Source organism: Streptomyces sp. NPDC057950, from assembly GCF_042887295.1.
Classification (GTDB): domain Bacteria; phylum Actinomycetota; class Actinomycetes; order Streptomycetales; family Streptomycetaceae; genus Streptomyces; species Streptomyces kaempferi.
This window is the reverse complement of record NZ_JBHVPP010000006.1, coordinates 1-55,817: the sequence shown is the minus strand read 5'-3', so window position 1 is coordinate 55,817 and position 55,817 is coordinate 1. Positions and strand designations below refer to the sequence as shown.

53 protein-coding genes and 7 tRNA genes (1 of these 60 running past the window's edge) are annotated in these 55,817 nt (G+C 71.6%); 39 read left to right on the top strand and 21 right to left on the bottom strand.

Annotation, left to right across the window (positions count from 1 at the left end):
• The 5 genes from ACFVTC_RS12595 to ACFVTC_RS12575 form a co-directional block, all read right to left on the bottom strand.
• Positions 1 to 393: the 5' portion of an FAD:protein FMN transferase gene (locus tag ACFVTC_RS12595; protein WP_390126785.1), read on the bottom strand. It extends 345 nt beyond the left edge of the window; only the first 393 of its 738 coding nucleotides appear in the window; the start codon lies at positions 391 to 393; the stop codon falls past the left edge of the window.
• A gap of 43 nt (positions 394 to 436) precedes the next feature.
• A complete protein-coding gene (locus ACFVTC_RS12590; RefSeq protein ID WP_390126563.1) occupies positions 437 to 1,273 on the bottom strand; it encodes an FMN-binding protein in 837 nt (278 codons plus the stop codon).
• A 19-nt stretch (positions 1,274 to 1,292) separates the two neighbouring features.
• Positions 1,293 to 2,672 carry a ferric reductase-like transmembrane domain-containing protein gene (locus tag ACFVTC_RS12585; RefSeq protein WP_390126562.1) on the bottom strand — a complete coding sequence of 460 codons (1,380 nt, stop codon included), beginning with the start codon at positions 2,670 to 2,672 and terminating at the stop codon, positions 1,293 to 1,295.
• A gap of 782 nt (positions 2,673 to 3,454) precedes the next feature.
• Entirely contained in the window at positions 3,455 to 4,144 is a 690-nt protein-coding gene (locus tag ACFVTC_RS12580) for a L,D-transpeptidase (RefSeq protein ID WP_390126561.1), read from the bottom strand.
• A gap of 3 nt (positions 4,145 to 4,147) precedes the next feature.
• The gene (locus tag ACFVTC_RS12575) at positions 4,148 to 4,735 is read right to left on the bottom strand and encodes a pyridoxamine 5'-phosphate oxidase family protein (RefSeq protein WP_390126560.1); all 588 of its coding nucleotides are present in this window, start codon (positions 4,733 to 4,735) and stop codon (positions 4,148 to 4,150) included.
• Positions 4,736 to 4,898: 163 nt separating this feature from the next.
• Here ACFVTC_RS12575 and ACFVTC_RS12570 point away from each other — a divergent pair, with 163 nt between their 5' ends.
• From ACFVTC_RS12570 to ACFVTC_RS12550, 5 genes are all read left to right on the top strand, one after another.
• Positions 4,899 to 6,092 (top strand): argininosuccinate synthase, encoded by a 1,194-nt coding sequence (locus ACFVTC_RS12570; RefSeq protein WP_390126559.1) that lies wholly within the window; start codon positions 4,899 to 4,901, stop codon positions 6,090 to 6,092.
• Between the two features lie 98 nt (positions 6,093 to 6,190).
• Complete coding sequence (gene argH, locus ACFVTC_RS12565) at positions 6,191 to 7,624, top strand: argininosuccinate lyase (RefSeq protein WP_390126558.1); 1,434 nt, start codon at positions 6,191 to 6,193, stop codon at positions 7,622 to 7,624.
• A gap of 235 nt (positions 7,625 to 7,859) precedes the next feature.
• A complete protein-coding gene (locus ACFVTC_RS12560) occupies positions 7,860 to 8,831 on the top strand; it encodes an aldo/keto reductase (protein WP_390126557.1) in 972 nt (323 codons plus the stop codon).
• A gap of 81 nt (positions 8,832 to 8,912) precedes the next feature.
• A complete protein-coding gene (locus tag ACFVTC_RS12555) occupies positions 8,913 to 9,458 on the top strand; it encodes a TetR/AcrR family transcriptional regulator (protein WP_390126556.1) in 546 nt (181 codons plus the stop codon).
• Between the two features lie 2 nt (positions 9,459 to 9,460).
• A complete protein-coding gene (locus tag ACFVTC_RS12550; protein WP_390126555.1) occupies positions 9,461 to 11,023 on the top strand; it encodes an MFS transporter in 1,563 nt (520 codons plus the stop codon).
• 249 nt (positions 11,024 to 11,272) lie between these two features.
• Here ACFVTC_RS12550 and ACFVTC_RS12545 read toward each other — a convergent pair whose 3' ends face one another.
• On the bottom strand, positions 11,273 to 11,962 hold the full coding sequence (locus ACFVTC_RS12545) for a lysophospholipid acyltransferase family protein (RefSeq protein WP_385089186.1): 690 nt from the start codon (positions 11,960 to 11,962) through the stop codon (positions 11,273 to 11,275).
• Positions 11,963 to 12,307: 345 nt separating this feature from the next.
• Here ACFVTC_RS12545 and ACFVTC_RS12540 point away from each other — a divergent pair, with 345 nt between their 5' ends.
• The 3 genes from ACFVTC_RS12540 (at position 12,308) to ACFVTC_RS12530 (ending at position 14,625) form a co-directional block, all read left to right on the top strand.
• Positions 12,308 to 13,501, top strand: coding sequence for a glycerophosphodiester phosphodiesterase (locus tag ACFVTC_RS12540; RefSeq protein ID WP_390126554.1), 1,194 nt, complete (start codon positions 12,308 to 12,310; stop codon positions 13,499 to 13,501).
• 74 nt (positions 13,502 to 13,575) lie between these two features.
• A complete protein-coding gene (locus tag ACFVTC_RS12535) occupies positions 13,576 to 14,082 on the top strand; it encodes a sigma-70 family RNA polymerase sigma factor (protein ID WP_390126553.1) in 507 nt (168 codons plus the stop codon).
• A gap of 45 nt (positions 14,083 to 14,127) precedes the next feature.
• Positions 14,128 to 14,625, top strand: coding sequence for a GNAT family N-acetyltransferase (locus ACFVTC_RS12530; protein WP_390126552.1), 498 nt, complete (start codon positions 14,128 to 14,130; stop codon positions 14,623 to 14,625).
• 77 nt (positions 14,626 to 14,702) lie between these two features.
• Here the strand turns inward: ACFVTC_RS12530 and ACFVTC_RS12525 are convergent, their stop codons facing one another.
• Both ACFVTC_RS12525 and ACFVTC_RS12520 read right to left on the bottom strand, forming a co-directional pair.
• Complete coding sequence (locus tag ACFVTC_RS12525; protein ID WP_266705783.1) at positions 14,703 to 15,071, bottom strand: hypothetical protein; 369 nt, start codon at positions 15,069 to 15,071, stop codon at positions 14,703 to 14,705.
• Positions 15,072 to 15,150: 79 nt separating this feature from the next.
• On the bottom strand, positions 15,151 to 15,510 hold the full coding sequence (locus tag ACFVTC_RS12520; protein WP_168527222.1) for a hypothetical protein: 360 nt from the start codon (positions 15,508 to 15,510) through the stop codon (positions 15,151 to 15,153).
• A 68-nt stretch (positions 15,511 to 15,578) separates the two neighbouring features.
• Between ACFVTC_RS12520 and ACFVTC_RS12515 the strand changes: the two genes are divergently transcribed.
• The 9 genes from ACFVTC_RS12515 (at position 15,579) to ACFVTC_RS12475 (ending at position 28,164) form a co-directional block, all read left to right on the top strand.
• On the top strand, positions 15,579 to 16,226 hold the full coding sequence (locus ACFVTC_RS12515) for an HAD family hydrolase (RefSeq protein ID WP_390126551.1): 648 nt from the start codon (positions 15,579 to 15,581) through the stop codon (positions 16,224 to 16,226).
• 377 nt (positions 16,227 to 16,603) lie between these two features.
• Positions 16,604 to 17,638, top strand: a complete 1,035-nt coding sequence (locus ACFVTC_RS12510; RefSeq protein WP_390126550.1) for a methionine ABC transporter ATP-binding protein — start codon at positions 16,604 to 16,606, stop codon at positions 17,636 to 17,638.
• Positions 17,635 to 18,405, top strand: coding sequence for a methionine ABC transporter permease (locus ACFVTC_RS12505; RefSeq protein ID WP_390126549.1), 771 nt, complete (start codon positions 17,635 to 17,637; stop codon positions 18,403 to 18,405). The genes ACFVTC_RS12510 and ACFVTC_RS12505 overlap by 4 nt, the downstream gene beginning before the upstream one ends.
• 112 nt (positions 18,406 to 18,517) lie before the next feature.
• A complete protein-coding gene (locus ACFVTC_RS12500; RefSeq protein ID WP_390126548.1) occupies positions 18,518 to 19,345 on the top strand; it encodes a MetQ/NlpA family ABC transporter substrate-binding protein in 828 nt (275 codons plus the stop codon).
• A gap of 187 nt (positions 19,346 to 19,532) precedes the next feature.
• Entirely contained in the window at positions 19,533 to 20,171 is a 639-nt protein-coding gene (locus tag ACFVTC_RS12495; RefSeq protein WP_390126547.1) for a GNAT family N-acetyltransferase, read from the top strand.
• A 292-nt stretch (positions 20,172 to 20,463) separates the two neighbouring features.
• The gene (cbiE, locus tag ACFVTC_RS12490; protein WP_390126546.1) at positions 20,464 to 21,675 is read left to right on the top strand and encodes a precorrin-6y C5,15-methyltransferase (decarboxylating) subunit CbiE; all 1,212 of its coding nucleotides are present in this window, start codon (positions 20,464 to 20,466) and stop codon (positions 21,673 to 21,675) included.
• Between the two features lie 345 nt (positions 21,676 to 22,020).
• Positions 22,021 to 25,794, top strand: coding sequence for a nicotinate-nucleotide--dimethylbenzimidazole phosphoribosyltransferase (gene cobT, locus ACFVTC_RS12485; RefSeq protein ID WP_390126545.1), 3,774 nt, complete (start codon positions 22,021 to 22,023; stop codon positions 25,792 to 25,794).
• Between the two features lie 230 nt (positions 25,795 to 26,024).
• Positions 26,025 to 27,281 (top strand): uroporphyrinogen-III C-methyltransferase, encoded by a 1,257-nt coding sequence (gene cobA / locus ACFVTC_RS12480; protein ID WP_390126544.1) that lies wholly within the window; start codon positions 26,025 to 26,027, stop codon positions 27,279 to 27,281.
• 64 nt (positions 27,282 to 27,345) lie between these two features.
• Positions 27,346 to 28,164, top strand: a complete 819-nt coding sequence (locus ACFVTC_RS12475) for a TrmH family RNA methyltransferase (RefSeq protein ID WP_390126543.1) — start codon at positions 27,346 to 27,348, stop codon at positions 28,162 to 28,164.
• A gap of 105 nt (positions 28,165 to 28,269) precedes the next feature.
• Here ACFVTC_RS12475 and ACFVTC_RS12470 read toward each other — a convergent pair whose 3' ends face one another.
• A complete protein-coding gene (locus tag ACFVTC_RS12470; RefSeq protein WP_390126542.1) occupies positions 28,270 to 29,607 on the bottom strand; it encodes a serine/threonine-protein kinase in 1,338 nt (445 codons plus the stop codon).
• 196 nt (positions 29,608 to 29,803) lie between these two features.
• Here ACFVTC_RS12470 and ACFVTC_RS12465 point away from each other — a divergent pair, with 196 nt between their 5' ends.
• The 4 genes from ACFVTC_RS12465 to ACFVTC_RS12450 all read left to right on the top strand — a co-directional run bounded on the left by ACFVTC_RS12465 (position 29,804) and on the right by ACFVTC_RS12450 (position 32,364).
• Positions 29,804 to 30,037, top strand: coding sequence for a hypothetical protein (locus ACFVTC_RS12465; RefSeq protein ID WP_081223398.1), 234 nt, complete (start codon positions 29,804 to 29,806; stop codon positions 30,035 to 30,037).
• A gap of 240 nt (positions 30,038 to 30,277) precedes the next feature.
• Positions 30,278 to 30,487: a hypothetical protein gene (locus tag ACFVTC_RS12460; RefSeq protein WP_148007775.1), complete on the top strand. Its 210-nt coding sequence runs from the start codon at positions 30,278 to 30,280 to the stop codon at positions 30,485 to 30,487.
• 561 nt (positions 30,488 to 31,048) lie between these two features.
• Positions 31,049 to 31,987: a phosphotransferase family protein gene (locus ACFVTC_RS12455; protein WP_390126541.1), complete on the top strand. Its 939-nt coding sequence runs from the start codon at positions 31,049 to 31,051 to the stop codon at positions 31,985 to 31,987.
• A gap of 74 nt (positions 31,988 to 32,061) precedes the next feature.
• The gene (locus tag ACFVTC_RS12450; RefSeq protein ID WP_390126540.1) at positions 32,062 to 32,364 is read left to right on the top strand and encodes a zf-TFIIB domain-containing protein; all 303 of its coding nucleotides are present in this window, start codon (positions 32,062 to 32,064) and stop codon (positions 32,362 to 32,364) included.
• An 83-nt stretch (positions 32,365 to 32,447) separates the two neighbouring features.
• Here ACFVTC_RS12450 and ACFVTC_RS12445 read toward each other — a convergent pair.
• The 5 genes from ACFVTC_RS12445 to ACFVTC_RS12425 form a co-directional block, all read right to left on the bottom strand.
• Positions 32,448 to 32,522, bottom strand: a tRNA-Val gene (locus ACFVTC_RS12445).
• A 39-nt stretch (positions 32,523 to 32,561) separates the two neighbouring features.
• Positions 32,562 to 32,633, bottom strand: a tRNA-Val gene (locus ACFVTC_RS12440).
• 37 nt (positions 32,634 to 32,670) lie between these two features.
• A tRNA-Val gene (locus ACFVTC_RS12435) sits at positions 32,671 to 32,742 on the bottom strand.
• Position 32,743: 1 nt separating this feature from the next.
• Positions 32,744 to 32,817 (bottom strand) — tRNA-Cys (locus tag ACFVTC_RS12430).
• Positions 32,818 to 32,857: 40 nt separating this feature from the next.
• A tRNA-Gly gene (locus ACFVTC_RS12425) sits at positions 32,858 to 32,930 on the bottom strand.
• A gap of 156 nt (positions 32,931 to 33,086) precedes the next feature.
• Between ACFVTC_RS12425 and ACFVTC_RS12420 the strand changes: the two genes are divergently transcribed.
• From ACFVTC_RS12420 to ACFVTC_RS12410, 3 genes are all read left to right on the top strand, one after another.
• Positions 33,087 to 34,130: a chorismate-binding protein gene (locus tag ACFVTC_RS12420; protein WP_390126539.1), complete on the top strand. Its 1,044-nt coding sequence runs from the start codon at positions 33,087 to 33,089 to the stop codon at positions 34,128 to 34,130.
• Positions 34,127 to 34,948: an aminotransferase class IV gene (locus tag ACFVTC_RS12415; RefSeq protein WP_390126538.1), complete on the top strand. Its 822-nt coding sequence runs from the start codon at positions 34,127 to 34,129 to the stop codon at positions 34,946 to 34,948. The genes ACFVTC_RS12420 and ACFVTC_RS12415 overlap by 4 nt, the downstream gene beginning before the upstream one ends.
• A 129-nt stretch (positions 34,949 to 35,077) precedes the next feature.
• A complete protein-coding gene (locus ACFVTC_RS12410; protein WP_390126537.1) occupies positions 35,078 to 35,902 on the top strand; it encodes a GNAT family N-acetyltransferase in 825 nt (274 codons plus the stop codon).
• Between the two features lie 81 nt (positions 35,903 to 35,983).
• Here the strand turns inward: ACFVTC_RS12410 and ACFVTC_RS12405 are convergent, their stop codons facing one another.
• Positions 35,984 to 36,499 (bottom strand): DsbA family protein, encoded by a 516-nt coding sequence (locus ACFVTC_RS12405; protein WP_390126536.1) that lies wholly within the window; start codon positions 36,497 to 36,499, stop codon positions 35,984 to 35,986.
• A gap of 221 nt (positions 36,500 to 36,720) precedes the next feature.
• On the opposite strand from ACFVTC_RS12405, the gene ACFVTC_RS12400 reads away from it, so the two are divergent.
• Positions 36,721 to 37,167: a hypothetical protein gene (locus tag ACFVTC_RS12400; protein ID WP_390126535.1), complete on the top strand. Its 447-nt coding sequence runs from the start codon at positions 36,721 to 36,723 to the stop codon at positions 37,165 to 37,167.
• Between the two features lie 161 nt (positions 37,168 to 37,328).
• Positions 37,329 to 37,481, top strand: coding sequence for a hypothetical protein (locus ACFVTC_RS12395; RefSeq protein WP_390126534.1), 153 nt, complete (start codon positions 37,329 to 37,331; stop codon positions 37,479 to 37,481).
• Between the two features lie 278 nt (positions 37,482 to 37,759).
• Here ACFVTC_RS12395 and ACFVTC_RS12390 read toward each other — a convergent pair whose 3' ends face one another.
• On the bottom strand, positions 37,760 to 38,317 hold the full coding sequence (locus ACFVTC_RS12390; RefSeq protein ID WP_390126533.1) for a CGNR zinc finger domain-containing protein: 558 nt from the start codon (positions 38,315 to 38,317) through the stop codon (positions 37,760 to 37,762).
• A gap of 322 nt (positions 38,318 to 38,639) precedes the next feature.
• Entirely contained in the window at positions 38,640 to 39,053 is a 414-nt protein-coding gene (locus ACFVTC_RS12385) for an SsgA family sporulation/cell division regulator (RefSeq protein WP_003959770.1), read from the bottom strand.
• A 191-nt stretch (positions 39,054 to 39,244) separates the two neighbouring features.
• On the opposite strand from ACFVTC_RS12385, the gene ACFVTC_RS12380 reads away from it, so the two are divergent.
• The 5 genes from ACFVTC_RS12380 (at position 39,245) to ACFVTC_RS12360 (ending at position 41,327) form a co-directional block, all read left to right on the top strand.
• Complete coding sequence (locus tag ACFVTC_RS12380; protein ID WP_390126532.1) at positions 39,245 to 39,679, top strand: TIGR02611 family protein; 435 nt, start codon at positions 39,245 to 39,247, stop codon at positions 39,677 to 39,679.
• A gap of 106 nt (positions 39,680 to 39,785) precedes the next feature.
• Positions 39,786 to 39,857, top strand: a tRNA-Val gene (locus ACFVTC_RS12375).
• A 426-nt stretch (positions 39,858 to 40,283) separates the two neighbouring features.
• Positions 40,284 to 40,544: a hypothetical protein gene (locus ACFVTC_RS12370; RefSeq protein ID WP_390126531.1), complete on the top strand. Its 261-nt coding sequence runs from the start codon at positions 40,284 to 40,286 to the stop codon at positions 40,542 to 40,544.
• A 225-nt stretch (positions 40,545 to 40,769) separates the two neighbouring features.
• The gene (locus tag ACFVTC_RS12365; protein WP_390126530.1) at positions 40,770 to 41,216 is read left to right on the top strand and encodes an SRPBCC family protein; all 447 of its coding nucleotides are present in this window, start codon (positions 40,770 to 40,772) and stop codon (positions 41,214 to 41,216) included.
• A 39-nt stretch (positions 41,217 to 41,255) separates the two neighbouring features.
• Positions 41,256 to 41,327 (top strand) — tRNA-Val (locus tag ACFVTC_RS12360).
• 114 nt (positions 41,328 to 41,441) lie between these two features.
• On the opposite strand, the gene ACFVTC_RS12355 is transcribed toward ACFVTC_RS12360, so the two are convergent.
• A complete protein-coding gene (locus ACFVTC_RS12355) occupies positions 41,442 to 42,167 on the bottom strand; it encodes a 3'-5' exonuclease (RefSeq protein ID WP_390126529.1) in 726 nt (241 codons plus the stop codon).
• 170 nt (positions 42,168 to 42,337) lie between these two features.
• On the opposite strand from ACFVTC_RS12355, the gene ACFVTC_RS12350 reads away from it, so the two are divergent.
• From ACFVTC_RS12350 to thrS, 3 genes are all read left to right on the top strand, one after another.
• A complete protein-coding gene (locus ACFVTC_RS12350; protein ID WP_390126528.1) occupies positions 42,338 to 42,904 on the top strand; it encodes a DUF4365 domain-containing protein in 567 nt (188 codons plus the stop codon).
• Positions 42,901 to 44,118 carry a hypothetical protein gene (locus tag ACFVTC_RS12345; RefSeq protein ID WP_390126527.1) on the top strand — a complete coding sequence of 406 codons (1,218 nt, stop codon included), beginning with the start codon at positions 42,901 to 42,903 and terminating at the stop codon, positions 44,116 to 44,118. The genes ACFVTC_RS12350 and ACFVTC_RS12345 overlap by 4 nt, the downstream gene beginning before the upstream one ends.
• Before the next feature lie 105 nt (positions 44,119 to 44,223).
• Entirely contained in the window at positions 44,224 to 46,209 is a 1,986-nt protein-coding gene (gene thrS / locus ACFVTC_RS12340; RefSeq protein ID WP_390126526.1) for a threonine--tRNA ligase, read from the top strand.
• 93 nt (positions 46,210 to 46,302) lie between these two features.
• Here the strand turns inward: thrS and ACFVTC_RS12335 are convergent, their stop codons facing one another.
• Entirely contained in the window at positions 46,303 to 46,959 is a 657-nt protein-coding gene (locus ACFVTC_RS12335; RefSeq protein ID WP_390126525.1) for a potassium channel family protein, read from the bottom strand.
• 67 nt (positions 46,960 to 47,026) lie between these two features.
• Here ACFVTC_RS12335 and ACFVTC_RS12330 point away from each other — a divergent pair, with 67 nt between their 5' ends.
• Entirely contained in the window at positions 47,027 to 47,587 is a 561-nt protein-coding gene (locus tag ACFVTC_RS12330) for an HIT domain-containing protein (RefSeq protein ID WP_356282912.1), read from the top strand.
• 255 nt (positions 47,588 to 47,842) lie between these two features.
• On the opposite strand, the gene ACFVTC_RS12325 is transcribed toward ACFVTC_RS12330, so the two are convergent.
• The gene (locus ACFVTC_RS12325; protein ID WP_390126524.1) at positions 47,843 to 49,552 is read right to left on the bottom strand and encodes a hypothetical protein; all 1,710 of its coding nucleotides are present in this window, start codon (positions 49,550 to 49,552) and stop codon (positions 47,843 to 47,845) included.
• Between the two features lie 211 nt (positions 49,553 to 49,763).
• Positions 49,764 to 51,962, bottom strand: coding sequence for an elongation factor G-like protein EF-G2 (locus ACFVTC_RS12320; RefSeq protein ID WP_390126784.1), 2,199 nt, complete (start codon positions 51,960 to 51,962; stop codon positions 49,764 to 49,766).
• 243 nt (positions 51,963 to 52,205) lie between these two features.
• Between ACFVTC_RS12320 and pgsA the strand changes: the two genes are divergently transcribed.
• The 4 genes from pgsA (at position 52,206) to ACFVTC_RS12300 (ending at position 55,653) form a co-directional block, all read left to right on the top strand.
• On the top strand, positions 52,206 to 52,925 hold the full coding sequence (pgsA, locus tag ACFVTC_RS12315) for a phosphatidylinositol phosphate synthase (protein ID WP_390126783.1): 720 nt from the start codon (positions 52,206 to 52,208) through the stop codon (positions 52,923 to 52,925).
• Complete coding sequence (locus ACFVTC_RS12310) at positions 52,922 to 53,848, top strand: phosphatidylinositol mannoside acyltransferase (protein ID WP_390126523.1); 927 nt, start codon at positions 52,922 to 52,924, stop codon at positions 53,846 to 53,848. Before pgsA ends, ACFVTC_RS12310 begins: the two co-directional genes overlap by 4 nt.
• Complete coding sequence (locus ACFVTC_RS12305; protein WP_390126522.1) at positions 53,845 to 55,032, top strand: glycosyltransferase family 4 protein; 1,188 nt, start codon at positions 53,845 to 53,847, stop codon at positions 55,030 to 55,032. Before ACFVTC_RS12310 ends, ACFVTC_RS12305 begins: the two co-directional genes overlap by 4 nt.
• A gap of 75 nt (positions 55,033 to 55,107) precedes the next feature.
• Positions 55,108 to 55,653, top strand: coding sequence for a hypothetical protein (locus tag ACFVTC_RS12300; RefSeq protein WP_390126521.1), 546 nt, complete (start codon positions 55,108 to 55,110; stop codon positions 55,651 to 55,653).
• The last annotated feature ends 164 nt before the right edge of the window (positions 55,654 to 55,817 follow it).

The window sequence follows — 55,817 nt, the reverse complement described above, 5'->3', positions numbered from 1 at the left end:
ACGGTGGGTACCGGGAACGCCGAACAACTGGACGTCACCGCCCCCGTTCACACTCACCCCGCTCGCGCCGGCCGCCGCCATGCGCCGGGCCGCACGCTCGGTCGCCCAGCCCTTCACCAGGCCGGTCGGGTCGAGCTGTCCCCCGTACCTCGTGCTGAACCAGCCCGCGCTCAGCCGCTCCGCCTCGGCGCACAGGTCCAGCACCTCGCCGACCTCCGGATGGCACTCCTCGACACTCAGCTCACCACGTGCCAGACGGGAGAGCTGACTGTCCTCGCGGTAGGTGCTGAACACCTCGTCCACCTTGTGGAGTTCGGCCACCGCCTCATCCAACGCGGCCCGGACGCGATCGGGTTCTCCGCCGCGCACGTCGAACGAGAAGACGGTACCCATGACTTCTTCCGCGTGCCGCAGCGCGTGCGGCTCCTGGGAGGGGTCAGCCACCGGCCTTGTCCAGGGCCGACTGCAGGGACTGCTTGTATCCCGTGCTGGTGTAGGTCGCACCGGACACGGCGTCGATGTCGGCACTTCCGGCCGCGACGGCCTCCTGGTTGAGCTTGGGAACGGCCATCGCGGTCTTCTGGTCGCTCAGACCGCCCTTGGGCGCCTGGACGGCCTCGGCCTTGGTGATCTTGCCGCCGCTGACAGTGACACGGACCTGGACGGCGCCGTACTGGGTCTGCGCCACGCTTCCGGTGACGGTGCGGGCCTGCGCCGCGGGAGCCTGGGGCGCCGCGGAGGAACCGGATGAGCCCGCCGATCCCGCGGCACCGGTGGAGCCCGCCGACCCCGACGCCCCGCCGCCCTGGGCCTTCGCCTTGTCGAGCGCCGACTGCAGCGACTTCTTGTACCCGGCGCTCGTGTACGTGGCACCGGACACGGCGTCGATGTCGGCGCTGCCCGCGGCGACGGCCTCCTGGTTGAGCCTGGGCACCGAGCTGTTGCTCACCTCGGTACTGCGGCCACCGCTCGGGATCTGGACGACCTCGGACTTGGTGATCTTGCCGCCGCTGACGGTGACACGGACCTGGACAGGGCCGTACTGGGTCTGCGCGACGTCGCCGGTGACGGTCCGGGCACCCGAGGACGACTGCTGCGCGCTGCCGCCCTGGGGCGACTCCTGCGCCGCGGCCGACTGCTGCGGTGCCGCCGCGCCCTGCGCCGACGCGGACGCCGGATCGGAGGCGGGCTTCAGCGACAGCAGCAGGACGATCCCGGACACGGTGGCGGCGCCGGCCAGCACGGCACGTCGAATGGGGTGGCTCTTCTTCATCGCTCCTGACTCCCGTCGCTCACATCTCGAACGACTCGTGATGGATGCGGCGGGCGGGAACCCCCGCGCCGCGCAGTGCCTCGTAGACCTGCTGCGCGAAGCCGGGCGGCCCGCACATGAAGACGTCGTGGCGGTCGATGTCGGGAAGCTTCCGGCTCAGGGTCTCCGCCGAGATGTCCGGGCGCTCCCCCTCGGGACTGTTCACCGCGTACATCAGCCGGGCCCCGCGCTCCTCGGCGATCGAGGCCAGCTCGTCCCACAGGGCCAGGTCCTGCGTGGTGTTGGCCCGGTAGAGCAGGGTCAGATCGCCGGCCGAGCCGGGCAGTGTCTCGAACAGCGCCCGCATCGGCGTGATGCCGACACCGCCGGCCACCAGCAGGACCTTGCCGCGGCTGCGCTTCGCCGCCGTCAGCGCCCCGTAGGGGCCCTCGGCCCAGACCCGGGTGCCGGGCCGCAGGTCGCGCAGCGCGGAGCTGTGGTCGCCGATCGCCTTCACCGTGATGCGCAGCATGGTGGGGCGCGGCGCCGCCGACAGCGAGTACGGGTGCGAGCTGAGCCGCATGCCCGGTGCCAGGAAGCGCCAGCGGAAGAACTGCCCGGCCTCGGCACCCATGCGGTGCAGTTTCCGGCCGCTGATCAGTACCGAGACGATGCCGGGGGTCTCCTCGACGACCGCCTCGACCCGCATCCGGTGCTTCAGGTTCAGCCGGATCGGGGCGAGGATCCGGTACCACAGCACCAGCGCCGTCACCGACCCGTACAGCCCGTACCAGACGGTCTTCGCGGTCGGCTCGACGGCGAACTCGTTGCCCGTGGACAACTGGTGCCAGAACGTCAGGAAGACGGCGGCGTAGGTGAGCAGGTGGATGTGGTACCAGGTGTCGTATCCCATCCTGCGGCGCACCGGGCCGATGGACAGCAGACCGATGAGGAACAGCAGACCGGTGCCGATCGCCGCCTTGCCCATGTCGGGCAGCTGGTCGATCGAGTCGATGGTCTGCTGGACGATGTCGCCGAAGCTCTTGCCCGCCTGCAGCGCGTAGCCCCACATGATCAGGACGAGGTGGGCGAGGACCAGACAGATCGTGTACCGGCCGCTCATCGCGTGCCAGCGCGCTACGCGGTCCGAGCCCACCCGGCGCTCCAGGGCGGGCACCCGGGCCATCTGCAGTACCACCAGGGCCATCAAGTACCCGGCGAGCAGCCCCGTGATGCGGCCCGCGTTGAGGATCTTGCTGTTGTCGTCCGCGATGGACGGGGTGTTGCTCCACCACAGCCAGATGACCCCGGCCGCGCCCGCCCAGACGGCGAGCAGCAGGGGGACGGCGGGGGAGCGTCGTGGGCGGATTCGGCGCAGCGTCTGGCGCCGCGCGGCGCGGCCACCGGCGATCGTGGACAACGGTTCCTCCGTGGGCGTCCGTTGGGGACGGGGTGAGGGGAGGGGTCCCCTGGCCCAGAGATACGGCCGCCGAGCGCTGTGCGTTCAGTGGCTGCGGAGTCCGGTTCCGATTCCGTGGGTGCCGGTGGCAGGCGGCCGGGCAGGTGCCCGCGCGGGCGGGGCCGATCCGGGTGTTCGACGCGCAGCGAATCGGCGAACGCGTGTTGGCCCATGACTGTGGGCCCACGGGTGTTGGCCTACGACTGTGGGCCCACGGGTGTTGGCCTACGACTGGACCCACGGGTGTTGGCCCACGAGTGTTGGTCAACGCGGGTCGGCCCACGACTGTTGGTCAACGCGGGTTGGCCCACGAGTGTTGGCTGGCGCGGGTTGGCCCACGAGTGTTGGTCAACGCGGGTTGGCCCACGAGTGTTGGCTGGCGCGGGTCGGCCCGCGAGTGTTGGTCAACGCGGGTCGGCCCACGACTGTTGGTCAACGCGGGTTGGCCCACGACTGTTGGCTGGCGCGGGTCGGCCCGCGAGTGTTGGTAAACGCGGGTCGGCCCACGAGTGTTGGCTGGCCAGCGCGTGTGGGCCAACGTGGGTGGGCACGCGCGTGTGGGCCAACGCTTGTGGGCGCCGAACGCCGAACGCCGAACGCCGAACGCCGAACGCCGAACGCCGAACGCCGAACGCCGAACGCGAACGCGAACGCCGAACGGCGGGCGCCGAACGCCGGACGCCGGACGCCGAACGCCAGGCGCCGGACATCGAGCCGCACATCCGCTTCGGCGCCCCGGCGACTCAGTACCGGGTCAGGGCGGTGCCGCCTCCCGTCGTTCCGATCGCGATGTGCGGCGCTCGCGCGGGATCGACCCAGGCGAGGATCCGGCGCATGGCCTCCGCCGGCACGGACACACAGCCGGCGGTCGCCCCGCGCCCGTCGACGTGCAGGAAGATGCCGGCGCCGCGACCCCGTACCGGCTTGTCGTAGTTGAAGCCGACGACGAGGGCGTACGCGTACTGAGGGTCGTACGTGATCAGGTGCTCGGACTCGGTGGCGCGGCAGTCGGCGGGGCGGGGCTCGGTCCAGCGGTTGTAGGAGCGGGAGTCGTTGTCCTCGCACCACCAGGACTCCTGGCGCACCCGGCGGTAAGGGGCTCGGGTGCCGTCCGGCGCCTGGCGGATGCCGAACGCGTACGGGAGGCCGTACAGCCCCGTGGGTGTCGTGTTCGTGCTCTGTCTGCGTGAGCCGCCCTCGACCAGCCCCTTGGCCCCGAAGCGCGCCACCGCCGACCCGGTCCTCACCCAGTGCCCGTCGCGCCGGTCCCACCAGGTGAGCGTGCCCGACGTCGCGTCGGCGCGCGGCGCCTGTGCCGTGATCAGCTGGCTGCCGCCGCCGGTGTCAGCGAGTTGCTCGGGCAGGGGCGGCGGCCCGCCCGGGGCGAGGGCGAGCAGGGACGCGGACGCGAGGGCGACGGCTCCGAGGCGCATGGCTCAGACGGTAGTGGGCGGCAGCGGGAGCGGCAGCCCGGGTAGGCCGTCCAGGCTCGACGCGATGTGCTCCTTCTTGGCGAAGTAGGTGTTCAGGGAGGTGTCGTCCTCGCGGGCGAAGCGCTTGGCGTGCAGGTCGCGGTCCTCGTCGTACGACATGAAGGGCACCGCGTAACCGCAGGTGTCGCGGACGAGCTCCGCCGTCACGACGATGACCGCGCGCAGGCCGTGCGGGGCGGGGTCGACGCCGGGGAAGTGCGCGAGCAGTTCCTCGAAGCGGGGGTCGTCACGGAAGACGGGTTCGCCGCGGCCGTGCACCCGGACGATGTTGGGCGGCCCCTGGAAGGCGCACCACATGAGGGTGATCCGGCCGTTCTCCCGCAGGTGGGCGATGGTCTCCGCGTTACTGCCGGCGAAGTCGAGGTAGGCCACGGTTCGTTCGTCGAGCACGGCGAACGAACCGGTGATGCCCTTGGGGGAGAGGTTGATCGTGCCGTCCGGGGACAGCGGCGCGGTCGCGGTGAAGAAGAGGGGCTGGGCCTCGATGAACGTGCGCAGCCGACCGTCGATGCGGTCATAGGTCTTTCCCATGTCTAACGATTATCGAGCAAAGTCCTTTGATTGTCTAAGGATTTCCACCGGCGTGTTCGCTCCGGGTCGACCCGGAGCTCCGGAGGGTGAGTCCCAATTGACGAATCATGCAGAGTTCTGCATACTCATGCATACCAGCGGATGCACTGCGAAGGAGAATCCCGTGCCCGAGCGCGTCGTACTCGCCTACTCCGGCGGTCTGGACACCTCCGTCGCCATCGGCTGGATCGCCGAGGAGACGGGCGCCGAGGTCATCGCCGTCGCCGTGGACGTCGGCCAGGGCGGCGAGGATCTGGACGTCATCCGCAAGCGCGCCCTCGCGTGCGGCGCGGTCGAGGCCGAGGTCGCGGACGCGAAGGACGAGTTCGCCGACGAGTACTGCCTCCCGGCGATCAAGGCCAACGCCCTCTACATGGACCGCTATCCGCTGGTCTCCGCGCTCTCCCGGCCGACGATCGTCAAACACCTCGCCGCCGCCGCGCGCAAGCACGGTGCCACCACGGTCGCCCACGGCTGCACCGGCAAGGGCAACGACCAGGTGCGGTTCGAGGCCGGCATCGCCGCCCTGGCCCCCGACCTCAAGTGCATCGCCCCGGTCCGCGACTACGCGATGACCCGCGACAAGGCGATCGCCTTCTGCGAGGCGAAGCGGCTCCCGATCGCCACCACCAAGAAGTCCCCGTACTCCATCGACCAGAACGTGTTCGGCCGGGCCGTCGAGACGGGCTTCCTGGAGGACATCTGGAACGCGCCGATCGAGGACATCTACGAGTACACCGCGAACCCAGCCGAGCCCCGCGAGGCCGACGAGGTCGTCATCTCCTTCAAGGCGGGTGCACCGGTCGCCCTCGACGGCAGGCCCGTCAGCGTCCTGCAGGCCGTCCAGCAGCTCAACGAGCGGGCCGGGGCCCAGGGCGTCGGCCGGATCGACATGGTCGAGGACCGGCTCGTGGGCATCAAGTCCCGCGAGGTGTACGAGGCTCCGGGCGCGATCGCGCTGATCACCGCGCACCAGGAGCTGGAGAACGTCACCGTCGAACGCGAACTGGCCCGCTACAAGCGGCAGGTCGAGCAGCGCTGGGGCGAACTCGTCTACGACGGCCAGTGGTTCTCCCCGCTCAAGCGCGCTCTGGACGGCTTCATCGACGAGGCCAACCGGCAGGTCGACGGGGACGTCCGGATGACCCTGCACGGCGGCCGCGCGGTCGTCACCGGCCGGCGCTCCGACACGTCGCTCTACGACTTCGACCTGGCGACCTACGACACGGGCGACACCTTCGACCAGGCGGCCGCCAAGGGCTTCATCGACATCTACAGCCTGTCGTCGAAGATCGCCGCCAAGCGCGACCTGGGGTGACACCGAAGCCACTCCGCACGCACTAGCCTGACGGCCGCCTCCTCGCTTTCCTGGGCGCGGAGGCGGTCGCACACCGCCATCTTTGAGGAGCAACGCAAGTGAGCAGCAACAGCGGTGACGTACGGCTCTGGGGCGGCCGTTTCGCCGACGGTCCCGCCGAGGCCCTGGCCAGGCTGTCCGCGTCCGTCCACTTCGACTGGCGGCTCGCGCCCTACGACATCGCCGGATCGCGTGCCCACGCGCGCGTGCTGCACAAAGCGGGCCTCCTCACGGACGACGAGCTGACCCGGATGCTCGAAGGTCTGGACCGGCTCGAAGCCGATGTGGCGGACGGTTCCTTCGTCGGCACCATCGCCGACGAGGACGTCCACACCGCCCTGGAGCGGGGCCTGTTGGAGCGCCTCGGCCCGGACCTCGGCGGCAAGCTGCGCGCGGGCCGCTCCCGCAACGACCAGGTGGCGACGCTCTTCAGGATGTACCTGCGCGACCACGCCCGGATCATCGGCGGCCTGGTCGCCGACCTCCAGGACGCGCTGATCGGCCTCGCCGAGGCCCACCCGGACGTCGCCATGCCCGGCCGCACCCACCTCCAGCACGCGCAGCCCGTGCTCTTCGCGCACCACGTCCTCGCGCACGTCCAGTCGCTGTCCCGGGACGCGGAGCGCCTGCGTCAGTGGGACGAGCGCACGGCCGTCTCGCCGTACGGGTCGGGCGCGCTGGCCGGTTCCTCGCTCGGCCTCGACCCGGAGTCGGTCGCCAGGGACCTCGGCTTCGAGCACGGCTCGGTCGCGAACTCGATCGACGGCACGGCGTCCCGCGACTTCGTCGCCGAGTTCGCCTTCATCACGGCGATGATCGGGGTGAACCTCTCCCGGATCGCCGAAGAGGTCATCATCTGGAACACGAAGGAGTTCTCCTTCGTCACGCTCCACGACGCGTTCTCCACGGGCTCGTCGATCATGCCGCAGAAGAAGAACCCGGACATCGCGGAGCTCGCGCGCGGCAAGTCGGGGCGCCTCATCGGCAATCTGACGGGCCTGATGGCCACGCTCAAGGCGCTGCCCCTCGCGTACAACCGCGACCTCCAGGAGGACAAGGAGCCGGTCTTCGACTCCTGCGACCAGTTGGAGGTACTGCTCCCCGCCTTCACCGGCATGATGGCCACCCTCACCGTCCACCGCGAGCGGATGGAGGAACTGGCCCCGGCCGGCTTCTCACTCGCCACCGACATCGCCGAGTGGCTGGTCAGGCAGGGCGTGCCGTTCCGTGTCGCGCACGAGGTCGCGGGCGAGTGCGTGAAGGTCGCCGAGGCCGAGGGCATCGAACTCGACGGTCTGAGCGACGAGCAGTTCGCGAAGATCTCCCCTCATCTGACGCCCGAGGTGCGGTCCGTCCTGAACGTGCCGGGCGCGCTCGCGTCCCGCGACGGACGTGGCGGTACGGCGCCGAGCGCGGTCGCCGTGCAGCTCGCGGAGATCAGGTCCGACGTGACCGCCCAGCACGCCTGGGCCACGGCGAAGCGGAAGAAGTGACGCGGTCCTGGAGCGGCCGGTGGCGGACGTGAGTGAACCCCCGGCCGGGAGCGGACAGAGCCGGGCAGGTGCGAGCGGCACCGGACAGGTCCGGTCGGTATCTGAAGTTGATCCGAGCGGTATCTGACAGGAAGTGCCAGTGCCGGGCAGAAGGAGCGGCGGGTCCGGTGGGGCGGGGGCATCGCGGGTTAGGTTGGCCGGAATCCGTACGGAGCCGATCGGAACGGAGCCCGCGATGCCCTTCGCCCGCCTCGCCTCAGCCACGACTCCCACCGCGCACATCGGGCTCGGCCTGGCCGCGGTGGGCCGCCCCGGCTACATCAACCTCGGCCGCGAGGACGACCTCCCGGCCGTACGCAGTGTCGACGCCCTGCGTGAGCGCGCCCATGAACTCCTCGACGCCGCCTACGCCCAGGGCGTGCGCTACTACGACGTGGCCCGCTCGTACGGCCGCTCCGAGGAGTTCCTCGCGGACTGGCTCCGCTCCCGTCCGGGCGTCGACGACGTCGTGGTCGGCAGCAAGTGGGGTTACACCTACACGGCGGACTGGCGCACCGACGCCGAGGCGCACGAGGTCAAGGACCACGGCCTCGCCACCTACGAGCGGCAGCGCGCCGAGACCGCCGAGCTGCTCGGTGACCGGCTCGACCTCTACCAGATCCACTCGGTGACCCCGGACAGCCCGGCCCTCACCGACCGGAAGCTGCACGCCGAGCTGGCCGAAGCCGCGGCCGGGGGCCTCTCCATCGGCTTCTCCACGAGCGGGCCGGCGCAGGCCGACGCGATCCGTGCCGCGCTCGCCGTGACGGTCGACGGCACACCCCTCTTCCGTACCGTCCAGTCCACGTACAACGTCCTGGAGACCTCGGCCGCGCCCGCGCTCGCCGAGGCGCACGACGCCGGGCTCACGGTGATCGTCAAGGAGGCCATGGCCAACGGCCGCCTCGCCGCCGGGCACGCCCCGGACGCGGTCGCCGCCGTGGCCGCGCAGACCGGGCGGGGCGCGGACGCCGTCGCCCTCGCCTTCGTCCTGTGCCGCCCCTGGGCCGGAGTCGTCCTCTCCGGCGCGGCCACCGCCAACCAGCTCGCCTCGAACCTGCACGCCGCGGTCGTCGATCTCGACGAGGACCGGCTGGCCCGCCTCGACGCCCTCGCCGAGGAGCCGGGGGCCTACTGGGAGCATCGCGCACGGCTGCCCTGGCACTGAGAACCCGCCGAGCGGGGGGATACGTGAGACGTCGACGCTCCTAATGAGACACGAATGTCTCACATGGGTTATCCTTGTCTCATGGCTGTCGACCGTGACCATGTGCTGCGCAGCGCGGCCGCCCTCCTCACCCGCAGATCCACCGCCACCATGGACGAGGTCGCCCGAGCGGCCGGGATCAGCAGGGCCACGCTGCATCGCCAGTTCGCCGGTCGCGACGCGCTCGTGCGGGCGCTGGAGGCGCTCGGCATCGAGGAGTGCGAGGCCGCCCTGGACGCGGCCCGCCTCGACGACGGCACCGCGCAGGAGGCGCTGCGCCGTCTGGTGCACGAGCTGGAGAAGGCCGCCGGACTCCTCGCCTTCCTCTACACCGAGAACCAGCTGTTCGAGGGCGAGGAACAGAACGAGGGCTGGGCCAGGCTCGACGCCCGTATCGCCGCGCTGTTCCGGCGCGGCCAGGACAGCGGCGAATTCCGCATCGACCTCACCCCGGCCTGGCTCACCGAGGCGCTCTACGGGCTGATCGCCTCCGGCGCCTGGGCGGTGATCGAGGGGCGGGTCGCCACCAAGGACTTCACCTTCATGATCGTCGAGCTGCTGCTCGGCGGCGCGCTACGGAGAGAGTGATCATGACCAGCACCCTGCGGAACGGGGGTGTCCCCGGCACGGACGAAGCCGGGAGGGCGGGGGAGTACACGGCGAAGGCGGAGAAGCGACCGGGCCGCTGGCTCGCGCTCTCGGTGCTCGTGCTCGCCGTGCTGCTGGTGGCCGTCGACGCGACCGTGCTCGGTCTGGCGACCCCTTACATCAGCGAGGACCTGGAGCCCTCCGGCACCCAGCTCCTGTGGATCGGCGACGTCTACTCCTTCGTCATCGCCGGCCTGCTCGTCTCCATGGGCAGCCTCGGCGACCGCATCGGCCGCAAGCGGCTGCTGCTGATCGGCGCCACCGTGTTCGGCGCGATATCCGTGCTCAACGCCTATGCCACGACACCGGAGTTGATGATCCTGGCGCGGGCGCTGCTCGGTGTCGCGGGCGCGACCCTGATGCCCGCCACGCTCGCCCTGATCCGCAACCTCTTCCACGACCCGCGCGAACGCAGCCTCGCCATCGGCATCTGGGGCGCCACGGCGTCCGCCGGTACCGCGGTCGGACCCGTGGTCGGCGGCTTCCTGCTCGAACACTTCTGGTGGGGCTCGGTCTTCCTGATCAACGTGCCCGTGATGCTCGTCCTGGTGCCCGTCGGCATCAAACTGCTGCCCGAGTCCCGCAACCCGAACCCCGGCCCCTGGGACCTTGCCAGCGTCGCGCTCTCGCTCGTCGGCATGATCGGCATCGTGTACGCGGTGAAGGAACTGGCCATGCACGGGTTCGTTCGGCAACCGGTGGCCGTGGGCCTGCTCGGTGCCCTGGCCCTGTACGGGTTCGTACGGCGCCAGCTCGGCATGCCGATACCGCTGCTGGACATGCGGCTGTTCCGTAACCGGGGCTTCTCGGCGGCCGTGGCCGCCGACCTGCTGACCGTCTTCGGAATGTCCGGACTCGTCTTCTTCCTCTCGCAGTATCTGCAACTGGTGCAGGGCAGAGGGCCGTTCGAGGCGGGTCTGGCCGAACTCCCCGCCGCCGTCGGCGCCGTGGGGGCGGGCCTGGTCGCGGGCTCGGCCGCCCGGCGGTACTCGGTGCGTGCCGTGGTCTCCGGCGGGCTCGCCGCGGTCGGCCTCGCGCTCGCCGCGCTCACCCTGCTGAGCCAGTCCACCGGCTACACGCTGCTCGGCACCGCGCTGCTGGCCGTCGGTGTCGGCGCGGGCTTCTCGTTCACCGTCACCGCCGACGTGATCCTCTCCAGCGTGCCCAAGGAGCAGGCCGGCGCGGCCTCCGCGGTCTCCGAGACGGCGTACGAACTCGGCGCCGCCCTCGGTATCGCCCTGCTGGGCTCCATCGTCACAGGTGTGTACGCGGGCTTCACCGGGCCCGCGGGTACCCCGGCCGGAGCTCACGAGTCCCTGGGTGGTGCGGTGGAGGCGGCCGCCAAGCTCCCCGCCCACACCTCGGGGGCCCTGCTGGACGCGGCCCGTACGTCCTTCGTGGACGGCCTGGCACTGGCGTCCGGCATCGGGGCAGCGGTACTGCTCGTCACGGCGACCGCGGCATGGTTCCTGCTGAGGGGCCAGAAACTGGAATCCGGGGTCTAAGGGCTGTCCCGTAATCCCCGGCGGGCGCACGACGACAGCTACGGCACCTCGCCGCGTTGTCGGATCGCCCGAATACGCCCAGTATGAGGACGACCCTCCGCCTTGCGATGCACCGCATCTGACGCCGCGCGCTGATCCACCGGGGATTACGGGACAGCCCTTAGGCAGGCGCCCCGTCAGGGTTGCGGGGAGCTGCGCGACAAGCCACGAAGCACCCGCACCCGAGAGACGACCGAACCGCCGGAGGCGCTACGCCGCCTTGGCCTTCGTGGCGTACATGTCCACGTACTCCTGGCCCGACAGCAGCATGACCTCGGTCATCACCGAGTCGGTCACGGCGCGCAGGACATAGCGGTCACGGTCCATGCCCTCGTACCGCGAGAACTCCATGGCCTCGCCGAACCGGACCGTGACCCGGCCGGGACGCGGCATCCCCGCACCGCCGGGCTGCAGCTTGTCGGTGCCGATCATCGCGAACGGGACGACCGGCGCGCCGGTCATCAGGGTGAGCCGGGCGATGCCGGTGCGGCCGCGGTAGAGGCGCCCGTCGGGGGAGCGGGTGCCCTCCGGGTAGATGCCGAAGACCTTGCCCTCCTCCAGGATGCGACGGCCGGTCATCAGCGCCGCGACACCGCCGTTGGCGCCGTCGCGGTCGACCGGGATCATGCCGACGCCGGTGAAGAACCAGGCCATGAGGCGGCCCTTGAACCCCTTGCCGGTGACGTACTCGTCCTTGCCGATGAAGAGCACCTGCCGGTCGCAGACCAGGGGCAGGATCATCGAGTCGATGAACGTGAGGTGGTTGCCGGCCAGGATGACCGGACCGTCGCCCGGGATGTGCTCCACGCCCTCCACCCGTGGGCGGAACATCAGGCGCATGATCGGTCCGAGCACTGCCTTGATGAGCACGAAGCGGGACAACGGGCCCTCCGGTGTCAAGGGATTCGGTATGAGTCTGTGCAGGTGAGGACGATACTCGCGGGTCCCGGGTGATTGCACATCGGGTTCACCGCCCGGACACGCACTGTTGACCAATGTTTACCTGCCGTGGCCTGCGGTCGAGCATCTGTCACCCGTTCGACACGATGTGACGGAAGTCGCCCCCGGACGGCGCAAGGCTCCCCCGGTCGGCCGCCCCCACCCGACGATCCGTCATCACCCGCCTCCCGTACGCCATCAGGCGGAGCCCAGGTGTTCCGCCGCGGGTCTCCCTCCCGTCACGCAAGGGCCCCTACGATCGACGCGCTTTGACAGGTGCAGGGCGGGTACGCGGGAGGAGCGCACATGGGGACGCAGGAGTCGCACGAGTCGCAGGAGTCGAACGGGCGGGAACGGGGCACGGGGCGGCGGGCCCTGCTCGGGGCCGCCGTGCTCGGGGCGGGTGGAGCGGTCCTCGGACTGTCCGGCGCGGCTCGGGCCGACGAGCGTCACGGGGGCGGCGGTCACGGCGGCGGGTACCGGAGTCTGCCGAAGCCGACCGTGATCGGACACCGCGGCGCCAGCGGCTACCGTCCCGAACACACCTTCGGCTCTTACCAGCTGGCGCTCGACATGGGGGCCGACGTCATCGAGGCGGGCGACCTGGTCCCCACCAAGGACGGTCACCTGGTCTGCCGGCACGAGCCCGAGATCGGCGGGACGACCGATGTGTCGGCGCACCCGGAGTTCGCCGGCCGCAGGACGACCAAGACCCTGGACGGCGTCCCCACCACCGGCTGGTTCACGGAGGACTTCACGCTCGCCGAGCTGAAGACCCTGCGGGCCGTCGAGCGCATCCCCGCCAACCGCCCGAACAACACCCTCTACAACGGCCGCTGGGAGATCCCCACCTTCGAAGAGGTCCTCCACTGGCAGGACGAGCAGACCCGCAAGCGCGGCAAGCAGGTCTGGATCTACCCGGAGACCAAGCACCCCACCTACTTCAGGGCGCTCGGTCTGGGCCTCGAGGAGCGCCTCGCCAAGGTGCTGCGCAAACACGGCAAGGACGGGAAGAACTCGCCCGTCATCATCCAGTCCTTCGAGCCGACCAGCATCCAGCGCCTCGACAAACTCGTCGACAACGCGCTCGTCGTCCTGCTCTCCGCGGCGAACACCCGGCCCTGGGACTTCGTCGCGACCGGTGACCCCCGCACGGTCGCGGACCTCGTCGAGCCCGCCGGCCTGAAGTGGATGGCCTCGTACGCCCAGGGCATCGGCCCCACACTCGACCTGGTCATCCCCAAGGACGCCGGCGGCGCCCTCACCACGCCGACCACCCTGGTCGCCGACGCGCACCGAGCGGGCCTGATCCTGCACCCGTACACCATGCGCAACGAGAACGTCTTCCTGCCGGCCGACTTCCGCCGGGGCACCGACCCGAACGCCTACGGCGACGCGTTCGGCGCCTTCCGGACCTACTTCGCCACCGGCATCGACGGCGTCTTCTCCGACAACGCGGACACCGCGCTGCTCGCCCGCGAGGACTTCGTCAACGGCTGACCCCGCCACCCCGGATGGGGTGACACCCGGCCGCCCCGGCAACCTTCCGCCGGGGCGGCCGCGTCCCGCCGCACATGACCCACGAGATGGTTTCCGCGCTTCGTCCGCTGCTCGCCGCCGAGGCATCGGCGGAGGCACACGCGACCGGGACCGAACAGAGCGACCTCGAACAGGCCGTCTGGCTGCGCCTCCTGGAGCGCCTCGACTCGGCCGGCCCGCCCGCCGACCCGCCGGGATGGCTGCGACGCGCGGTGCGCTCGGAGGCCCGCCGCGCCCGCCGCGCGGCCCGCCGGGAACAGCCGTACGGCTCCGAACCCGCCGACCATGGTGGGCCCGGCCCCGAGCAGCGGGCGATGACCGCCGACTCCCGCCGCGCCCTGCAGGCCGCCGTACGCCGGCTGCCCGGCCGCTGCCCGCGCCTCATGGCGGCGCTGCTCTCCCCTCGGGACCTCACCTACCGTGAGATCGCCGGTGAGTTGGGTATCTCACAGGGCAGTCTTGGTCCGGAACGTTCCAGATGTCTTGGATGTCTGCGGCGATTGCTGACGCCGGTGGTTGCGGCCCGCGGACCACGGGGATAGGAGTGGGGAACACCGGTGGAACAAGTGAGCGGGAGGCATGCACACATGGGCATGAGCGTGACCATCTCCGGGGCGACCGAGCAGGACGTGGAGCAGATCCTCAAGCTGCAGTACCTCTGCTACCAGAGCGAGGCCGAGCTGTCCGGCGACTACGGCATCGAGCCGCTCACGCAGCCGCTCGACTCCCTCAGGGCGGAACTGGCCGACGGTACGGTCCTGGTGGCCCGGCTGGGGCAGGAGGTGGTGGCCTCGGTCCGCGGAACCGTGGACCCCGACGGCACGGCCAGGATCAACAAGCTCATCGTCCACCCGCGCATGCAGCGCCACGGGATCGGCGCCCGGCTCCTGCGCGCCGCCGAAGCGGCCCTCGCGGGAGAGCGCGGCGCCAAGAGGATCCAGCTCCACACCGGCCAGCGCGGCGGCGGCAACCTGCGGCTGTACCGAAGCGTGGGCTACGAGACGGTCGGCACGTCGAAGGGCGACGACGGCGTCACCGTCATCGTGCTGGAAAAGCCCGCGGAGACCTACGCGACGACGGCGTAGCCGCGCCCGCCCGGCAGGCGTGGCCCGACGCGGGACACGCGACCGGCGGCACGCACCTGCGCCGGCCCGCGGTCGCCCTAGCGGCTCCCCGCGGAGCGGCCGCGCAGCCAGTACATGGCCGACAGCGGCAGCAGCACCGGAATGAAGAGGTACCCCATGCCGTAGTCCGACCACACGGTGGCGTCGGGGAAGGCGGACGGCTCCACCAGCGTCCAGGTACCCACGATCAGGACACCCGCGAGCTCGGCGGCGCAGCACACCAGCGCCGCCCTGCGGGCCTTCTCGCCGCCCCGGACGAGCGAGTACGTGATGAAGCCGTAGACGAGGCCGGCGACCGCCGACAGCGAATAGGCGAGCGGGGCCTTGTCGAACTCCGTCGAGATCTGCACGGCGGAGCGCGACACAGCGCCGACGACCATCACTCCGTACAGCCAGACCAGCAGCATGCCCGGACCGCTGATGAGCCGCGTCCGTTTCCGTCCGGTCGCTTCTTCCTCGGTCACGGTGACCTCGGCCTTCGTCACGTCAGCCTCCCCAGATGTCGTACAGGCGCACTTCGAGGACGGCGAGCACCACGCCGCCGGCCGCCACCGTGATCGAACCCCAGCGGGTGCGCTCCGCCAGCGACATGAAGGCCACGGCCGGTACGCACACGAAGGCCCCGAGCAGATAGGCCACGAAGATCGTCGTGCCCTGCTCCGCCTTCTCGCCGCGTGCCAGCTGGACGATGCCGATCACCAGCTGGACCGCGGCGAGCAGTGACACCACGGCCATGCCGATGAAGTGCCAGTCCTTGGTGGGCTGATCACGGTAGGCGGCCCAGCCGCACCAGGCGGCGAGCACGAGCGCGGCGACGGCGGTCGCGACCGTCAGGGCATCAAGCATGCCGTGACCCTATTACGGGCCAAAAGGCCCGATGCCCTCGCCCCCGGCCGCCCCGTAGGGTCGGGGACATGAAGATCCACGCTGACGCCCTGCTGTTCGACAACGACGGAACCCTCGTCTCGTCCCTGGAGTCGGTGAACCGCTGCTGGACCCGCTGGGCGCGGGAGTACGGGATCACCGCCGAGGACTTCGCCCGGATCGAACTGCACGGCCGCCCCGCCGTCGAGATAGCCGCCGACCTGCTGCCCGCCGACATCGTCCCCGAGGCCCTCGCGCGCATCGAGCAGCTGGAGGTCGAGGACGTTCCGGGCGGCGTCCTGCTGCTGCCCGGAACCGCCGACTTCCTCGGCTCGCTGCCCGCGGAGCGCTGGGCGGTCGTCACCTCCGCCACCCGGCGGCTGGCCGAGGCCCGGCTCGACGAGGTCGGTGTCCGGCCCAAGACCCTGGTCTGCGCCGACGACGTCACCCGCGGCAAGCCCGACCCCGAGCCCTACCTCCTCGCCGCCCGTGAGCTGGGTGTCGACCCGGCCCGCTGTGTCGTCTTCGAGGACGCTCCGGCCGGGCTCCAGGCGGGCCGCGCCGCCGGCATGACCACCGTGGCGTTGGCCACAACCCACGCGGCTTCCGAGCTGGTCGCGGACCTGGTGGTGAAGGACCTCTCGGCCCTGTCCGCGCTGGTCACGGACGGGGGCGTGGAGATCTCCGTCCGCGGCTGAGAAGTGTCCACCGCTGTCCACGATGCGGACAGCGGTTCGGGGCCGAGTCACTCCGTCTGCTTTACTTCACTCCATGACCACGACGAGCAGCCGCACCCTTGCGACCGAGGCGACCATGACGCCCGGTGCTCGTTGTATGTGTCGAATGTGCGCCTTCTAGAGGGCCCCCGCACCACCGCCTGATCCCGCGCCCCGAAGCGGGACCGCCGCGCCCTGAGTCCGTACCGCGTACGTGACAGGGGCTGCCCCGCGCACACGTTCTCCTCCCGGTTCCCCCCGGTTCCATCGCCATCGCGAGAACCGTGCCGCGTTCAAGACCGAATGCACCCGTGCCGGAGCACACCCACGCCCCGCACTCGACAGTGACGGAAACCCCAGTGATCACGACAACGGGCCTCAGCAAGGTCTACCGCTCGCGCGGCCGTGAAGTGACCGCCCTCGACGGCGTCGATCTGCATGTCCGCGAAGGCGAGGTGTACGGCGTCATCGGCCAGTCCGGCGCCGGCAAGTCCTCGCTCATCCGCTGCGTCAACCTCCTGGAGCGTCCTACCGCCGGCACGGTCACCGTCGCCGGACAGGACCTCACCGCCCTCGTCGGACGCGGTCCGCGCGCCGGCAAGGAGCTCCGCCGGGCGCGCAGCCGTATCGGCATGGTCTTCCAGCACTTCAACCTGCTGTCCTCGCGCACCGTCCAGGAGAACGTCGAACTGCCGCTCGAGATCCTCGGCATCTCGGGGAAGGAGCGCTCCACCAAGGCGCTCGGTCTGCTCGACCTGGTCGGCCTGTCCGACAAGGCGAAGGTCTATCCCGCACAGCTCTCCGGCGGCCAGAAGCAGCGCGTCGGCATCGCCCGCGCCCTGGCCGGCGACCCCAAGGTGCTGCTCTCCGACGAGGCCACCAGCGCCCTCGACCCCGAGACGACCCGTTCCATCCTCCAGCTGATCCGCGACCTGAACCGGCAACTGGGTCTGACCGTCCTGCTCATCACCCACGAGATGGACGTCGTCAAGACCGTCTGCGACTCGGCCGCGCTCATGGAGAACGGCCGCATCGTGGAGTCGGGCACGGTGAGCGAACTGCTCGCGACCCCCGGCTCCGAGCTGGCCTCCGCGCTCTTCCCGGTCAGCGGCGACGCCTCCGGTGACGACCGCACGGTCGTCGACGTCACCTTCCACGGCGAGGCCGCGACACAGCCCGTCATCTCGCAGCTCTCCCGCACCTACAACATCGACATCTCCATCCTCGGCGCCGCGATGGACACCGTCGGCGGCAAGCAGGTCGGCCGGATGCGCATCGAACTGCCCGGCCGCTACGACGAGAACGTCGTGCCGATCGGATTCCTGCGCGAGCAGGGCCTGCAGATCGACGTCCAGGGCCAGGAGCCCGCACTCGTGAAGGACGGTGCCAAGTGACCTGGTCGGAGATGCACCCGCTGCTGTCCCAGGCGTGTTGGGACACCCTCTACATGGTCGGCTGGTCCACACTGATCGCCGTCGTGGGGGGTCTGCCGCTCGGCATCCTGCTCGTCCTCACCGACCGCGGCGGACTCCTGCAGAACGTCGCCGCGAACAAGGTCACAGGGCAGGTCGTGAACATCGCCCGCTCGATGCCGTTCATCATCCTGATGGTCGCGCTGATGAACTTCACACGCACGATCACGGGAACGACGATCGGTCGCGAGGCGGCGATCGTGCCGCTCGCCATCGGCGCGATCCCGTTCTTCGCGCGGCTCGTCGAGACGGCCGTCCGTGAAGTGGACGGCGGGCTCGTCGAGGCCGTGCAGTCCATGGGCGGTAACACCTGGACCGTCGTGCGCAGGGTGCTCGTGCCGGAGTCGCTGCCCTCGCTGATCTCCTCGGCGACCACCACCGTCGTGGCCCTCATCGGCTACTCGGCCATGGCGGGCACCGTCGGCGCGGGAGGCCTCGGCGACATCGCCATCCGCTACGGCTACCAGCGTTTCGAGACCGGGCTGATGTGGATCACCGTGGCCATCCTCGCCGTGGTCATCTCCCTCATCCAGTTCGCCGGCGACTACGCGGCCCGCCGCCTGCACCGACGCGGCGGGCACTCCGGCGCCGCGCCGAGGCTCCGGCTGCTGAAGGCCGGGACGCCCACGACCGCGGAGGCCGGCGCCACCGCGGAGGCCGCCACCGCCGACGTCGGCAAGGCCGTCTGAGCCGGGCCGCCCGAGCGCCTCACCCGCCACCCGCACACCTCACCCCCAACCGCAGACTTCCCCGTCCCACCCGAACACGGGGACGCTCCACCCCTCAGGAAAGGCACTTTTCGTGCGTAACACTGCCAAGATCACCACCGCCGTCCTCGCCGCCGGAGCCCTCACCCTCGGCCTCTCCGCCTGCGGCTCGGACAAGGACTCCGCCTCCGACACGAGCGGCCCGCTCATCGTCGCCGCGAGCCCGACCCCGCACGCCGAGATCCTCAACTTCGTCAAGAAGAACCTGGCGAAGAAGGCGGGCCTCGACCTGGAGGTCAAGGAGTTCCAGGACTACATCGTCCCGAACACGGCGACCGAGGACGGCTCGGTGGACGCCAACTACTTCCAGAACAAGCCGTACCTGGACGACTTCAACAAGAAGCGCGGCACCCACATCGTGCCTGTCGTCACCGTGCACCTGGAGCCGCTCGGCCTGTACTCCCACAAGGTGAAGAGCGCCGACGCCCTCAAGAGCGGCGCGACCGTCGCGGTCCCGAACGACGCCGTCAACGAGGCGCGCGCCCTGAAGCTGCTCGCCTCCAAGGGGCTCATCACCCTCAAGGACGGCGCCGGCAGCGAGGCGACCCCGCGGGACATCTCCAAGAACCCGAAGAACCTCAAGTTCAAGGAGGTCGAGGCGGCCCAGACCCCGCGCTCCCTGGACGACGTGGACGCCGCGGTCGTCAACGGCAACTACGCCATATCCGCGGGCCTCAAGCCCGCCAAGGACGCCCTCGTCCTGGAGTCGCCGGACAACAACCCGTACGGCAACTTCCTCGCCGTCAAGAAGGGCAACGAGAACGACCCGCGGGTGAAGAAGCTCGCCAAGCTCCTCACCTCGCCCGAGGTCAAGAAGTTCATCGAGGACAAGTACGCCGGCTCGGTCATCCCCTCCTTCTGATCCGTTCCCGCGATCCGTGCCGCCGCACGGACCCACATCCGCATCCGGTGGTCCTTCCCTGTTCCCCTTCGGGCAGTTGGGGGAGGACCCCGTGGTGCGGTTGGGTGCTTTCATGCTGCATGCTGGGCAGTTCAGCGGGCCCGCAGGTTCCGACGGCCCGATGTCCCCGACGGTTACGGAGCGGCGCATGACTAGCACCTTCCCCGACATCTCCATCAGCACGGAGCGGTTGGTCCTGCGCGCGCTCGACGAGGACGACGTCGCCGCCCTGTCCGAAATGATGAACGACGAGCAGGTCGCGGCCTGGACCGACGTGCCCCAGCCCTTCACCGAGGAGGGCGCGCGCACCTGGATCAGTGAGTACGCGCCCGCCGAACGCCAGGCGGGACGCGGCATCGACCTCGCCGTCACCGAGTTCCTCACGCAGCGGCTGGTCGGCATCATCCAGCTCGGCAAGACGAACTGGCACATCCGCTCCACCGAACTCTCCTACGTCATCGCCCCCTGGGCCCGCGGCGAGGGCTACGCCTCCGAGGCGTCGCTCGCCACCGCCCAATGGCTCTTCCGGGACCAGAAGTTCGAGCGCATCGAGGTGCGCACGGCGGCCGACAACACCGCCTCCCAGCAGGTCGCCCAGAAGATCGGCTGCATCAGCGAGGGCGTGCTGCGCAACGCGTGCATAGCGCACAGCCGCACCGAGGACGGCCGTTGGGTCGACCACCGCACCGATTTCATCGTCTGGAGCCTCCTCCCGGAGGATCTCGAAGGCGTCGGCGACCAGTTCGCCGACTCCAGTGGTTTCACGTCGTTCTCCGACTGGAACTGAACCCGGGACGGCACACAGAACTGAACACAGAACCGGACACGGGACGGAGCACGGAACCGAGCGCGAGGGCGACCCGGCCCCGGAACCCGGGGGCACCCGCGACCGGACCCGGACAAGCGCGCACGCCCTTCGGCGCCGCTCGCACCCGACGGCACCGCTGAGGCCCGAGGGATCCGCTCGCACCCGGTGGGACCCGCGCGCGGCCCCGTCCGGCAAGGCCAGGTACCCTCACGGAGCCCACCCACGGGCTGCCCCCCGACGACCTGCGAAGACCCTCTGGAGACTGACGACGATGGCCGACCGCGTCACGGTGATCGGCTGGGACGGCTCCCCCCTGACCGCGGCGGCGCGATCCGCGCTCGGCGCGGCCACCCTGGTGGCCGGAGCGGCACACCATCTGACGCTCCCCGAGGTGCCCGGGGGCGCCGAGCGCATCCGGCTCGGCAGCGTCGCCCTCGCCGCCCGCCGCATCGCGGGCCACCGCGGCAGCGCCGTCGTCCTCGCCGACGGGGACCCGGGCTTCTTCGGTGTCGTCCGCACCCTGCGCGCTCCCGAGTTCGGCCTCGAGGTCGAGGTCGTGCCCGCCGTCTCCTCGGTCGCCGCCGCCTTCGCCCGCGCCGGAATGCCCTGGGACGACGCACATGTGGTTGTCGCACACGGCCGCTCGCTGCGACGCGCGGTGAATGTATGTCGAGCTCATACCAAAGTGGCCGTCCTCACCTCACCCGGTGCGGGCCCCGCCGAACTCGGCCTGCTCCTCGAAGGCGTCCACCGCACCTTCGTCATCTGCGAGGAACTCGGCACCGCGCGCGAGCGGGTCACGATCCTCACCTCCGACAAGGCCGCCGACCACACCTGGCGCGACCCCAACGTCGTCATCGTCATCGGCGGCTTCGTCGCCGCGGCAGAGGACGGCGGCTGGATCGCCGGACGCGACCCGGCCACCGAACCACGCGGCTGGGCGCTGCCCGCCGAGGCGTACGGCGGCGCGCTCGGAGAAGGCGAAACGGATCTGCTGCGCGCTGCGCAACTCGCCCGGCTGGGTCCGCGCCCCGGTGACCTGGTGTGGGACATCGGGTCCGGCAGCGGTGCCTTCGCCACCGAGGCCGCCCGCACCGGCGCCGCGGTCATCGCGGTGGACCGCGACCTGGTGGCCTGTACCCGCACCGATGACTCCGCCCGCCGCTACGGCGTCCAGATGCAGATCGTGCACGGCGACGCCCCGCACGTCCTGGAGAACCTCCCCGAACCCGACGTCGTGCGGGTGGGCGGCGGGGGAGCCGAGGTCGTCTCCGCGGTCGCCGACCGCCGTCCGCAGCGCATCGTGACGCACGCGGCGACCCGTGACGCGGCCGAACTCGTCGGCCGCAACCTCACCGAGCACGGCTACCAGGTCGAGTGCGCCCTCATCCAGTCCGTCGAACTCGACACGAGGGCCTGGACGGAGACGGAGCGGAGCGTCGCGTTCCTGCTCACGGGCCGACTTCCCGACCGCAACCCGTGATCCTGTTGTCGTACCGCGCGCGGTAGGCTGGCCGATCGTTGTACCGCGCCCGGATGATCGGCCTTTCGTGGGCCAATGTCCGGAAAGCACGCCCGTTTTGAGGCGAGTGTGGTACGGCAGAACCGGAGGACGCGCAACGTGGCGCAGTCCACAGCGGGCCGTCGCGGATCAAGCTGTCGCGAGGGTCGGACGACCGGGACAATGCCAGTTAATGGCTTTGTCGTCTTTGTTGGCCGGTCGTTCGTGCCGCTGGGCACGCACGCTCGTTCTTCACTGTGGGGCGGTCGGTGCGCCGTTCCGGGCGAGCAGGACTTGGAAGCACTAACCGATGGGCGAGGGGTACGCATGACCGACACCGGCCAGGTCCCGGGCGAGGGACTGCCGGAGAACGCAGGCATGGTGGAGCAGCCGGGCGCCCCCGCCCCGGACGCGTACACCTTCCTCGACCCCTCCGAGAACCACGCCGAGGACGACGACCTGCTCCTCATGCCGGGTGCCCAGGGTGCCTGGGGCAACGAGGTGGGCCCGCCTGCCCCCCAGCCCCTCGTCCACGAACCGGGTCCGCACGAGACCGCCGGCCGGGACAGCGGTTCGGTCGACCTCAGCGCCGTCCGCGGGGCCGCCCCCGTACCCGCCGCGCAGCCGGTCGCGCCGCGCCGCCCACTGCACCTCGGCCCGCCGACCCCGGACGTATCCGCAGGACCGGTGCGCTCGCTCGCCGACCGCGGCCCCGCCTCCGCACCGCTCGCCACCCCCGCCCACGCGATGAACCCCGCGACGCCGGTCCGGCACGCCGGTCCCGCGACGGTGGGTCCCGAGTACCTCGACGTGCCGCAGCTCTCCGAGATCCCGCCGCAGGGCGCGGTGCCCTGGGGGGCGCCGCCCGCCGGTCCCGGGCCGACGGCTGAAGAAACGGTCGTCCCGGCCGCGGGGGAGAGCCCCGAGGCCGGCTTCGCCGCCGGACCGGAGACGGCGTTCGGGGCGGCGCCGGCGTATGACGAACCGTCGGGTACCGCGGAGTCCCCCCTGGCGCACCAGGCCGTCGAAGAGGCCGGGCACGCGGGACTCACGTCGCCTCTCGACGCCGACGCGGCGGCACCGGACGCGGCTCTCGCGCAGAGTCCCGCGGCGCCGGAGGCCGACCGCACGGCGGAGCCGGCACAGGAGCACCTCGCGCCGGCTGGTGGGGAGGCCGCGCAGGACTCCGAGCCCACTTGCACACCGGACCCGCTGGTCCCGGAGGCCTCCGACGCCGACTCGTCGGCGGCGGCCGGCGACGCTTCGCACGCGGAGCCGACGGCGGACGACGATGCCGCCGAGCAGGCGCCCGACGCCCATGTGTCCGGGCACGCCGCCCCGGCGGGGGTTCCCGTGGACGAAGGCGACCTGACGCCCGAGCAGGTGTTCCAGTCCGTCCAGGACGAGGCCGAGCGGGACCGGCCCACCCAGGCCGAGGCCGCCCACCTGGACCAGGCCGCCCACCTGGACCAGGGCGCGCACCTGGACCAGGCGGCTCACCCGGCCGCACCGGACGCCGTCGACCCGTCCGTCCACCTCGCCGACCCGGCGGGCCGTCTCACCGATCAGGGCGCGCAATTCGCGGGCCGGGCCGTCCCCTTCGTCGAGCAGGCCGCCCACGCGGCCGAGCAGGCGGCGCGGTTCCCGGACCGCGCCGTCCGGTTCGTCGACGCCGGTGTCCACATCCCGGAATCGGCGGAGCCGTTCGCGCACGTCGCGGCAGGTGGCCGCGCGGGCGGGGCGGAGAGCGGATTCGCGGAGGCCGCCCAGTTCGCGCCCCCCGCCGAGGCGCACGCCGCGTTCGCCGAGGCCGCCGCCGGCGTTCCGGGCGGCGGCGGCGCGCACGGCGAGGCGTCCCACCCGCCCGCGAACCAGCCGCACGACGGGGCGTCCCACGTGGCGAACCCGTCGCAGGACGAGGACCTCCACGGCGAGGCGCGGGACGGGTCCGGCTTCCGGAACCTCTCCGCGGACCCCTCGGCGGACGACTCGCTCGGCCGGTTCGTGCCCGTCGAAGGACAGGTGCCGACGACCCCGCACCTCGCCCCGACCCCGCCGCACGCCATGACCGTGCCGCCGCTGCCCACGCAGGAGTGGCTCCCGGCCGAGGAATCCGCCCACGAGCAGGCCCCGGCCTTCGCCGGCCCGCCGGAGGCCGCGCCCGGACGGATCACGGAGACTCCCGCCCACCAGGAGGAGCACGCCGCCCCGGTGCCCGCACCCCGCGAGGCGGAGGCGCCCCCCGTACCCGAGCCCCTCGACGCGGACCCGGAGCCCGTAGTCGCACAGCAAGCGGAGGACCTGGACACCCAGGTCGCCGACCAGGAAGAGAGCACGGCCGCAGTGGAAGACGTACGAGAGTCCACCGGCCCGGCGGCCCCCGGCTACGACGACGCCGAACGCGAGGCGGTCCTGCGCGTGATGCGCGAGCGCCGCGACATCCGCAACGGCTTCCGCAACGACCCGATCCCGCACGACGTCCTGCTGCGGGTCCTGGAGGCCGCGCACACCGCGCCGTCCGTGGGCCACTCCCAGCCCTGGGACTTCGTCGTCATCCGTTCCGCCGAGACGCGCCGCACGATGCACGAACTGGCGGCCCGTCAGCGCGAGGCGTACGCCAAGTCGCTGCCCAAGGGCCGTGCCAAGCAGTTCAAGGAACTGAAGATCGAGGCGATCCTCGACACCCCGGTGAACATCGTCGTCACCGCCGACCCGACCCGCGGCGGCCGCCACACCCTGGGCCGGCACACCCAGCCGCAGATGGCCCCCTACTCGTCCGCGCTCGCCGTCCAGAACCTGTGGCTCGCGGCGCGTGCCGAGGGTCTCGGTGTCGGCTGGGTCAGTTTCTTCGACGAGCGCGAGATGGTCCGCGCCCTCGGCCTGCCCGAACACCTGGACGTCGTGGCGTATCTCTGCGTCGGCTACGTCGACGAGTTCCCGGAGGAGCCCGAGCTCATGCAGGCGGGCTGGTCCAAGCGCCGTCCGCTGTCCTGGGTCGTGCACGAGGAGACGTACGGCCGACGCGCGCTGCCCGGCGAGGAGCCGCACGACCTGCTCGCCGAGACCGTCTCCAACATCCGCCCGCTGGACGCCAAGGCGCTCGGCGAGGCATGGGAGCGGCAGAAGCGGATGACCAAGCCCGCGGGCGCGCTCGGCATGCTGGAGATCATCTCCGCGCAGCTGTCGGGTCTGTCCCGGATGTGCCCGCCGCCGATCCCGGAGCCCGCCGCCGTCGCGATCTTCGCCGGCGACCACGGTGTGCACGCCCAGGGCGTCACCCCGTGGCCGCAGGAGGTCACCGCCCAGATGGTGGCCAACTTCCTGGGCGGCGGCGCGGTCTGCAACGCGTTCGCCAACCAGGTCGGGGCGGAGGTCTGCGTCGTCGACGTGGGTGTCGCCTCCGACCTCCCCGCGACGCCGGGGCTCCTGCCGCGCAAGGTCCGCGCGGGCACCGCCGACATGACCACCGGTCCCGCGATGACCCGCGAGGAGGTCACCGCGGCGATCGAGGTGGGCATCGAGACGGCCCGCGACCTGGTGGCGGCCGGCAACAAGGCACTCCTGACCGGTGAGATGGGCATCGCCAACACCACCGCGTCCGCCGCCCTGATCTCGGTCTTCACCGGCGCCGACCCGTCCGAGGTGACGGGCCGGGGCACCGGCATCAACGACGAGACCCTGGCCCGCAAGACCGAGGTCGTGCGGCGCGCCATCGAACTCCACCAGCCGGACCCGGCCGACCCCATCGGCGTCCTCGCGGCCATCGGCGGCCTCGAACACGCGGCGATGGTCGGCCTGCTGCTGGGCGGTGCCTCCCTCCGTACGCCGGTGATCCTGGACGGTGTCAGCGCCGGCGCGGCGGCCCTGGTGGCCCGCGCCATCGCTCCCGAGGTGCTGGCGGCCTGCATCGCGGGCCACCGCAGCGCGGAACCGGGCCATGTGGCGGCCCTGAACAAGCTGGGCCTGCGCCCGCTGATCGACCTCGACCTCCGCCTCGGCGAGGGAACCGGCGCGCTGCTGGCCCTGCCCGTGGTGCAGAGCGCGGCGCGCGCCATGCACGAGGTGGCGACGTTCGATTCCGCGGGCGTCACCGAGAAGTAGCCGGCCGGCCGTGGTGGGCAGGTGTTCCGCGGTGCGGAGCACCTGCCCACCACCGCGAGGCCGCCCGCACGCCGGGCCGGGGCACCGCCCCGGTTTCGGGAGGAGGCGGGCCCGGGAAGGAACCCCCACCCGGCCCGTTCACCGGACCGGCGCCTAAAATCCCCACGTCAGGGCCGCTCCACAGCCGCGGCGCGCCCCACCGCACCGTCCGTCCGAGGAGCCGCACCGCCATGGCCGAACACCCCGCCTACCCCGTAGGTCTCCGTCTCACCGGCCGCCGCGTGGTCGTCCTCGGCGGCGGTCAGGTGGCCCAGCGCCGTCTCCCCGCGCTCATCGCGGCGGGCGCGGACGTGCACCTCGTGTCACCGGAAGCGACCCCCTCCGTCGAGGCGATGGCGGACGCGGGCGAGGTCACCTGGACCAGGCGTCCCTACGAGGACGGCGACCTCGCCGGTGCCTGGTACGCCCTGATCGCCATCAGTGATCCGGGGGCGAGCGCGGCGGCCTCCGCCGAGGCCGAGCGGCACCGCGTCTGGTGCGTCCGCTCCGACGACGCCGACGCGGCGACGGCCTGGACCCCGGCGACGGGGCACAGCGAGGGCGTGACGGTCGCGGTCCTCACGACGGACGCGCGGGGCCGCGACCCCCGGCACACGGCGGCGATCCGTGACGCGGTGGTCGAGGGACTCCGCGACGGGACCCTGGTGGCGCCGCACCACCGCACCCGTGCCCCCGGTGTCGCACTGGTCGGCGGCGGCCCCGGTGACCCGGACCTGATCACGGTCCGCGGCCGCCGTCTGCTCGCCGAGGCCGACGTGGTCATCGCCGACCGTCTCGGCCCGCGCGACCTGCTGGCCGAACTCCCGCCGCACGTCGAGGTCATCGACGCGGCGAAGATCCCGTACGGCCGGTACATGGCCCAGGAAGCGATCAACAACGCGCTGATCGAGCACGCGCAACAGGGCAAGTCCGTCGTCCGTCTCAAGGGCGGCGACCCCTTCGTCTTCGGCCGTGGCATGGAGGAGGCCCAGGCGCTCGCGGCGGCGGGCATCGCCTGCACCGTGGTCCCCGGCATCTCCAGCTCGATCTCGGTGCCAGGTGCGGCCGGTATCCCGGTCACCCACCGGGGTGTCGCGCACGAGTTCACCGTGGTGAGCGGTCATGTCGCCCCCGACGACGAACGCTCCCTCGTCGACTGGCCGGCCCTCGCCGCCCTGCGCGGCACACTCGTCGTCCTCATGGGCGTCGACAAGATCGGCCGGATCGCCGAGACCCTGATGGCCCACGGCAAGCCGGCCGACACCCCCGTCGCCCTGGTCCAGGAGGGCACGACCGCCGCGCAGCGCCGGGTCGACGCGACCCTGGCGACGGTCGCCGAGACCGTCGTCGCGCAGGACGTGAAGCCGCCCGCGGTGATCGTCGTCGGCGACGTCGTGAACGTGGGCCCCGGACAACCGGTACGGCCGGCTCCGGACGTATCCGAGTAACCCGGGGTAACCCGACCCCTTCCCAGCCGTTGGCACCGCACTCAGGACAAGGCAGTATCACCCTGTGGCCGATCTCATCACCGTCGAGAACCCCGACGACCCGCGTCTGCGCGACTACACGGGCCTGACCGACGTGGAACTGCGCCGAAAGCGCGAACCCGCCGAGGGTCTGTTCATCGCCGAGGGCGAGAAGGTCATCAGACGGGCCAAGGACGCCGGATACGAGATGCGTTCCATGCTCCTGTCCGCCAAGTGGGTCGACGTCATGCGCGATGTCATCGACGAACTGCCCGCACCGGTCTACGCGGTCAGCCCGGAGCTCGCCGAGCAGGTCACCGGCTACCACGTGCACCGCGGCGCGCTCGCCTCCATGCAGCGCAAACCGTTGCCGACGGCGGACGAACTCCTGGGCTCCGCCCGCCGGGTGGTCGTCATGGAGGCGGTCAACGACCACACCAACATCGGCGCGATCTTCCGTTCCGCCGCCGCCCTCGGCATGGACGCGGTCCTCCTGTCCCCGGACTGCGCCGACCCGCTCTACCGCCGCTCCGTGAAGGTCTCCATGGGCGCGGTCTTCTCCGTCCCCTACGCGCGTCTCGACAGCTGGCCCAGGGGCCTGGAGTCGGTCCGCGGGGCGGGCTTCACTCTGCTCGCCCTCACCCCGGACGAGAAGGCGCGTTCCCTCGACGAGGCGGCCCCGCACCGGATGGAACGGGTCGCGCTGATGCTCGGCGCGGAGGGCGACGGCCTGTCCACGAAGGCCCTGATGGCGGCGGACGAATGGGTCCGCATCCCGATGGCGCGCGGTGTCGACTCCCTCAACGTGGGTGCGGCGGCCGCGGTCGCGTTCTACGCGGTGGCGACGGGTCGCCCCGGCGTCTGACCGGCCGTTGTCCGGTCGCGGGGAGCGTGGACTGTTCCGGTCCCCGTCCCGGACGGGCGGACGTCGCCCGGACTCCCGGATCTCAGCGCGGGCACGCGCTTCGGGCTAACCGGCCGTCCCGCTGAAGCCCCCGTACCGCGCGCCCCCGGTGTCCCCGGTGGGCGCGGGCCAGGACGACGGCAGTCCCTGCCGGAGGACGTGTACGACCTGGCGCCCGTCCCCGTCGTCGAGCCCCCGCGCCGGACCCTGGCAGCCCTGCGCCACCGCGATGCCCAGGGCGACGAGCAGCGTCACCACGACGAACACGAACAGGCGCTGCCGCAGCAGCCGCGGGTTGGCGGGCCGGCGCCCGGTCCCGGTGGTCCGCGGCCCCGGCCGGCCGGTCCCGCTGCGGGGCGCGGGCCGGCTGCCGGACCGGCCGGTGTTCCGGGAGGGCGTGGGGCGCGAACCCGACGGCGCGGGCCGGGAGCCGCCGCCGTTCGTCCCGCCGGAGCGCGGCGGGGGAGTGCCTTGCGGGCGGCGCTGGGTGGGCTGCTCGGCGTACTGCTCGGCGAGGCGCCCCGTGGGCCGGTCGGGGTCGTTGCGCTGCGCGGGCGGCCGGGCGTCCGTCATGCCCTGTGCCTCGCGAGCCGCGATCTCCTTGAGCCGCAGGGACAGTTGGAGCGTGCTGGGGCGCTCCTCGGGGTCCTTGGCGAGACAGGCCCGGACGAGCGGGGCCAGTGCGTCGGGCACGCCGTGCAGCTGCGGTTCCTCGTGCACCACTCGGTAGAGCATCACCTCGGAACTGCCGTGTCCGAAGGGCGAGTCGGAGGTCGCCGCGTACGCCAGGGTGGCGCCCAGCGCGAAGACGTCCGTGGCCGGGGTGACGGCGGCGCCGCGCACCTGCTCGGGCGCCAGGAAGCCGGGCGAGCCGACGGCGGTCCCGACATGGGTGAGGGTGGAGGCCCCCGTCGCCCAGGCGATACCGAAGTCGATGATCCGCGGCCCCTTCGGGGACAGCAGGATGTTGGACGGCTTCAGGTCGCGGTGCACGACCCCCGCCTCGTGCACCGCCACGAGTCCCTCGGAGAGCGCGGCGCCCACGGCGGCCACGTCGGCGGCCGCCATCGGGCCCTCCTCGGCGACCTTGTCGTGCAGCGAGGGCCCCGGCACGTACTGCGTGGCGAACCAGGGCCGCTCCGCGTCGAGATCGGCGGCGACGAGCCGGGCCGTGCAGCCGCCCCTGATCCGCCGGGCCGCCGAGACCTCGCGCGCGAACCGTGACCGGAACTCCTGATCCTCCGCCAGATCCGGCCGGATCACCTTGAGCGCGACCCGCTGCCCACGGCGGTCGGAGCCCAGGTAGACCACGCCCATCCCACCCGCGCCGAGCCGTCTGTGAAGCCTGAACGAGCCGACGACACGCGGGTCCTCGCGCCTCAGGCGCATCATCGCCATGTCCATCCCCGCTGCCCGGTCCGTTTGACGAGCCACAGCTTACGTTTCCGCGGCCGGGAGCGCGCAGAGGCCGCGCCCTCACGGTCCGATCGATTGTCAGTGCCGGGTGGGAAACTTGAGAGGTGGTCAGGGAAGGCGCGAACAGCGCGGCCTTGGGCCGGCTGTGATCCCAACCATCCGTCGCAGAAGGGGGATTGAGCCCGTGAAAGGTGATCGCGTGGAGATAGTCGTGGACGCCGGGGACACGACGCGCACGTACGAGGTGGTGGCCAGCAGGGCGGGCCGCAGGGTGGAGACAGCGGTACGCCGAGGTGTCGTGGAAGTGAGCGAAGTCACCCGAAGCGGATCAGTCGTGCGCACCGCGCGCTTCATGGCGACGCGGGTGCTGGCGCTGGTCGAGCAGCCGGTGCCCAGGGAGGACAGCTCGGAACAGTAGGGGCACACCGCCCGCCCCCTCCGGGAAGACCCTGAGACCTAGGTCCCCGTCTCCACCCAGGGGAGTACACCGCAGGTCATCGCTCATCCTCCGGGAGGCCCGGCAATCGGTACGAGGGCATGACGACCCGGGGTCGCCGCGCCCATAGATTTGAGGTCAAGCGGCGGGTGCAGCACTCGTCCCCCGAGGTCAGACACCCGCCGCTGCCAACCACACAGATGCTCGGTCAGGAGAGGGACCATGGCCCACACGGCACCGCGGACGGCGATCCGCACGCAGGGACGCAGGGCATACAGCGCCGCGTTCCGCCCGCGTCGTCAGGGTCAGCGCCACCCCTTGGTGGCGACAGCGATGGTCCTTCCTCTGGCGGCCCTGCTCGTGGTCGTCTTCGGCGGCTGGGAGTCAGTGGTCACACAAGCGTCGTCCGTGGGCGTGATGCTGGGGCGCTGAGCGGCGCCTCAGGCCCGGATGAGCGGTCCGGGCGGGGACATCCGGCCATGAAACCCCGTGGGGACGGGGGTGCGGCGGACGGCAAAAAGATGCCCGCGCAGCTGGGGAGCTGCGCGGGCATTGTTTTTGGCCCGACGGATCCGGTTCTCCGGTGGTCCGGTGGGTCTGCCCATTTTGCGGTGGCCCGGTGAGGCCGGCGGGTCCTCGGGCCGACGGTGAGCCCGCGGGCCGGGATTCCTGTGGTCCGGTGTTCCATCAACCCGAACGCGTGCCGCCGCCGTCCCGCGGTCTGCTGCCCGGCCGTCCGCCGTCCCGCGGTCTGCTGCCCGGCCGTCCGCCGTCCCGCGGTCTGCTGCCCGGCCGTCCGCCGTCCCGCGGTCCGCCGCCCAGCCGTCCGCCGCCCTGTCGTCCGCCGCCGCGGCGGCCGGGGGAGGGGGAGCGCGCGACAGCGGGCGCCGGGGACGGCCGAGCAAGGGACCGGGGGCCCGGGGGACGCGGGATTCCTCGCGGCGCGCCCCGCTGCGTACGCTCGCCCGGTAACGAACGCACCCAGGGGGAACCGTGACCGCAGATGTGCTGCCCGCCCTGACCGCCGGGGCGCGGAGCGCGGCCCACCCCACGGCCGGCGCCTGCGCGCACCGGGACAGTGTCCTCGCCGACCAGCCCGACGGCACCGTCGTGCGCCACGGCGACACCGTGGCCAAGGCCCACGCGGCCGGCACGGACGCGGCCGGCCTCTCCCGCCGCCTCGCGGTCGCCTCGCACCCCGCCCTGGACGGCATCCTCCTCACCCCGCTCCGTCCGGAGCCCGCCGACCTCCACGGGCGGCAGGTCACCTTCTGGCCGTACGGCACTCCTGTCGACCCCGAGGTCCCCGAGGCGGCCCCCTGGGAGGCGGCCGCGATCCTGCTCGCCCGTCTCCACCGCACCCCCGCCCCGGCCGGCCTGCCGCCCATGCGGGGCCCCGTCAAGGCGGCTCGGGCGATCGAGCGGCTGCGGTCGGCGGGTCCGCACCCGGCCACCGCTCCGGTCCTGCGCGCCTGGGCGGGCCTCCCGCCCTGGGCCCGAGCCGAGGCGGTCATGCCCGGCCCGGCCGCGCTGTGCCACGGAGACCTGCACCTCGGCCAGCTCGTCCGCCACCCCGCATCCGCCGGCCGCTGGCTCCTCATCGACGTGGACGACCTCGGTGCGGGCGTCCCGGCCTGGGACCTGGCCCGGCCCGCCGCCTGGTACGCCTGCGGCCTTCTCCCGCCCGACGACTGGAACCGCTTCCTGACCGCCTACCGGGGCGCGGCGGGCCCGGCGGTCCCCGCCGACGGCGATCCGTGGCCCGCCCTGGACGTGCCGGCCCGCGCCCTCACGGTGCAGGCCGCGGCCCTGGCGATCGCCAAGTCAGTCGCGGCGGACCGCCCGTTGGACGAGGTGCAGCAGGCGGTGATCGACGCGTGCGCCCGAATGGGAGCCGTCCCGCCGCAGTTGGGACCAGGTCCGACGACGTAGGGTGCAACCGATCGAAGCCGGGCAGTGTCTGTCCTGGCGGAAGCAGTACCGACCGGCGAGGAGTTGAGCCGAGCATGCAGTGTCCGAAGTGCCATGCGCCGATGCACACGTACAACCGCAACGGTGTCCAGATCGAGCAGTGCAGCGGCTGCCGCGGGATCTTTCTCGACTACGGCGAGCTCGAGGCGCTGACCCGCGTGGAGTCGCAGTGGTCGCAGCCCGCGCCGCCCCCGGCCGCCCCGCAGGCGTACCCGTCCGCTCCCGCGCCCGCCTGGGGTGCCCCGCACGGCGGTGGCCACGGTGGCGGTCACTACGGCGGCGGCCACGGCGGCCACCACCGTCACAAGAGCTTCGGGCACATGCTCTTCTCGTCGTGACCGTGCCGGCCGGGGTGTCCCCGGCCGGGCGTGGCGCACACGACGAAGCCCCCGACCGTACGAGACGGCCGGGGGCTTCTTGCTGGTGCGCGATACTGGGATTGAACCAGTGACCTCTTCCGTGTCAGGGAAGCGCTCTCCCGCTGAGCTAATCGCGCGGGACGGACCTCAAGGTACAGGATCCGCAGCGTACTGCGTGCGCGATACTGGGATTGAACCAGTGACCTCTTCCGTGTCAGGGAAGCGCTCTCCCGCTGAGCTAATCGCGCGGGTTCGGATCTCGCACACCAGTGCGGGGCGATCCAGTGGACGATACTGGGATTGAACCAGTGACCTCTTCCGTGTCAGGGAAGCGCTCTCCCGCTGAGCTAATCGTCCTTGGAGGTGGAGACGGGATTTGAACCCGTGTAGACGGCTTTGCAGGCCGTTGCCTCGCCTCTCGGCCACTCCACCAGGAGCGCGGGGGTTCGGGTGGATCCCCCACTGTCCTGCGAGCGGACGACCAGGTTCGAACTGGCGACCTCAACCTTGGCAAGGTTGCGCTCTACCAACTGAGCTACGTCCGCTTGTCGTTTCCGGTCGGCTTGCGCGTCCCGGCGACGTGTTGAACTCTAGCGGATTCCCCGGCCAGTACAAAAACGCGTTTGCGCAGCGTGCTGCGGTCTGTCCGCCCGAGGACACGGTCAGGGCACCCGCAGGTCACCCGGCCTAGACTCGACCGCGTGCTCGACCTCCCTCCTCTCGCCCGCTTCGGTGACCTCGTCGCGACCGGTCTCCTCGATGTCACCGGCGACCCCACGGCCCTGGACTCCACCGGCTTCTGGGCCGTCTCGGCCGACTTCGAGGGGCGTCTGGTGTGCGCCCGTTTCGCCGAGGTGCGGCGCGAGCCGGTGCCCGCCCCCGTGCCCGGCCGGTGGCGCGGTCCGGCCGCCGGTGACTGGACGTCGTCCCTCGACCGCGCGGCGTACACGCGGGGTGTCGGCCGCATCCGCGACCACATAGCCGCCGGCGAGGTCTACCAGACCAACCTCTGCCGCGTCCTGTCCGCGCCGCTCGCCCCCGACGCCGACCTGGACGCGCTGACCGCCCTGCTGGCCCGCGGCAACCCCGCCCCGTACGCCGGAACCGTCCGGCTCCCCCGACAGGGCGTCGAGATCGCCACCGCCTCGCCCGAGCTCTTCCTGCGCCGCACCGGCCGCACGGTCGAGTCCGGCCCCATCAAGGGCACCGGACGCACCGAGGCCGACCTGCTGGAGAAGGACCACGCCGAGAACGTGATGATCGTCGACCTGGTCCGCAACGACCTCGGCCGGGTCTGTGCCACCGGCAGCGTGACCGTGCCCGACCTGTGCGCCGTCGAGAAGCATCCCGGGCTCGTCCACCTCGTCTCCACCGTCCGCGGCGAGCTGCGCGAGGACGCCGGCTGGCCCGAGCTGCTCGCCGCCGCCTTCCCGCCCGGCTCGGTCACCGGCGCCCCCAAGGCCAGTGCGCTGCACATCATCGACGCGCTGGAGACCGCCCCACGCGGCCCCTACTGCGGGGGTATCGGCTGGGTCGACGCGGACCGCGGCACCGCGGAACTCGCCGTCGGCATCCGCACCTTCTGGGCCGACCGGGAGGAGGGCGTCCTGCGGTTCGGCACCGGGGCGGGCATCACCTGGGGCTCCGACCCCGAGGGCGAATGGCGCGAGACCGAACTGAAGGCGGCCCGACTGCTCGCTGTAGCGTCGGGAGCCTTCGAGGTGAGTGAAGGGATCCTGACGTGAAGATCTGGCTCGACGGCGGGCTGCAGGACAGCGAGTCCGCCCGTGTCTCCGTCTTCGATCACGGACTGACCGTGGGCGACGGCATCTTCGAGACCGTGAAGGCGGTGGAAGGGCGGCCGTTCGCGCTGACCCGGCACCTCGACCGACTGGCCCGCTCCGCGCACGGCCTCGGGCTGCCCGACCCCGATCGCGACGAGGTGCGCCGCGCCTGCGCGGCCGTCCTGGACGCCAACCCGATGCCGCTCGGCCGCCTGCGCATCACGTACACCGGCGGCCACGGCCCGCTCGGCTCGGACCGGGGAGACCGGGGTCCGACCCTGGTCGTCGCCCTGGGCGAGTCCGCGCGGCGCCCCGACTCCACCGCCGTGATCACCGTGCCGTGGACCCGCAACGAACGCGGCGCCCTCACCGGCCTCAAGACCACCTCGTACGCCGAGAACGTGGTCGCGCTGGCCCGGGCGCGCGAACAGGGCGCGTCCGAGGCGCTGTTCGCCAACACGGTCGGGCAGCTGTGCGAGGGCACGGGGTCGAACGTCTTCGTCGTGCTCGACGGCGAGATCCACACCCCGCCGGTGGCCTCCGGCTGCCTCGCCGGCATCACCCGCGCGCTCGCCGCCGAGTGGACCGGCGCCAAGGAGTCCGACCTGCCGCTGGACGTCCTGGAGCGCGCCGACGAGATCTTCCTCACCTCCACCCTGCGGGACGTGCAGGCGGTGCACCGGGTCGACGGACGTGAACTCCCGGGCGCGCCGGGACCGGTGACGGCCAAGGCGATGCGGATCTTCGACGAGCGGGCCGGACACGACCTCGATCCGTAGGACGGCCCGCCCCGACCACGCGTGCCACGGCCCGGAGCCCCGGGCCCGGTCCGCCGTCGGCGGTGAACGGTCCGCCAGCGGCCTTAAATCGGGATGACGAGGGACCGCGAGACGGGTAGAACACCCCTGATGACCACCACTCTGCGGCCGACCGAGCCGCTTCAGCACGGAGCCGGCGGGGCGCTGTCCCGCCGCTACCAGGTGTGCGTGAACAGCCGCCCCGTGGGCGGCCTCCGTCTCTCCACCCATCCCGAGTACGGGCCCACCGTGGGCGTGATCGGGGAGCTGGGCATCGACGAGCCGGACCGCGGACGGGGCCGGGGCACGGTGGCCGCGCTCGCGGCCGAGGAGGTGGCGCGCGGCTGGGGCTGCCGACGCGTGGAGACCTCGGTGCCCGGGGACGCGGAGGCCGCGCTCCGGCTCGCCACGACGCTCGGATACGTCCTCACCAACCGCAACATGACGAAGCGCCTGGCCGGGCCGCCGCCCGGACTGCCCGCCGGGAGCGTCGCGCGCCCCATGACCGAGGCCGAGTACGTTCCCTGGCTGGCGGCCGAGCGCGACGCCTTCGCCGGCACCCTGATCGCGCGGGGAGTGCCGGAGGCGGAGGCGTACAGCAAGACCGACCAGGGGCACGCCAGGTTCCTGCCGGACGGCCTGGCCAGCGAGAACACGCTGATCAGCGTCCTGGAGCAGGAGGGAACCCCGGTCGGCACCCTGTGGGTGGCGTTGTGGCCCGACAGGGCCTACGTGCTCGACGTCGAGGCCGATCCCGCGCACCGGGGCCGCGGTCACGGGCGCTCCCTGATGCTGCTCGCCGAGGCCCAGGCGGTGTCCGGCGGGCGGGACCGCATCGGCCTCAACGTGTTCGCGGGCAACACCCCGGCCGAGAAGCTCTACGAGGCGCTCGGCTACACGACGAGCTCCTACCACCTCTACAAGAACCTGCTCTGAGATCGGGAACCCGCTCGGCGGGCGAGAACCTGCTCTGAGATCGGGAACCTGCTCGGCGGGTGAGAACCCGCTCCGCGGGCGCTACTCGTTCTCGGTCAGCAGCCGGTCGGCGATCTCCTCGACGCGTTCGCGCAGGCCCTCCCGGCTCTTGCCGCCGTCGAGCCGTTCGCCGCCGATGACGTACGTCGGGGTGCCGGTCACCCCGATGGCCTTGCCCTCGGCCTGGTCGGCGTCGACGATCAGGATGTGCCGCCCGTCGATCAGCGCGGTGTCGAACTCCTCGGCGTCCAGGCCGAGTTCACGGGCGACCTCGATCAGGAAGGGCTCGCCCTCGCGGTCCAGTTCCTCGACACGCCCGAGCACGGCCTCGACGTACTCCCAGGACCGGCCCTGCTCCGCGGCCTCCTCGGCGGCCTGCGCTGCGGCGAAGGCGTGCCGGTGCTTCTCCAGCGGGAAGTGCCGCAGCCGCAGTTCCAGCCGGTCGCCGTAGCGAGCGCGCAGCGCGCGCAGGTCGTCGAGGGCGTCGAGGCAGTCGGGGCACTGGAGTTCGCACCAGACGTCCAGGACGGCGGTGGTGGGCGTGGAGGAGTCGTTCATGCCCCCAGTCTCGCAGTCCCGGGTCCGCCGGCCCACAGGGGACCGAGAGGGCGCGGACCGGTGACCTGCGGGCCGGTGACCCGCGGACCGGGACCTGGGGAGGACCCTGACCCGGAGATGTCCCTGAGGTGTGCCCGGAGCATGGCATATCGGGCGCGGCGCGGTGCAGGATGGAAGGGACGAACCGCCCCGCCCCGTCGAGCCCTGCCCTGGAGGACCGGATGATTGCCGAGACCGTCTGTTCCGCCGTCTCCGCCGCCGGCCTGGGCATCGCGGCGGTCACGGCCTACCGCAAGCGTTTCCTCGCCGCCGCGCGCGTCGCCGCCTACGCGCTGGTGCCGGTCGGACTGGTGATGACCGGGGTCGTCGGCTGGCTGGCCGACACCGCGTTCAGCCCGACCGCGTGGGCGGGTTTCGCCGTGCTCGCCGCGGCCTGGCTGCTGTTCATGACGGTGCGGGCCGTGGAGCGTCGCGGCGGCGGAACGCGCAAGGAACGCAAAGCGGCCGCGCGGGCCGCCCGGCGTGAGGCGGTGGCCCCCACCGCCTCGGCGCCCTCGCTGAGTCAGGGCCCCCGCCCGGCCGCGCGCCCCGCGACGGCCCCCCGGGCCTCCGGCGCGGGGGACGACTTCAGCGACATCGAGGCCATCCTGAAGAAGCACGGCATATGACGCTCCGCGCGGTCTGAAGCGACACGGCGGATCATGCGGGTCGCGGAAACGATCACGTTCGTTCCTGCTCATCGCGGATATTGAGGATATTGGCGAACTCGCTGTCATCCCGGGCGTGTTGATCGCGCGGCGGGTGGTGGCTGCGTCATCATCGCCGCGAGATGCTGGACACACAACAGAGCGACCCCGTCGCACCGCCCGAGGAGCGGCGAGGCTGTCTCTTCGCACTTTCCCAGCCACCGCTGATGATCTTCCTGGCGGTGATCGGCTGTCTCCTGCTCATGGCTTCGCTGCACGACCTGCTGCTGCTCTGAGCCGTACACGGAGCCCCTGGCGTCACCCGCCGAGGGCTCCGTAGCCCGCCGCCGTCCAGTCCGTCGCGCGTCGGTCCATCACAGGCCGTCCGTCGCACGGCGGTCCGCCACAGGCTGGTCCTGGTCCGTCGCACGGCGGTCCGCCACAGGCTGGTCCTGGTCCGTCGCACGGCGGTCCGCCACAGGCTGGTCCTGGTCCGTCACGCGGCGGTCCGCCACAGGCCGGACCTGGTCCGTCATGCGGCGGTCCGTTCGTCGCCGGCCTCCCGGCGAACCCCTCAGCCCGCGGCTTCCTTGCGGCGTGCCCGGTACGCGGCCACGTGGAGCCGGTTTCCGCACGTCCGGCTGTCGCAGTAGCGGCGCGAACGGTTGCGCGAGAGATCCACGAAGGCCCGCCGGCAGTCCGGTGCCTCGCACCTGCGCAGCCGCTCCTGTTCCCCGGCGACCACGAAGAACGCCAGCGCCATCCCGCAGTCGGCCGCGAGGTGGTCGGCGACCGAGGCGCCGGGCGCGAAGTAGTGCACGTGCCAGTCGTAGCCGTCGTGGTCGGTGAGACGGGGCGTGGTGCCCGCGGCGGCCACCAGCTCGTTGATGAGCCCGGCGGCGATCCGCGGTTCGTCGGCGGCGAAGACCCCGGCGAACCGGCCGCGGACCCCGCGCACGGCCGCGAGATCCCGCTCCGACAGCACCCCGACATCACTGATCTCGTGCTTTCGTACGAAATCGGCGAGGGACGGGACATCCGCGAGTCCGTCCGCCGTGTCGTCCTCCGGCGCGGTGTTCACCAGATCCACCACGGTGTCGAGGGCGCACCGGGTGTCGTGGGTGATCAGCACGTTTCGCTCCCTGGCCTGAGGGTCGGGCGGCCGCCCGCCGATGCTGGCCGATGGTAGTGCTTCCCGGTGACGGGGGAGCGGGGACGGCTCCGTGGGGTCCGGGGCGGGCGTGCGCGCGCCGCGTGACCGGGCGGGACCCAGGGTGCGTGGCGCCGCACGCACCGACGCCGTCGCCGCGGAGGTCCGCGGCGACGGCGCCGGTGTTCGTGATCTGTGCGGTTGTGCCACATGCTGTCGTGCCTAACTCGGTTGTGCCCTATGCGGTTGTTTCAGCCCGAGCCGTCTCCCCGAGTGGACGGCGCCGGGCGGCTCTGTGGGGTCGCTAGCTCTCGGCCAGGATGTGTGAGAGCTCCGTGTCGAGATCGAAGTGCCGGTGTTCCGTGCCTGGGGGCACGGCGGCGTCCGTTCGCTTCAGGAAGGACTCCAGGGCCCGCGCCGGGGCCTCGAGCAGAGCCTCGCCCTCCGGAGAGCTCAGGGCGATGCATACGACGCCCTGACCATGACTTCGGGACGGCCAGACTCGGACGTCGCCGGTACCGGTGGGCCGATGGAGGCCCTCCGCGAGGAGGTCGCGGGCGAACACCCACTCGACGGTTTCCTCGGCTCCGGTGTGGAAGGTGGCGTGCACGGCGTAGGGATCGGCCGTGTCATACCGCAGTCCTGCGGGAACAGGCAGTGAGGACTCGCTCGACACAACGAGGCGCAGGTGCAGCTCGCAGCTGACCGTGGTGTTCATAAGCGCCAGGGCCTTTCGCTCAGTGTGCGCTCGGGGATTCGCACGTCGGCGAAATCGACATGCCACCTACGGTGCCGTTGTAAACCCCTCTGAGTGTTTTGCGTGCCTTTACGTAACTCATCCGGCCGAGGGTGCCTTCGCCGGATAGGGCCAATCCGGTGACTGGTTTCTCTCCGGTAGGGTTTGGTCGTATGAATACGGGGAGTGACGAGCCGGGCGAGGACGCCATGGCTGATGGCGAGAAGAAGGCCGAGCAGCCGCTCGGCTCGCGGGCGCCGGAATTCATCAAGGCGCGTCGTGCGCTGCACGTGAGCTGGCAGGTGGGCGTTTTCGTCGTGGGGCTCGCGGTGGTCGTCGCGGGCGTGATCATGCTTCCGCTGCCCGGTCCGGGCTGGCTGGTGATCTTCGGCGGCATGGCGATCTGGGCGACCGAGTTCGTCTGGGCGCAGCTGGTGCTCCGCTGGACGAAGCGCAAGGTGACAGAGGCGACGCAGCGGGCGCTCGACCCCGCGGTCCGCCGTCGCAACATCATCTTGACGGCTGTCGGCCTCGTGATCATCGCGGCCCTCTGTGCCGTCTATCTCTGGAAGTTCGGCTTCCAGATGCCCTGGAACATCAAAGAGTGACAAAGAGTGACGAAGAGGGGCGGAGAAGCGGCCGTGGGGCGGCCCCGCAGCGCCCCCGGCCGGTCCGAGTCACCCCCTGACATGGGGTAATGTTCTCCCTGCGCCCGGGCGATTAGCTCAGCGGGAGAGCGCTTCGTTCACACCGAAGAGGTCACTGGTTCGATCCCAGTATCGCCCACAAGCACGGTTGGCGGCCCAGCTCCACGGATACGTGGACAGGGTCGCCTTCGTCGTTTCCACGCCAGGTCGCGGCGGCGCGCGTCACTCTGTGTAGTACGCCCATGGCGCGCAGCGAGTGATCTCGGCCAGGGGGCCGCGTGGCCGGAGAGCGACGTCGAGGGCGGACGAGGATGGCCTCGGTGCTCGGTGCTCGGCTCGGTGCGGGCCCCGGCCTCGGTGGCGGGGCCCGCCGCGTGTGGGTCGCACCGGCGAGGTGCGGGCGCCTCCGCCGGAGTGGGCGACGTGGGCAACGGCCGGCGGCCCCCGCTGTGCCCGCCCAGCCGCGGGTGACCCGTCGTCAGCACTCGTGTCGGCTCCGCACGCCGCCTCCGGGTGCCCTCCTCCGTGCCCGAGGATCAAGGGGAAGAGGGACTTCCAGGATTATGTGGCCTTTTGGGAGAAGTTCCGGACCCGGACCGCCGGTGGAAATCGGCAGGCGGTATTCCGGAACGAGGTCGGCTTGTTGCGCAAGTACGACAAGACAGGCGTGCCGCTCGGCCCCGGGCCGCGGATAGACACCGGAAATGCGGGAGTCAAGAAGATCGGTCAAGTCGGCGTAAAGCGATCGGGTATTCCGGTCGGATCCAACGCGATGTCACTTGTCGCCGAGGAGAGGGTATTTGAGAAGTCGGCCGTCGCGCCGTGAGCGGGGCTGGACCCCGGACGGGTACCTCGCCGCTCCGAAGAGGATCCACGGCGCCCGGGGGTGTCCGGCGGCGTGGACCGTGTCGGCATCGTCGACGGGCCGGTGGCCGTCGGTCCGCCACTCCGTCAGAACGGCCCCGTCGATACCGAGTCCGCGATCCCCGGTGACGGAAGCCGCGCGTGCACCCGCCTCGTCCTCGCGACCCCGGACCGGCACACTCGGTCCATGGACTGGTGTCACTACCGCTTCCGCAGCCTGTGGGCCCTGCCCGCGCCGCCCGCCGACGTCTACCACGCTCTCGAACGGGCCGAGGACTACCCGCGCTGGTGGCCCCAGGTCCGCGAGGTGCGCCCGGCCGGCGAGCGGAGCGGCATCATCCGTATCCGCTCCTTCCTGCCGTACGACCTCGTGTTCACCGCACAGGAGGTGCGGAGCGACCCGGTCGCCGGGGTCCTGGAGATCGCGATGTCGGGCGACATCGAGGGCTGGGCCCGCTGGACTCTGTGCCCCGACGGGCCGGGCACCCGCGCCCGGTACGACCAGGAGGTCGAGGTGCGCAAGCCCCTGCTGCGGCGGCTCGCCCTGCCGGGACGGCCTCTGTTCCGGCTCAACCACGCGCTGATGATGCGTGCGGGGCAGCACGGACTGAGGACCTCGCTGCGAGCGGTTTGAACGACACCCGCCGGAACCTGTATTGTTCAGTGCGTTCCCGGGCGATTAGCTCAGTGGGAGAGCGCTTCGTTCACACCGAAGAGGTCACTGGTTCGAACCCAGTATCGCCCACCGGGAAAGGCCGGTCCGTCGCAGACGGACCGGCCTTCTTGCATACCCGGGCGGCCGGCGCCGGTGTCCACGCGGGCCCCACCGCACACTCGGGTGGGCCGCCGCACGCCCCGCTCACGCCGCCGCGGACAGCTCCGGCCGCAGTGGCCACGACGGATCGACCGACTCCTGCGAACCGCTGCGCGCGAACCATGCCTGCAGCCCACGTGCCTGCGCCGCGTGCCACACCGACTGCAAGGTGTGCAGCTCGGCGGGGGAGAGCCGCTCCAGCCGGGGCGCGAACCGGCGCCCCACCGCCCGTACCACCTCCATCGCGGCCAGCGCGTCCGCCGCCGCGTCATGCGCGCCCTCCAGCGCTACGTCGTAGTGCGCGCACAGGTCGGTGAGCGTGCGCCGGCCTTTGCGGTAGCGGTCCAGATGTTTGTCCAGGACTCGTGGATCGAGCACGCGCAGCGGCGCCGACTCGAACCAGCGGTCGAGGCAGGACGCCCGATGCCGGCGCAACTCCCGGTCCAGCAGCGTCAGATCGAACGGCGCGTTCATCACCACCAGCGGGCGGCCCACCGACGCCTGCTCGCCCAGCACCCGGACTATCTCGTCCATCACCGGCGACGGCCAGCGGCCGTTGCGCTGCAGATGTTCCTCCGTCAGCCCGTGCACCGCCGTCGCGCCCTCGGGCACCGGCACCCCCGGGTTCACCAGCCACCGGGTCACCCGGGGGCGGGAACCCGCGGCGTCCTGGACGACGACGGCGGCCGACACTATCCGGTCGGTCTCGACGTCCACGCCGGTGGTCTCCGTGTCGAACGCGGCCAAGGGGCCCTCGTACCAGCACGTCATACGCACACAACTCCTCGTTCACCCACGGCAGCTGACGCACCGTCTTCTGCCCGTTTGGTGATACCCGGGCTGTTTGCGCCGTACGCCGGACGGAGACAACAGAGGTACGGGTCTTTGCAGTTCAGCGGCCCGTCGCGGGGATTCTCTTGGCTTGGAAGGCTGTTGGACTCATGGCAATCGCGCAGCCCGAGCGGGGTGGGCTGCTGCCCCAGCGGACGGCACCCCATCGCGGCACGCTCGCCACCACCGCCTGCATGGAGACACTGCAGGTCGGCTACCTGCACGCGGTCGCCGCGGCGGCGGGCTGCTCGCTGTCCCAGCCCTTTCCGGACAACGGGATCGACTGGCACGTCAGTCACAGCGGCCCGGGACACACGGTCGACGACGAAGTCACCATCAAGGTGCAGCTCAAGTGCACGTACCAGATCCCGCCGAACCCCCCGGGCCCCGCCTTCTCCTTCACGCTCGACAACGCGCACCTGGCGAAGCTCGCCCGCACCCCGGTCTCCGTGCACAAGATCCTGGTCGTGATGCTCGTGCCCCGGTCCCAGGACGACTGGCTGCGCGCCAGCCACGACCGCCTCGACCTGCGGCACTGCTGCTACTGGATCAACCTCGCCGGGCAGCCCGTCACGGGCCGGCGCAGAACCACCGTCCGCATACCGACCTCGCGCATATTCGACGACCGGGCCCTGTGCGAGATCATGACGCGGGTCGGGACGGGAGGCAGGCCATGACGCACCGCCCGATCGACGAACCCCTCCGGCCGGTCAGGCCGCACCCCGCCGAGGCCCACTGGACCGAGCCGCCCGAGCCCGGCCAGGTCGACCCCGCCGTGCTCAGCGCCCTGCTGCACCGGCACGGCTGGCAGCGCCGCGGCGGCGCCGCGGGACGGTACGGCAGGTGGACCCCACCAGGGCCCGGCGGCTCGGGCACCAGCCTGCTCGTGCCGGAGAACCGGGCCTTCCCCGACAGCGACGACCTTCTCGGCGAGGCCCTCGACGCGCTCTCCCGCAGCGGCTCCCCCTCCGCGCGCGACGTGCTGGTCGCCCTCGCCGTGCCCAGCGACGAGATCCGGTGGTGGCGCGACGTCCCGACCGGTCCCGTCGGCGCCACGCCCTGGAGCGTCGAGGAGCGGCTGCGCTCGGCCGCCCGCCAGATGCTGCTCGCGGCCGCCCTCGCCACCCGCGCGCGGGCCGGCTACTACGGCACCCGGTACCGCAGGCCCGCCGCCGCGTCCCTGGAGAACGTCCTGGTCGGCGCCGAACCAGGCGGACGCCGGCTCACCGCCTTCGTGCCCGTGGACACCGGCCGGTCGCTGGCCGTACGCCTGCACCAGGCGCTGTACGCCGCCCGCGAGGCCATCGACTACCAGCGGGCCACCGGCGGCATGGACGCCTTCGACGCGGCCGTCGAGGCGGGCGTCAGCCATGAACTCACCGAGGCCGTCGTCGCCCTCGTACGCGGCACCGAGGGCGCCCGCATCGCCGTCGAGTGGGCGCCCGCGGCCGGCGTCCCCGAGGGCTGCGCGGCGCCCGACGAGGCCGTCGAGTTCTCGCCCGGCGACGTGCCCGTGCTGCGCGAGGCCGCGGCCCGATATCTGCGCGAGGAGCCGTCCGTGCCGGTCCGGATCACCGGGGCCGTGGTGCGGATACGCAGGTCGGAACCGCGCGGTGAGGGCACCGTACGATTGCGGGTCATCGCGGGCGCGGAGGTCCCCTACGTGCGCGTGACCCTCGACGAGGAGGCGTACCGGATAGCCGGGCAGGCCCATCTCGTCGGGCTGCCGGTGCGGGTGCACGGGCGACTGGAGAGCCGCGGCGGCTTCCGCAGGCTCGCGGACGCCTCCGGGGTCGTCCCCGTGCAGGTCGACGAGGCCGAACGCGACCGGCTGATGAAGTCGCTCCAGGAGAATCTGGACTTCTTCGAGGAGGCGTGCAGCGAGGACTGAGCCCGGACCGGCGAGAACCGTTTCGCGGCGGGAGGCATCGGCTCGGTAGGATTCCTGTCTGCGCCCGCGCGTAGCGGCGCGCCCACCTTCAGGCAGGAGAGTCCGGTGTCAGACGTCCGTGTGATCATCCAACGCGATTCCGAGCGGGAAGAGCGCGTGGTGACGACGGGGACTACGGCCGCCGATCTCTTCGCGGGCGAGCGCACCGTCGTCGCGGCGCGCGTGGCCGGCGAGCTGAGGGACCTCGCGTACGAGGTGAAGGACGGCGAGGCGGTCGAGCCCGTCGAGATTTCCTCACCGGACGGCCTCAACATCCTGCGCCACTCCACCGCGCACGTCATGGCCCAGGCCGTGCAGGAGCTCTTCCCGGACGCCAAGCTCGGCATCGGCCCGCCGGTCAAGGACGGCTTCTACTACGACTTCGACGTCGAGAAGCCGTTCACGCCCGAGGACCTCAAGGCCGTCGAGAAGAAGATGCAGGAGATCCAGAAGCGCGGCCAGCGCTTCTCCCGCCGCGTGGTCACCGACGAGGACGCCCGCGAGGAGCTCGCCGCCGAGCCGTACAAGCTGGAGCTCATCGGCATCAAGGGCTCCGCGGGCGCCCAGGACGGGGCCGACGGCGCGGACGTCGAGGTCGGCGGCGGCGAGCTGACGATCTACGACAACCTCGACGCCAAGACCGGCGAGCTGTGCTGGAAGGACCTCTGCCGCGGTCCTCACCTGCCCACCACCCGCAACATCCCGGCGTTCAAGCTCATGCGCAACGCCGGCGCGTACTGGCGCGGCAGCGAGAAGAACCCGATGCTCCAGCGCATCTACGGCACCGCCTGGCCGTCCAAGGACGAGCTGAAGGCGCACCTGGACTTCCTCGCCGAGGCCGAGAAGCGCGACCACCGCAAGCTGGGCAACGAGCTGGACCTCTTCTCCATCCCGGACCAGATCGGCTCCGGCCTCGCCGTCTTCCACCCCAAGGGCGGCATCATCCGCCGGGTCATGGAGGACTACTCGCGCCGGCGCCACGAGGAGGAGGGCTACGAGTTCGTCTACACCCCGCACGCGACCAAGGGGAAGCTCTTCGAGACCTCGGGCCACCTGGACTGGTACGCCGACGGCATGTACCCGCCCATGCAGCTCGACGAGGGCGTGGACTACTACCTCAAGCCCATGAACTGCCCGATGCACAACCTGATCTTCGACGCGCGCGGCCGCTCGTACCGCGAACTGCCCCTGCGTCTCTTCGAGTTCGGGACCGTGTACCGGTACGAGAAGTCGGGCGTCGTGCACGGTCTGACCCGCGCCCGCGGCTTCACGCAGGACGACGCGCACATCTACTGCACCAAGGAGCAGATGGCGGACGAGCTCGACAAGACGCTCACCTTCGTCCTGAACCTGCTGCGCGACTACGGCCTCACCGACTTCTACCTCGAGCTGTCCACCAAGGACCCGGAGAAGTTCGTCGGCTCCGACGAGGTCTGGGAGGAGGCCACCGAGACGCTGCGGCAGGTGGCCGAGAAGCAGGGCCTCCCGCTCGTCCCGGACCCGGGCGGCGCCGCGTTCTACGGCCCGAAGATCTCCGTCCAGACCAAGGACGCCATCGGCCGGACCTGGCAGATGTCGACCGTGCAGCTCGACTTCAACCTGCCCGAGCGCTTCGACCTGGAGTACACCGGCCCCGACGGCTCCAAGCAGCGTCCGGTGATGATCCACCGCGCGCTGTTCGGTTCCATCGAGCGCTTCTTCGCGGTGCTCCTGGAGCACTACGCGGGCGCGTTCCCGGCCTGGCTGGCGCCCGTCCAGGCGGTCGGCATCCCGATCGGCGACGCGCACGTGGAGTATCTCGACGCGTTCGCCGCCGAGGCGAAGAAGAAGGGCCTGCGCGTCGAGGTCGACTCCTCCTCCGACCGCATGCAGAAGAAGATCCGCAACGCGCAGAAGCAGAAGGTGCCCTTCATGGTCATCGCGGGCGACGAGGACATGGCGGCCGGCGCCGTCTCCTTCCGCTACCGCGACGGCTCGCAGGAGAACGGCATCCCCGTCGACGAGGCGATCGCCAAGATCGCGAAGATCGTCGAGGAGCGCACGCAGGTCTGACGAAGGCAGGTCTGACACACGCAGGTCCGACGCGCGGAGTGATCCGACGCGCGGAGTGAGCCCGACACGTACGACGAGAGGCCCCCGGGGAGTTCAGAACCCCGGGGGCCTCTCGTCGTCCTCGCGCGCGAACACGTGCAGCAGCCACGACGAGAACGACCCCGTGACCGCGCCGAGCAGCGCCAGACCGCACGCCATCAGACCCACCGCGATCGTGCGTCCGAGCCGGGTCACCGGGACGACGTCCCCGTAGCCCACCGTCGCGAGGGTGGAGCACGTCCACCACACGGAGTCACCGAAGGTGCGGATCGTCGCGTGCGGTGCCGAGTGCTCCTGCTGGTAGACGGCGAGAGCGCCGGCGAAGCCGAGCAGCAGGACCGACAGACCCGCATAGCAGGCCACGCGCGCGTACAGGGCGAGACGGGGCCGCCCGCGACGGCGCTGCACGGCCTCGTACACCTTGACCACACGCAGCGGGCGCAGCAGGGGCAGGACGAGCACCAGTGTGTCCAGCCAGTGGGCCGCTACGAAGCGGGGACCCTGGCCGCTCAGCCGCCAGCGCACCGCGTAGTCGACCAGGAACAGACTCCAGGCGGCCAGCAGCGCGGCCAGGCACACGTCCCGTGCGGCGGGCGGCAGACCGTGACCCAGGACCAGCACCGCGTAGGCGGTGAGAAACAGCAGCGAGCAGAGACCGAGCGGGACCTCGGTGTGCCGTTCCCAGCGGGCCTGCGGGCTGTCGTCGTCCACCGGCCCAGCTTGGCCCGGGGCGTATCCGGGGGAGCCCCGCCGACACGCCGCGAACGGGCGAAGCAATATGCTGCACCACATGACGAGTGAGCCGGAGCAGCAGATCGGAGTGGGGACGCAGGACGCGTTCCAGCGCTTGTGGACGCCCCACCGGATGGCTTACATCCAGGGCGAGAACAAGCCCACCGGCCCGGGGGCCGACGACGGCTGTCCGTTCTGCTCGATCCCCGCCAAGTCCGACGAGGACGGGCTCATCGTCAAGCGCGGTGAGCAGGTGTACGCGGTGCTCAACCTCTACCCGTACAACGGCGGCCATCTCATGGTCGTGCCCTACCGCCATGTCGCGGACTACACCGACCTGACCGGTCCGGAGACCGCCGAGCTCGGTGAGCTGACCAAGCAGGCCATGACCGCGCTGCGGGCCGCGTCCGGTGCGCACGGATTCAACATCGGCATGAACCAGGGCACCGTGGCCGGCGCGGGCATCGCCGCCCACCTGCACCAGCACATCGTGCCCCGCTGGGGCGGCGACACCAACTTCATGCCGGTCGTCGGCCACACCAAGGTCCTGCCCCAACTGCTCGCGGACACCCGGGAGATGCTCGCCGAGGCGTGGCCAAGGCCGTAGCCCGGCCGGGCCCTCGGAAGGGGCGCGAAAAAGGGGGCGTGGAATCCCACGCCCCCGGCCTCTCCCACGGGCCGCCCGACCTCCGCGACCCGCACGACACCCGCCCGCGTCCCGTACCGCACGCCCGCGTCCCGCACACGCACCGCACGCCCGCGTCCCGCACGCGCGCGCCCGCACTCCGGCGGTCACGGCACCCGTCCGCGAGCCGTGACCGCACGTACACGGGCCGTCGCCTCCGGCTGATCCGCCGGAGGCCTACGCGTCGTAGACGTCGTCCTTCTTCGGCGTCGGGTCCTGCACCGCGCCGCTGAGCACGGAGGTGCGGCCGTCGAACTTCGTGGTGTCCACGTTGTGGCCCTTGAGGAACTCGATGACCGCCTCGTGCACCACACGCAGCACGGGGGTCGCGGAGCGCAGTACGTCGTCGGTCATGAAGCGGTTCTTCCAGGGCTGGTCGGCCCAGGCGTGCCGCAGTCCGAAGGGCTCGGGAAGGGTCAGCGAGCCGCCGAGCCAGTTCAGGAGCGGCGGGTACCAGGTGAACGGGGCGCGGGCCGCGAGCCGTACGACCTCGTCGTTGTCGACCAGCGGGAGCTTCACCGTGCGGGTCTCCCAGAACTTGACCGTCTTGGCGACCTTCTTCTCCTTGGCCGCCGGCTTCCCCATGAACAGGCCGTTCACCGGCCCCAGGGCATGACCCGTGAGCTCGATGCGCAGGGTCTTGTGCAGCACGGTCACCGAGACGAGCATGCTGATCACCAACTGGCCGTCGTAGAGGGTCCACTGGACCCCGAGGTAGTGCCGCTCTCCGTTGTTGTACTGCTGCTTGTTGCAGATGTCCCGGATCTGCTGGAGGTTGACCTGGTGGGCCGTGCTGCCGCTCGGGCGGGTGACGGCCTTGGCGCTCGCCGGGATGTGCGTGACGACCCAGTGCCGGATCTCCGGCTTGGGGAAGCCGCCCGTGGTCAGCGGGCTGGTGTGGAGCCGCTCCAGCGCCCGCTCGACGGCGCTGACGACGTCGAAGCTCTGGAACCTGTTGATCTCCGGGGCCGGCACCAGGTGCTTGGCCAGCTCCGCGCTCAGCGACCCCACCTTCTGCATCTGGTCCGAGACGAGCGGCACCAGTTCCTCGGCGAGGTGCCAGTGCCCCCAGCGCGTGCCCATGCCGAGTATGCCCTTGGGACCGGCGTAGAAGACCGAGTTCGACCGCTGCTCGTCGCGCAGCTCGCCGAACGCCTGGCGCAGCCGCTCGGCCCTGGTGTCGCCGGGGCTGCTGGGGACGGACTCGGGGACCCGGGCGCCCACGGTGCTGCCGGAGAGGAGGCTGTTCCAGCGGGCGCGCAGGTCCTTCGCGGTGCGCTCGCAGATCTGCTTCGCCAGCAGCCAGCCGATGACCGGGGCGACGATCGCGCCCCGCACGTACCAGGCCAGGGGACCGGTGAAGGGCAGCCGGATCATGGCGATCACGGCGACGACGCCCACGGCGACGAGGAGCGCGGTGGCGAGGGCGGAGGCCCGCTTGTCCTCGCGCTTGGAGACGGCGGTCCGTATCTGGAAGACCAGCAGCCACAGCAGGAGCCCCGGCAGGAAGAGCAGACCGCACAGCGTCATCACGACCGTCAGGCGGGTGTCGCGCTCCTTGCGGAGGCGGTTGGCCGCCAGGCAGTGCTCGACCACCGCCTGCGGTTCGATGCCGAAGGACTGGACGACCGGACTGCGGCCGACGCCCAGCATGCGGGTCACCACCGCCTGGGCGAAGGCCTCGCCGAGGTTGGGCCGCAAGATCGTCGCCCACTTGCGGCCCGGGTTGACCTTCGACTCGTGCCACTCGTTGTTGGCCTCGAGGATCTTGCCGACCTCGTCGTCCCGGTATGCGGCCGAGGCCAGGGCGTACGTCGCCATCTCGTCCGAACCCGAGCGTGGCACCTGTGGCCCGAAGATGTCCTCGAAACCGGTTGGAACCGTCATTCCCGCCCCCATCGCCGCCGGTGTCGCTTCTGCGGCTTTTCCCGACTTCCCTGCCCCGCACACCTGTTGATCAGTCAGTCATGGTGATCGAGTCACCACGTCATCAGCCATCAGCTTGATCAGGTCATCAGCGTATCGGCAGGCGGCGGGCTTCGTCGGCGGACGGCCGAAGCCGCCCGCCGAGGGTGAACCGGAGCGCGTCCGGTGTGAACTACGAGGCCTCCCGCGTCCGTTCGCGCATCCTTTCGGCGATCTGCGGCGGCATCGGCTCGTGCCGCGCGTAACTGCGTTGGAAACGTGCGGTGCCGTGCGAGAGCGAGCGCAGATCGACGGCGTACCGGCCGATCTCCATCTCCGGCACCTCGGCGCGTACGAGCGTGCGTCCGCCGCTCGTCTGCTCCGTGCCGACGACCCGGCCACGCCGGCCCGAGAGGTCGCTCATCACGGCGCCCACGTAGTCGTCGCCGACCATGACGGTCACCTCGGCGACCGGCTCCAGGAGATGGATCCTCGCCTCGGCGGCGGCCTCGCGCAGCGCCAGCGCGCCCGCGGTCTGGAAGGCGGCGTCGGAGGAGTCCACCGAGTGCGCCTTCCCGTCTAGCAGGGTGATCCGCACGTCGATGAGCGGATGGCCCGCGGCCACGCCCCTGGCCGCCTGGGCGCGCACGCCCTTCTCGACCGACGGGATGAACTGCCGGGGCACCGCACCGCCGACGACCTTGTCCACGAACTCGATGCCCGAGCCGTTCGGGAGGGGTTCGACCTCGATCTCGCAGATCGCGTACTGGCCGTGGCCGCCGGACTGCTTCACATGGCGCCCGCGCCCCGCGGACCTGGCCGCGAACGTCTCCCGCAGGGAAACCTGGTGCGGGACCACGTCGACCTGGACGCCGTACCGGCTGCGCAGCCGCTCCAGGGCGACGTCCGCGTGCGCCTCGCCCAGGCACCACAGGACCACCTGGTGGGTGTGCTGGTTCTGTTCCAGGCGCATGGTGGGGTCCTCGGCGACCAGTCGGCCGAGCCCCTGTGAGAGCTTGTCCTCGTCGGCCTTGCTGTGCGCCTGGATGGCGAGCGGCAGCAGCGGGTCGGGCATCTGCCACGGCTCCATCAGCAGCGGGTCGTCCTTGGCCGAGAGCGTGTCGCCGGTCTCCGCACGGTTGAGTTTCGCGACGCACGCCAGATCGCCCGCGATGCAGTGGGTGAGGGCGCGCTGCTGTTTGCCGAACGGCGCGGACAGCGCGCCGACGCGCTCGTCGACGTCGTGATCCTCGTGGCCGCGGTCGGTGAGCCCGTGCCCCGAGACGTGCACCGTCTCGTCGGGGCGCAGGGTGCCGGAGAAGACTCGGACGAGCGAGACCCGGCCGACATAGGGGTCGCTGGCCGTCTTCACGACCTCCGCCACCAGCGGCCCGTCCGGGTCGCAGGCCCTGACCTCGCGGGCCGCGCCGTCGGGCGTGGTCACCGCGGGTGCCGCGCGCTCCAGCGGGGTCGGGAAGCCGCCGGTGACGAGCTCCAGGAGCTCGACCGTGCCGAGTCCCTGCCGGGCGCCCTCGGCGGCGGGCGCGGCGGCCAGCACGGGGAAGAACGCGGCGCGCGCCACGGCCCGCTCCAGGTCCTGCACCAATGTCTTGAAATCGATCTCCTCGCCGCCCAGGTAGCGGTCCATGAGGGTCTCGTCCTCGCTCTCCGCGATGATCCCCTCGATCAGCCGGTTGCGCGCCTCCTCGATGAGCGGCAGCTGCCCGTCCACCGGCTCGGCCTCCTCACGCGCACCGGACGAGTAGTCGAACAGCCGTTGCGACAGCAGCCCGATCAACCCGGTCACCGGCGCGTGCCCGTCCGGGCCCGGCTCTCCGTGCAGCGGCAGATAGAGCGGCAGTACGGCGTCCGGGTCGTCGGCACCGAAGGCCTCCGCGCAGATCCTGGTCATCGTGTCGAAGTCGGCGCGGGCCGATTCGAGGTGGGTGACCACGATGGCCCGCGGCATCCCGACCGCCGCGCACTCCTCCCAGACCATCCGGGTCGAGCCGTCCACGCCGTCCGAGGCCGAGACCACGAAAAGGGCCGCGTCCGCGGCGCGCAGACCGGCCCTGAGTTCTCCGACGAAGTCGGCGTATCCGGGGGTGTCGAGGATGTTGATCTTGTATCCGTCCCAGGTGACGGGTACCAGGGAGAGCTGCACCGAGCGCTGCTGCCGGTGCTCGATCTCGTCGTAGTCGGACACTGCGGTGCCGTCCTCCACCCGGCCCGCCCGGTTCACGGCTCCCGCTGTCAGCGCGAGAGCCTCCACCAAAGTCGTCTTGCCCGATCCGCTGTGGCCGACCAGCACCACATTCCGTACGGACGCGGGGTGGTCGGCCGCCGTAGCCCTGCCGGCGGCTCCGGGGTGTGCGTTCGCCTTGTCGCCCATGGCCTTGCCTCCCGTGCACGGTGAGGTCTCTGTGGGCGCGGGCACGACGGATCCTTCCCCGGACCGGGTCCAGGGGTACCCCCAGCGGTACGGCTCCGATGACGCCCGCGGTGACTTCGAGCTTTGCACTCGTGTCACGGTGCGTCCATACGGAGGACGCGATCGCGCCGTGCCGCCCGCGCGGTCCCCGCGTGACACGGGGTGCGGGTGCCCGACCGTCGCACATGCGCGCGCGTGACTACGATGGGCCAGCCGGGGGCCAGCAGGGGCCGCCCGGCGACACCGACCCTCGGGAAGGCCATGCTGAACAAGTACGCGCGTGCATTCTTCACGCGTGTCCTCACACCGTTCGCCGCGTTTCTCATCCGCCGGGGGGTAAGCCCCGACACGGTCACCCTCCTGGGCACGGCCGGAGTGATGGCGGGCGCGCTGGTCTTCTACCCCCGGGGAGAGTTCTTCTGGGGCACGATCGTCATCACGCTCTTCGTCTTCTCCGACCTCGTCGACGGCAACATGGCGCGCCAGCTCGGCCGCTCCAGCCGGTGGGGGGCCTTCCTGGACTCCACGCTCGACCGGGTCGCCGACGGGGCCATCTTCGGCGGCTTCGCGCTCTGGTACGCGGGCAACGGCGACAACAACGTGCTCTGCGCCGTCTCGATCTTCTGTCTGGCCAGCGGACAGGTGGTCTCGTACACCAAGGCCCGCGGCGAGTCGATCGGTCTGCCGGTCGCTGTCAACGGTCTGGTGGAGCGCGCCGAACGCCTGGTGATCTCCCTGGTCGCGGCGGGCCTCGCGGGGCTGCACGAGTTCGGGGTTCCCGGCATCCAGTGGCTGCTGCCCGTCGCGCTGTGGATCGTCGCCGTCGGCAGCCTGGTGACGCTCGTCCAGCGCGTCGTCACGGTACGCCGGGAGTCCGCCGAGGCCGACGCCGCCGCCGCGCACAGCAGCGGGGCCACGTCGTGACCAGCCTCCAGGACAGACTGGTGGACGGGGCGTACGCGCTCGGCTGGAGCACCGTCAAGACGCTCCCGGAGCCGGTCGCCGTACGTCTCGGCCGCACCATCGCGGACATCGCCTGGAGGAAACGCGGCAAGGGCGTACTGCGCCTGGAGAGCAACTACGCGCGCGTGGTGCCCGACGCGGGCCCGGAACGGCTGGCGGAGCTCTCCCGCGCGGGCATGCGCTCGTACCTGCGCTACTGGATGGAGTCCTTCCGGCTTCCCGCCTGGAGCCGGGAGCGCGTGCGGACGGGCTTCGACCCCAGGGACGCGCACTACCTGACGGACGGCATCGCCTCCGACCGGGGTGTCATCCTCGCCCTCCCTCACATGGGCAACTGGGACCTCGCGGGCGCCTGGGTCACCACCAAGCTGGAGACGCCGTTCACCACCGTGGCCGAGCGCCTCAAGCCGGAATCGCTCTACGACCGCTTCGTCGCCTACCGCGAGGGCCTCGGCATGGAGGTCCTCCCGCACAGCGGCGGCACCGCGTTCGGCACCCTGGCCCGGCGGCTGCGCGACGGAGGCCTGGTCTGCCTGGTCGCCGAACGCGATCTGTCCGCGTCCGGCGTCGAGGTCAAGTTCTTCGGAGAGGCCACCCGGATGCCCGCGGGCCCGGCGCTGCTGGCCCAGCAGACCGGCGCGCTGCTCCTCCCGGTGACGCTCTGGTACGACGACTCACCCGTGATGCAGGGCCGAGTGCATCCCCCCGTCGAGGTCCCCGAGACAGGTACCCGGGCCGAGAAGACGTCTGTCATGACACAGGCGCTGGCCGATGCCTTCGCCACGGGTATTTCCGACCATCCGGAGGACTGGCACATGCTGCAGCGCCTGTGGCTCGCCGACCTGGAGCCCCGCCCCGAACCGTCCGACGGGGAGCGGCCGTGAAGATCGGCATCGTCTGCCCGTACTCGTGGGACGTACCGGGCGGCGTCCAGTTCCACATCCGGGACCTCGCCGAACATCTCATCCGCCTCGGGCACGAGGTCTCCGTCCTCGCCCCCGCGGACGACGAGACACCCCTGCCGCCGTACGTCGTCTCGGCGGGCCGCGCGGTCCCGGTGCCCTACAACGGCTCCGTGGCGCGCCTGAACTTCGGTTTCCTGTCGGCGGCCAGGGTGCGGCGCTGGCTGCACGACGGCACCTTCGACGTGATCCACATCCACGAACCGACCTCGCCGTCCCTCGGACTGCTCGCGTGCTGGGCCGCGCAGGGGCCCATCGTCGCCACGTTCCACACCTCCAACCCGCGCTCCCGGGCGATGATCGCCGCGTACCCGATCCTGCAGCCCGCGCTGGAGAAGATCAGCGCGCGGATCGCGGTGAGCGAGTACGCGCGGCGCACGCTCGTCGAGCATCTGGGCGGTGACGCGGTCGTCATCCCGAACGGCGTCGACGTCGACTTCTTCGCCCGCGCCAAGCCCCAGCAGGAGTGGCAGGGCGACACCCTCGGGTTCATCGGCCGCATCGACGAGCCCCGCAAGGGTCTGCCCGTCCTGATGAAGGCACTTCCGAAGATCCTCGCCGAACGCCCCACGACCAGGCTCCTGGTCGCCGGCCGGGGTGACGAGGAGGAGGCCGTCGAGTCACTGCCCGCAGAGATGCGCTCACGTGTGGAGTTCCTCGGCATGATCAGTGACGAGGACAAGGCCCGCTTCCTGCGCAGCGTCGACGTGTACGTGGCGCCCAACACCGGCGGCGAGAGCTTCGGGATCATCCTGGTGGAGGCCATGTCCGCGGGGGCGCCGGTGCTCGCCTCCGACCTGGACGCCTTCGCCCAGGTGCTCGACCAGGGAGCGGCCGGGGAACTGTTCGCCAACGAGGACGCGGACGCGCTGGCCGCCTCCGCCGTACGCCTGCTCGGTGACCCCGAGCGCCGCGCCGAACTGCGTGCGCGGGGCAGTGCTCATGTACGGCGCTTCGACTGGTCCACGGTCGGTGCCGACATCCTGTCCGTGTACGAGACGGTGACGGACGGGGCGGCGGCGGTGGCGGCGGACGAACGGACGGGGCTGCGGGCACGGTTCGGGCTGGCCCGGGACGAGCGCGGGGGAGCGGGAGGAGGGCGCTGACGCCCTCCTGCGCGGCGGACGCCCGCGCGGGGGACGTGAGGGGCGGGTGACCACGCCCGAGTAGCCTTGCGGCCCGTGACCGCAACCTTGATCTGGATCCTCGTCGGCCTCGCCGCGATCGGCCTCTACCTGAGCTGGACCGCGGGGCGTCTCGACCGGCTGCACGCCCGGATCGACGCCGCGCGCGCCGCGCTCGACGCGCAGCTGTTGCGCCGGGCCTCGGTCGCCCAGGAACTGGCGACCTCAGGGGTGCTCGACCCGGCCGCCTCGATCGTGCTCTACGAGGCGGCGCACGCCGCCAGACAGGCGGAGGAGGAGCTGCGCGAGGTCGCCGAGAGCGAGCTGAGCCAGGCCCTGCGGGCCGTCTTCGGAGAGGTGCAGCAGGTCGAGGCCGTGCGGGAGGCGCCCGGCGGGGACGCGGCGGCGAGTGAGCTGGCGCAGGCGGTGCGGCGGGTACCGATGGCCCGGCGGTTCCACAACGACGCCGTGCGGGCGGCGCGGGCGTTGCGCCGGCACCGCACGGTGCGGTGGTTCCGGCTGGCCGGTCACGCGCCCTTCCCGATGGCCTTCGAAATGGACGACGAGCCACCGACTGCGTTGGCCGACCGGCCCACGAGCTGAGCCACCCGCGGCCTGTCCGTACCCGGGGCGCCGCCCCCGGACCCCCGTCGGGCCTCAAGGGCCTCGTCCTCGAACGCCGGACGGGCTGGGTGTGTCAGCCCCACCCGCGTTGGAGGACGCTCCCATAGGGGGAGGTGGGGGGGCACGGGGGGGCGGCGCCGTGG

Bases quoted from the DNA above. Each gene is read 5' to 3' on its own strand.
- ACFVTC_RS12590 (WP_390126563.1), bottom strand. From the start codon at position 1,273: ATGAAGAAGAGCCACCCCATTCGACGTGCCGTGCTGGCCGGCGCCGCC.
- ACFVTC_RS12580 (WP_390126561.1), bottom strand. From the start codon at position 4,144: ATGCGCCTCGGAGCCGTCGCCCTCGCGTCCGCGTCCCTGCTCGCCCTC.
- ACFVTC_RS12575 (WP_390126560.1), bottom strand. From the start codon at position 4,735: ATGGGAAAGACCTATGACCGCATCGACGGTCGGCTGCGCACGTTCATC.
- ACFVTC_RS12560 (WP_390126557.1), top strand. From the start codon at position 7,860: ATGCCCTTCGCCCGCCTCGCCTCAGCCACGACTCCCACCGCGCACATC.
- ACFVTC_RS12555 (WP_390126556.1), top strand. From the start codon at position 8,913: ATGGCTGTCGACCGTGACCATGTGCTGCGCAGCGCGGCCGCCCTCCTC.
- ACFVTC_RS12550 (WP_390126555.1), top strand. From the start codon at position 9,461: ATGACCAGCACCCTGCGGAACGGGGGTGTCCCCGGCACGGACGAAGCC.
- ACFVTC_RS12540 (WP_390126554.1), top strand. From the start codon at position 12,308: ATGGGGACGCAGGAGTCGCACGAGTCGCAGGAGTCGAACGGGCGGGAA.
- ACFVTC_RS12535 (WP_390126553.1), top strand. From the start codon at position 13,576: ATGACCCACGAGATGGTTTCCGCGCTTCGTCCGCTGCTCGCCGCCGAG.
- ACFVTC_RS12530 (WP_390126552.1), top strand. From the start codon at position 14,128: ATGGGCATGAGCGTGACCATCTCCGGGGCGACCGAGCAGGACGTGGAG.
- ACFVTC_RS12525 (WP_266705783.1), bottom strand. From the start codon at position 15,071: ATGCTGCTGGTCTGGCTGTACGGAGTGATGGTCGTCGGCGCTGTGTCG.
- ACFVTC_RS12520 (WP_168527222.1), bottom strand. From the start codon at position 15,510: ATGCTTGATGCCCTGACGGTCGCGACCGCCGTCGCCGCGCTCGTGCTC.
- ACFVTC_RS12515 (WP_390126551.1), top strand. From the start codon at position 15,579: ATGAAGATCCACGCTGACGCCCTGCTGTTCGACAACGACGGAACCCTC.
- ACFVTC_RS12495 (WP_390126547.1), top strand. From the start codon at position 19,533: ATGACTAGCACCTTCCCCGACATCTCCATCAGCACGGAGCGGTTGGTC.
- cbiE (WP_390126546.1), top strand. From the start codon at position 20,464: ATGGCCGACCGCGTCACGGTGATCGGCTGGGACGGCTCCCCCCTGACC.
- cobT (WP_390126545.1), top strand. From the start codon at position 22,021: ATGACCGACACCGGCCAGGTCCCGGGCGAGGGACTGCCGGAGAACGCA.
- cobA (WP_390126544.1), top strand. From the start codon at position 26,025: ATGGCCGAACACCCCGCCTACCCCGTAGGTCTCCGTCTCACCGGCCGC.
- ACFVTC_RS12470 (WP_390126542.1), bottom strand. From the start codon at position 29,607: ATGGACATGGCGATGATGCGCCTGAGGCGCGAGGACCCGCGTGTCGTC.
- ACFVTC_RS12460 (WP_148007775.1), top strand. From the start codon at position 30,278: ATGGCCCACACGGCACCGCGGACGGCGATCCGCACGCAGGGACGCAGG.
- ACFVTC_RS12450 (WP_390126540.1), top strand. From the start codon at position 32,062: ATGCAGTGTCCGAAGTGCCATGCGCCGATGCACACGTACAACCGCAAC.
- ACFVTC_RS12410 (WP_390126537.1), top strand. From the start codon at position 35,078: ATGACCACCACTCTGCGGCCGACCGAGCCGCTTCAGCACGGAGCCGGC.
- ACFVTC_RS12405 (WP_390126536.1), bottom strand. From the start codon at position 36,499: ATGAACGACTCCTCCACGCCCACCACCGCCGTCCTGGACGTCTGGTGC.
- ACFVTC_RS12400 (WP_390126535.1), top strand. From the start codon at position 36,721: ATGATTGCCGAGACCGTCTGTTCCGCCGTCTCCGCCGCCGGCCTGGGC.
- ACFVTC_RS12395 (WP_390126534.1), top strand. From the start codon at position 37,329: ATGCTGGACACACAACAGAGCGACCCCGTCGCACCGCCCGAGGAGCGG.
- ACFVTC_RS12385 (WP_003959770.1), bottom strand. From the start codon at position 39,053: ATGAACACCACGGTCAGCTGCGAGCTGCACCTGCGCCTCGTTGTGTCG.
- ACFVTC_RS12380 (WP_390126532.1), top strand. From the start codon at position 39,245: ATGAATACGGGGAGTGACGAGCCGGGCGAGGACGCCATGGCTGATGGC.
- ACFVTC_RS12365 (WP_390126530.1), top strand. From the start codon at position 40,770: ATGGACTGGTGTCACTACCGCTTCCGCAGCCTGTGGGCCCTGCCCGCG.
- ACFVTC_RS12355 (WP_390126529.1), bottom strand. From the start codon at position 42,167: ATGACGTGCTGGTACGAGGGCCCCTTGGCCGCGTTCGACACGGAGACC.
- ACFVTC_RS12350 (WP_390126528.1), top strand. From the start codon at position 42,338: ATGGCAATCGCGCAGCCCGAGCGGGGTGGGCTGCTGCCCCAGCGGACG.
- ACFVTC_RS12345 (WP_390126527.1), top strand. From the start codon at position 42,901: ATGACGCACCGCCCGATCGACGAACCCCTCCGGCCGGTCAGGCCGCAC.
- ACFVTC_RS12330 (WP_356282912.1), top strand. From the start codon at position 47,027: ATGCTGCACCACATGACGAGTGAGCCGGAGCAGCAGATCGGAGTGGGG.
- ACFVTC_RS12325 (WP_390126524.1), bottom strand. From the start codon at position 49,552: ATGACGGTTCCAACCGGTTTCGAGGACATCTTCGGGCCACAGGTGCCA.
- ACFVTC_RS12320 (WP_390126784.1), bottom strand. From the start codon at position 51,962: ATGGGCGACAAGGCGAACGCACACCCCGGAGCCGCCGGCAGGGCTACG.
- pgsA (WP_390126783.1), top strand. From the start codon at position 52,206: ATGGGCCAGCCGGGGGCCAGCAGGGGCCGCCCGGCGACACCGACCCTC.